60 protein-coding genes, 1 other RNA gene and 1 pseudogene (2 of these 62 only partly in view) are annotated in these 53,725 nt (G+C 63.2%); 37 read left to right on the top strand and 25 right to left on the bottom strand.

The genetic code is table 11. From position 1 onward, the window contains the following. On the bottom strand, positions 1-110 hold the 5' portion of the coding sequence (locus ACSQ3E_RS20405) for a class I SAM-dependent methyltransferase (RefSeq protein ID WP_310321242.1). It extends 694 nt beyond the left edge of the window; the window shows 110 of its 804 coding nt (coding positions 1-110); the start codon lies at positions 108-110; its stop codon lies off the left edge, out of view. A gap of 192 nt (positions 111-302) precedes the next feature. On the opposite strand from ACSQ3E_RS20405, the gene ACSQ3E_RS20400 reads away from it, so the two are divergent. Together ACSQ3E_RS20400 and ACSQ3E_RS20395 are read left to right on the top strand one after the other, a co-directional pair. Beyond that, positions 303-1,772, top strand: coding sequence for a serine hydrolase (locus ACSQ3E_RS20400; protein ID WP_436124080.1), 1,470 nt, complete (start codon positions 303-305; stop codon positions 1,770-1,772). Positions 1,773-1,914: 142 nt separating this feature from the next. Further along, the gene (locus ACSQ3E_RS20395; RefSeq protein ID WP_436124079.1) at positions 1,915-2,445 is read left to right on the top strand and encodes a dihydrofolate reductase family protein; all 531 of its coding nucleotides are present in this window, start codon (positions 1,915-1,917) and stop codon (positions 2,443-2,445) included. Between the two features lie 39 nt (positions 2,446-2,484). On the opposite strand, the gene ACSQ3E_RS20390 is transcribed toward ACSQ3E_RS20395, so the two are convergent. After that, a complete protein-coding gene (locus ACSQ3E_RS20390) occupies positions 2,485-2,955 on the bottom strand; it encodes a nucleoside deaminase (protein ID WP_436124078.1) in 471 nt (156 codons plus the stop codon). Positions 2,956-3,225: 270 nt separating this feature from the next. Here ACSQ3E_RS20390 and ACSQ3E_RS20385 point away from each other — a divergent pair, with 270 nt between their 5' ends. Then, positions 3,226-4,695 carry a serine hydrolase gene (locus tag ACSQ3E_RS20385; RefSeq protein ID WP_436124077.1) on the top strand — a complete coding sequence of 490 codons (1,470 nt, stop codon included), beginning with the start codon at positions 3,226-3,228 and terminating at the stop codon, positions 4,693-4,695. 107 nt (positions 4,696-4,802) lie between these two features. Here the strand turns inward: ACSQ3E_RS20385 and ACSQ3E_RS20380 are convergent, their stop codons facing one another. From ACSQ3E_RS20380 to ACSQ3E_RS20365, 4 genes are all read right to left on the bottom strand, one after another. Beyond that, positions 4,803-5,504 (bottom strand): DUF1013 domain-containing protein, encoded by a 702-nt coding sequence (locus ACSQ3E_RS20380; protein WP_310321230.1) that lies wholly within the window; start codon positions 5,502-5,504, stop codon positions 4,803-4,805. Between the two features lie 224 nt (positions 5,505-5,728). Further along, positions 5,729-6,217, bottom strand: coding sequence for a GlcG/HbpS family heme-binding protein (locus ACSQ3E_RS20375; RefSeq protein ID WP_436124076.1), 489 nt, complete (start codon positions 6,215-6,217; stop codon positions 5,729-5,731). Positions 6,218-6,397: 180 nt separating this feature from the next. Then, positions 6,398-6,991, bottom strand: a complete 594-nt coding sequence (locus tag ACSQ3E_RS20370; protein ID WP_436124075.1) for a response regulator transcription factor — start codon at positions 6,989-6,991, stop codon at positions 6,398-6,400. A 51-nt stretch (positions 6,992-7,042) separates the two neighbouring features. Next, positions 7,043-8,854, bottom strand: a complete 1,812-nt coding sequence (locus ACSQ3E_RS20365) for a sensor histidine kinase (RefSeq protein WP_436124074.1) — start codon at positions 8,852-8,854, stop codon at positions 7,043-7,045. A 163-nt stretch (positions 8,855-9,017) separates the two neighbouring features. Between ACSQ3E_RS20365 and ACSQ3E_RS20360 the strand changes: the two genes are divergently transcribed. Further along, complete coding sequence (locus tag ACSQ3E_RS20360; RefSeq protein ID WP_436124073.1) at positions 9,018-12,077, top strand: NB-ARC domain-containing protein; 3,060 nt, start codon at positions 9,018-9,020, stop codon at positions 12,075-12,077. 638 nt (positions 12,078-12,715) lie between these two features. Next, the gene (locus tag ACSQ3E_RS20355; protein WP_436124072.1) at positions 12,716-13,009 is read left to right on the top strand and encodes a hypothetical protein; all 294 of its coding nucleotides are present in this window, start codon (positions 12,716-12,718) and stop codon (positions 13,007-13,009) included. Between the two features lie 136 nt (positions 13,010-13,145). Here ACSQ3E_RS20355 and ACSQ3E_RS20350 read toward each other — a convergent pair whose 3' ends face one another. Beyond that, positions 13,146-14,156, bottom strand: coding sequence for an NAD(P)H-quinone oxidoreductase (locus ACSQ3E_RS20350; RefSeq protein WP_436124071.1), 1,011 nt, complete (start codon positions 14,154-14,156; stop codon positions 13,146-13,148). A 114-nt stretch (positions 14,157-14,270) separates the two neighbouring features. Here ACSQ3E_RS20350 and ACSQ3E_RS20345 point away from each other — a divergent pair, with 114 nt between their 5' ends. From ACSQ3E_RS20345 to ACSQ3E_RS20335, 3 genes are all read left to right on the top strand, one after another. Further along, positions 14,271-14,465 (top strand): DUF1192 domain-containing protein, encoded by a 195-nt coding sequence (locus ACSQ3E_RS20345; RefSeq protein ID WP_436124070.1) that lies wholly within the window; start codon positions 14,271-14,273, stop codon positions 14,463-14,465. Positions 14,466-14,544: 79 nt separating this feature from the next. Next, positions 14,545-15,786 carry an MFS transporter gene (locus ACSQ3E_RS20340; protein WP_436124069.1) on the top strand — a complete coding sequence of 414 codons (1,242 nt, stop codon included), beginning with the start codon at positions 14,545-14,547 and terminating at the stop codon, positions 15,784-15,786. A gap of 105 nt (positions 15,787-15,891) precedes the next feature. Next, positions 15,892-16,155: an ArsR/SmtB family transcription factor gene (locus tag ACSQ3E_RS20335; protein ID WP_067957002.1), complete on the top strand. Its 264-nt coding sequence runs from the start codon at positions 15,892-15,894 to the stop codon at positions 16,153-16,155. Between the two features lie 294 nt (positions 16,156-16,449). On the opposite strand, the gene ACSQ3E_RS20330 is transcribed toward ACSQ3E_RS20335, so the two are convergent. Next, positions 16,450-16,629: a YdcH family protein gene (locus ACSQ3E_RS20330; protein ID WP_067956999.1), complete on the bottom strand. Its 180-nt coding sequence runs from the start codon at positions 16,627-16,629 to the stop codon at positions 16,450-16,452. 238 nt (positions 16,630-16,867) lie between these two features. Between ACSQ3E_RS20330 and ACSQ3E_RS20325 the strand changes: the two genes are divergently transcribed. The 5 genes from ACSQ3E_RS20325 (at position 16,868) to ACSQ3E_RS20305 (ending at position 22,536) form a co-directional block, all read left to right on the top strand. Next, positions 16,868-17,071, top strand: a complete 204-nt coding sequence (locus ACSQ3E_RS20325) for a YdcH family protein (RefSeq protein WP_067956996.1) — start codon at positions 16,868-16,870, stop codon at positions 17,069-17,071. 117 nt (positions 17,072-17,188) lie between these two features. Beyond that, positions 17,189-17,653, top strand: coding sequence for a 5-(carboxyamino)imidazole ribonucleotide mutase (purE, locus tag ACSQ3E_RS20320; RefSeq protein ID WP_436124153.1), 465 nt, complete (start codon positions 17,189-17,191; stop codon positions 17,651-17,653). Next, the gene (locus ACSQ3E_RS20315) at positions 17,650-18,732 is read left to right on the top strand and encodes a 5-(carboxyamino)imidazole ribonucleotide synthase (protein WP_436124068.1); all 1,083 of its coding nucleotides are present in this window, start codon (positions 17,650-17,652) and stop codon (positions 18,730-18,732) included. Before purE ends, ACSQ3E_RS20315 begins: the two co-directional genes overlap by 4 nt. 145 nt (positions 18,733-18,877) lie before the next feature. Beyond that, complete coding sequence (locus ACSQ3E_RS20310; protein WP_310321203.1) at positions 18,878-19,195, top strand: antibiotic biosynthesis monooxygenase family protein; 318 nt, start codon at positions 18,878-18,880, stop codon at positions 19,193-19,195. A gap of 443 nt (positions 19,196-19,638) precedes the next feature. Beyond that, on the top strand, positions 19,639-22,536 hold the full coding sequence (locus ACSQ3E_RS20305; RefSeq protein ID WP_436124067.1) for an autotransporter outer membrane beta-barrel domain-containing protein: 2,898 nt from the start codon (positions 19,639-19,641) through the stop codon (positions 22,534-22,536). A 33-nt stretch (positions 22,537-22,569) separates the two neighbouring features. On the opposite strand, the gene ACSQ3E_RS20300 is transcribed toward ACSQ3E_RS20305, so the two are convergent. Both ACSQ3E_RS20300 and ACSQ3E_RS20295 read right to left on the bottom strand, forming a co-directional pair. Continuing rightward, positions 22,570-22,932 (bottom strand): hypothetical protein, encoded by a 363-nt coding sequence (locus tag ACSQ3E_RS20300; RefSeq protein ID WP_436124066.1) that lies wholly within the window; start codon positions 22,930-22,932, stop codon positions 22,570-22,572. A gap of 74 nt (positions 22,933-23,006) precedes the next feature. After that, positions 23,007-23,891 (bottom strand): NAD(P)-dependent oxidoreductase, encoded by an 885-nt coding sequence (locus ACSQ3E_RS20295; protein WP_436124065.1) that lies wholly within the window; start codon positions 23,889-23,891, stop codon positions 23,007-23,009. Positions 23,892-24,061: 170 nt separating this feature from the next. Here ACSQ3E_RS20295 and ACSQ3E_RS20290 point away from each other — a divergent pair, with 170 nt between their 5' ends. Further along, complete coding sequence (locus ACSQ3E_RS20290) at positions 24,062-24,361, top strand: winged helix-turn-helix transcriptional regulator (protein WP_436124064.1); 300 nt, start codon at positions 24,062-24,064, stop codon at positions 24,359-24,361. A gap of 58 nt (positions 24,362-24,419) precedes the next feature. On the opposite strand, the gene ACSQ3E_RS20285 is transcribed toward ACSQ3E_RS20290, so the two are convergent. Then, positions 24,420-24,827: a lysozyme inhibitor LprI family protein gene (locus tag ACSQ3E_RS20285; protein WP_436124063.1), complete on the bottom strand. Its 408-nt coding sequence runs from the start codon at positions 24,825-24,827 to the stop codon at positions 24,420-24,422. Between the two features lie 242 nt (positions 24,828-25,069). Here ACSQ3E_RS20285 and ykgO point away from each other — a divergent pair, with 242 nt between their 5' ends. From ykgO to ACSQ3E_RS20270, 3 genes and pseudogenes are all read left to right on the top strand, one after another. After that, positions 25,070-25,195 (top strand): type B 50S ribosomal protein L36, encoded by a 126-nt coding sequence (gene ykgO, locus ACSQ3E_RS20280; protein WP_018429929.1) that lies wholly within the window; start codon positions 25,070-25,072, stop codon positions 25,193-25,195. A 79-nt stretch (positions 25,196-25,274) separates the two neighbouring features. Continuing rightward, complete coding sequence (locus ACSQ3E_RS20275) at positions 25,275-25,856, top strand: tetratricopeptide repeat protein (RefSeq protein ID WP_310321189.1); 582 nt, start codon at positions 25,275-25,277, stop codon at positions 25,854-25,856. 130 nt (positions 25,857-25,986) lie between these two features. Then, positions 25,987-27,046 (top strand): annotated as a pseudogene (locus ACSQ3E_RS20270) (alpha/beta fold hydrolase). 85 nt (positions 27,047-27,131) lie between these two features. Here ACSQ3E_RS20270 and pyk read toward each other — a convergent pair. Together pyk and ACSQ3E_RS20260 are read right to left on the bottom strand one after the other, a co-directional pair. Continuing rightward, a complete protein-coding gene (gene pyk / locus ACSQ3E_RS20265) occupies positions 27,132-28,568 on the bottom strand; it encodes a pyruvate kinase (RefSeq protein WP_310321185.1) in 1,437 nt (478 codons plus the stop codon). Further along, positions 28,565-29,014, bottom strand: coding sequence for a DUF1036 domain-containing protein (locus tag ACSQ3E_RS20260; protein WP_310321184.1), 450 nt, complete (start codon positions 29,012-29,014; stop codon positions 28,565-28,567). Before ACSQ3E_RS20260 ends, pyk begins: the two co-directional genes overlap by 4 nt. Positions 29,015-29,301: 287 nt before the next feature. On the opposite strand from ACSQ3E_RS20260, the gene ACSQ3E_RS20255 reads away from it, so the two are divergent. From ACSQ3E_RS20255 to ACSQ3E_RS20245, 3 genes are all read left to right on the top strand, one after another. Further along, complete coding sequence (locus ACSQ3E_RS20255; RefSeq protein WP_436124062.1) at positions 29,302-30,099, top strand: N-formylglutamate amidohydrolase; 798 nt, start codon at positions 29,302-29,304, stop codon at positions 30,097-30,099. 11 nt (positions 30,100-30,110) lie between these two features. Next, positions 30,111-30,419, top strand: a complete 309-nt coding sequence (locus ACSQ3E_RS20250; RefSeq protein WP_436124061.1) for a DUF1244 domain-containing protein — start codon at positions 30,111-30,113, stop codon at positions 30,417-30,419. A 153-nt stretch (positions 30,420-30,572) separates the two neighbouring features. Then, positions 30,573-30,833, top strand: a complete 261-nt coding sequence (locus ACSQ3E_RS20245) for a DUF2312 domain-containing protein (protein ID WP_067956960.1) — start codon at positions 30,573-30,575, stop codon at positions 30,831-30,833. Positions 30,834-30,891: 58 nt separating this feature from the next. Here ACSQ3E_RS20245 and ACSQ3E_RS20240 read toward each other — a convergent pair whose 3' ends face one another. After that, positions 30,892-31,470 carry an NADPH-dependent FMN reductase gene (locus ACSQ3E_RS20240; protein ID WP_436124060.1) on the bottom strand — a complete coding sequence of 193 codons (579 nt, stop codon included), beginning with the start codon at positions 31,468-31,470 and terminating at the stop codon, positions 30,892-30,894. A gap of 142 nt (positions 31,471-31,612) precedes the next feature. On the opposite strand from ACSQ3E_RS20240, the gene ACSQ3E_RS20235 reads away from it, so the two are divergent. The 4 genes from ACSQ3E_RS20235 (at position 31,613) to ACSQ3E_RS20220 (ending at position 35,387) form a co-directional block, all read left to right on the top strand. Further along, the gene (locus ACSQ3E_RS20235) at positions 31,613-32,587 is read left to right on the top strand and encodes a LysR family transcriptional regulator (RefSeq protein ID WP_436124059.1); all 975 of its coding nucleotides are present in this window, start codon (positions 31,613-31,615) and stop codon (positions 32,585-32,587) included. Between the two features lie 99 nt (positions 32,588-32,686). After that, positions 32,687-34,039 carry an LLM class flavin-dependent oxidoreductase gene (locus ACSQ3E_RS20230; protein WP_436124058.1) on the top strand — a complete coding sequence of 451 codons (1,353 nt, stop codon included), beginning with the start codon at positions 32,687-32,689 and terminating at the stop codon, positions 34,037-34,039. A gap of 23 nt (positions 34,040-34,062) precedes the next feature. Then, positions 34,063-34,872, top strand: a complete 810-nt coding sequence (locus tag ACSQ3E_RS20225) for a sugar phosphate isomerase/epimerase family protein (RefSeq protein ID WP_436124057.1) — start codon at positions 34,063-34,065, stop codon at positions 34,870-34,872. A gap of 161 nt (positions 34,873-35,033) precedes the next feature. Continuing rightward, a complete protein-coding gene (locus ACSQ3E_RS20220) occupies positions 35,034-35,387 on the top strand; it encodes a hypothetical protein (RefSeq protein WP_310321172.1) in 354 nt (117 codons plus the stop codon). 77 nt (positions 35,388-35,464) lie between these two features. Here ACSQ3E_RS20220 and msrB read toward each other — a convergent pair whose 3' ends face one another. The 3 genes from msrB to ACSQ3E_RS20205 all read right to left on the bottom strand — a co-directional run bounded on the left by msrB (position 35,465) and on the right by ACSQ3E_RS20205 (position 37,592). Beyond that, positions 35,465-35,869, bottom strand: a complete 405-nt coding sequence (gene msrB / locus ACSQ3E_RS20215) for a peptide-methionine (R)-S-oxide reductase MsrB (protein WP_436124056.1) — start codon at positions 35,867-35,869, stop codon at positions 35,465-35,467. Between the two features lie 192 nt (positions 35,870-36,061). Beyond that, entirely contained in the window at positions 36,062-36,400 is a 339-nt protein-coding gene (locus ACSQ3E_RS20210; RefSeq protein ID WP_436124055.1) for a hypothetical protein, read from the bottom strand. 1 nt (position 36,401) lies between these two features. Beyond that, a complete protein-coding gene (locus ACSQ3E_RS20205; RefSeq protein WP_436124054.1) occupies positions 36,402-37,592 on the bottom strand; it encodes a vWA domain-containing protein in 1,191 nt (396 codons plus the stop codon). A 227-nt stretch (positions 37,593-37,819) separates the two neighbouring features. On the opposite strand from ACSQ3E_RS20205, the gene ACSQ3E_RS20200 reads away from it, so the two are divergent. Further along, on the top strand, positions 37,820-38,893 hold the full coding sequence (locus ACSQ3E_RS20200) for a GH25 family lysozyme (protein WP_436124053.1): 1,074 nt from the start codon (positions 37,820-37,822) through the stop codon (positions 38,891-38,893). A 27-nt stretch (positions 38,894-38,920) separates the two neighbouring features. Here the strand turns inward: ACSQ3E_RS20200 and ACSQ3E_RS20195 are convergent, their stop codons facing one another. Further along, the gene (locus ACSQ3E_RS20195) at positions 38,921-39,367 is read right to left on the bottom strand and encodes a GNAT family N-acetyltransferase (RefSeq protein ID WP_310321163.1); all 447 of its coding nucleotides are present in this window, start codon (positions 39,365-39,367) and stop codon (positions 38,921-38,923) included. Positions 39,368-39,574: 207 nt separating this feature from the next. Next, positions 39,575-40,414 (bottom strand): AAA family ATPase, encoded by an 840-nt coding sequence (locus ACSQ3E_RS20190; protein ID WP_436124052.1) that lies wholly within the window; start codon positions 40,412-40,414, stop codon positions 39,575-39,577. A gap of 167 nt (positions 40,415-40,581) precedes the next feature. On the opposite strand from ACSQ3E_RS20190, the gene ssrS reads away from it, so the two are divergent. From ssrS to ACSQ3E_RS20165, 5 genes are all read left to right on the top strand, one after another. After that, positions 40,582-40,737: non-coding RNA, 6S RNA (gene ssrS, locus ACSQ3E_RS20185), on the top strand. A 116-nt stretch (positions 40,738-40,853) separates the two neighbouring features. Next, positions 40,854-41,438, top strand: a complete 585-nt coding sequence (locus ACSQ3E_RS20180; protein WP_436124051.1) for a 5-formyltetrahydrofolate cyclo-ligase — start codon at positions 40,854-40,856, stop codon at positions 41,436-41,438. Between the two features lie 81 nt (positions 41,439-41,519). Next, the gene (locus ACSQ3E_RS20175) at positions 41,520-42,344 is read left to right on the top strand and encodes a TIGR00282 family metallophosphoesterase (protein ID WP_310321155.1); all 825 of its coding nucleotides are present in this window, start codon (positions 41,520-41,522) and stop codon (positions 42,342-42,344) included. Between the two features lie 163 nt (positions 42,345-42,507). Further along, entirely contained in the window at positions 42,508-43,266 is a 759-nt protein-coding gene (locus ACSQ3E_RS20170) for a TerC family protein (protein ID WP_310321152.1), read from the top strand. 222 nt (positions 43,267-43,488) lie between these two features. Continuing rightward, on the top strand, positions 43,489-44,199 hold the full coding sequence (locus ACSQ3E_RS20165; protein ID WP_436124050.1) for a DNA helicase: 711 nt from the start codon (positions 43,489-43,491) through the stop codon (positions 44,197-44,199). A gap of 46 nt (positions 44,200-44,245) precedes the next feature. Here the strand turns inward: ACSQ3E_RS20165 and ACSQ3E_RS20160 are convergent, their stop codons facing one another. Both ACSQ3E_RS20160 and ACSQ3E_RS20155 read right to left on the bottom strand, forming a co-directional pair. Next, positions 44,246-44,608: a hypothetical protein gene (locus ACSQ3E_RS20160; RefSeq protein WP_436124049.1), complete on the bottom strand. Its 363-nt coding sequence runs from the start codon at positions 44,606-44,608 to the stop codon at positions 44,246-44,248. A gap of 11 nt (positions 44,609-44,619) precedes the next feature. After that, positions 44,620-45,105 (bottom strand): SRPBCC domain-containing protein, encoded by a 486-nt coding sequence (locus ACSQ3E_RS20155; protein ID WP_436124048.1) that lies wholly within the window; start codon positions 45,103-45,105, stop codon positions 44,620-44,622. A 51-nt stretch (positions 45,106-45,156) separates the two neighbouring features. Between ACSQ3E_RS20155 and ACSQ3E_RS20150 the strand changes: the two genes are divergently transcribed. Beyond that, positions 45,157-45,480: an ArsR/SmtB family transcription factor gene (locus tag ACSQ3E_RS20150; protein ID WP_436124047.1), complete on the top strand. Its 324-nt coding sequence runs from the start codon at positions 45,157-45,159 to the stop codon at positions 45,478-45,480. 32 nt (positions 45,481-45,512) lie between these two features. Here ACSQ3E_RS20150 and ACSQ3E_RS20145 read toward each other — a convergent pair whose 3' ends face one another. Next, positions 45,513-45,857, bottom strand: a complete 345-nt coding sequence (locus ACSQ3E_RS20145; protein ID WP_310321140.1) for a winged helix-turn-helix transcriptional regulator — start codon at positions 45,855-45,857, stop codon at positions 45,513-45,515. Positions 45,858-45,985: 128 nt separating this feature from the next. Here ACSQ3E_RS20145 and ACSQ3E_RS20140 point away from each other — a divergent pair, with 128 nt between their 5' ends. Both ACSQ3E_RS20140 and ACSQ3E_RS20135 read left to right on the top strand, forming a co-directional pair. Continuing rightward, positions 45,986-46,687, top strand: coding sequence for a glutathione S-transferase family protein (locus tag ACSQ3E_RS20140; protein ID WP_436124046.1), 702 nt, complete (start codon positions 45,986-45,988; stop codon positions 46,685-46,687). Between the two features lie 166 nt (positions 46,688-46,853). Further along, positions 46,854-48,305 (top strand): diguanylate cyclase, encoded by a 1,452-nt coding sequence (locus ACSQ3E_RS20135; RefSeq protein WP_436124045.1) that lies wholly within the window; start codon positions 46,854-46,856, stop codon positions 48,303-48,305. A gap of 9 nt (positions 48,306-48,314) precedes the next feature. On the opposite strand, the gene ACSQ3E_RS20130 is transcribed toward ACSQ3E_RS20135, so the two are convergent. Further along, on the bottom strand, positions 48,315-49,121 hold the full coding sequence (locus ACSQ3E_RS20130) for an MBL fold metallo-hydrolase (protein ID WP_436124044.1): 807 nt from the start codon (positions 49,119-49,121) through the stop codon (positions 48,315-48,317). Positions 49,122-49,286: 165 nt separating this feature from the next. On the opposite strand from ACSQ3E_RS20130, the gene ACSQ3E_RS20125 reads away from it, so the two are divergent. The 3 genes from ACSQ3E_RS20125 (at position 49,287) to ACSQ3E_RS20115 (ending at position 51,776) form a co-directional block, all read left to right on the top strand. Next, positions 49,287-50,036: a YebC/PmpR family DNA-binding transcriptional regulator gene (locus ACSQ3E_RS20125; protein WP_310321132.1), complete on the top strand. Its 750-nt coding sequence runs from the start codon at positions 49,287-49,289 to the stop codon at positions 50,034-50,036. A gap of 236 nt (positions 50,037-50,272) precedes the next feature. Further along, on the top strand, positions 50,273-50,584 hold the full coding sequence (locus ACSQ3E_RS20120) for a SelT/SelW/SelH family protein (protein WP_436124043.1): 312 nt from the start codon (positions 50,273-50,275) through the stop codon (positions 50,582-50,584). A 115-nt stretch (positions 50,585-50,699) separates the two neighbouring features. Then, positions 50,700-51,776, top strand: coding sequence for a D-alanine--D-alanine ligase family protein (locus ACSQ3E_RS20115; RefSeq protein ID WP_436124042.1), 1,077 nt, complete (start codon positions 50,700-50,702; stop codon positions 51,774-51,776). Between the two features lie 94 nt (positions 51,777-51,870). On the opposite strand, the gene ACSQ3E_RS20110 is transcribed toward ACSQ3E_RS20115, so the two are convergent. Next, on the bottom strand, positions 51,871-52,359 hold the full coding sequence (locus tag ACSQ3E_RS20110) for a DUF1772 domain-containing protein (protein ID WP_436124041.1): 489 nt from the start codon (positions 52,357-52,359) through the stop codon (positions 51,871-51,873). Then, positions 52,356-53,201 carry an NAD(P)H-binding protein gene (locus ACSQ3E_RS20105; RefSeq protein ID WP_436124040.1) on the bottom strand — a complete coding sequence of 282 codons (846 nt, stop codon included), beginning with the start codon at positions 53,199-53,201 and terminating at the stop codon, positions 52,356-52,358. Before ACSQ3E_RS20105 ends, ACSQ3E_RS20110 begins: the two co-directional genes overlap by 4 nt. A gap of 98 nt (positions 53,202-53,299) precedes the next feature. On the opposite strand from ACSQ3E_RS20105, the gene ACSQ3E_RS20100 reads away from it, so the two are divergent. Further along, on the top strand, positions 53,300-53,725 hold the 5' portion of the coding sequence (locus ACSQ3E_RS20100) for a TetR family transcriptional regulator (protein ID WP_436124039.1). The gene runs 201 nt beyond the window's last position; only the first 426 of its 627 coding nucleotides appear in the window; it begins with the start codon at positions 53,300-53,302; the stop codon falls past the right edge of the window.

Here is a 53,725-nt window from a genome sequence, read left to right as displayed (position 1 = left end):
GGCGAGAGCCAGGCGACGAATTTCGTCGCCACCAACCGGCTCCACCGGCCCATATAATGCTCGTAGCTGTTGCCAGCACTCCAGGCGTCGAATGCGGCGGACCCGCTCATCTCGCACCTCGGGATACTTCGACTTCGCTGAACCCCATGATCATGCGCCTGCCGGAGTTAACCGGCAAGCCGGAAGACGGCCGCTTGCAGCCCCCGAGGCCGGGTGCGCCCCGCGCAATGCTCTTGCAATCTCAAGCTGCCAGATGAGCGGGGCTCCCAAGCGACAACGCCTGTTCGAGAGACAGCAACACGATGAATTCCAATAGAAAACCAACCGCCCTTTCAGGCGCCCTGACTGCCGCCGCGGCGATCTGCACGGTGGCTGCTTTCTCCGGCGGCCTGCTCTATCTTGACCAGTTGATCGAGAGACCTTTCACGGTGACGACAGCATCCGCCAGCAACACTTCCAATCCTTTCCCGGTCGACAAGGAGATCGGCAAGATCCTCGCCGAGCGTGTCGACCTCAGGGCCGAAAGCGTCGGCATCGTTGTCGGCACGATCGGGCCGCATGGCCGCAGTATCGTTGCCCACGGCAAGTTCGCCGCCAACAACCCGCGCCCGGTCGACGGCAACACGGTCTACGAGATCGGTTCGATCACCAAGGTCTTCACCGGCCTGCTGCTCGCCGACATGGTGGCCAGCGGCGAGGTCGGGCTCGACGACCCGCTGGCCAAATACATGCCCGAAGGCGTCACCGTGCCCGAGCGCGCCGGCAAGGCGATCACGCTCGTCGACCTGGCCACGCATCGCGCCAGCCTGCCGAGCCTGCCTGACGACCTGCAGCCACCGGACACGCTCAACCCCTATGCCGCATACACCACCGAACAGCTCTATCGCTTCCTGTCGCGTTACCAGCTGCCGCGCGACATCGGTGCCGATTTCGAATATTCCAACACCGGTTTCGGCCTGCTCGGCCACGCGCTCGCGCGCCGTGCCGGCGTCGACTACGAGGCGCTGGTGAGCCAGCGCATCACCAACCCGCTTGGTATGTCGAGCACGGCGATCACGCTTTCGCCCGAACTCGCCGGGCGCTTTGCCTCCGGCCACAACAGCGACCTGCAGCCCGTCCCCAACTGGGATCTTCCGGCCTTCGCCGGCGCCGGCGCGCTGCGCTCATCGGCCAACGATCTGCTCAACCTGCTGGCCATGGCGCTGAGCACTGAAACGTCGCCGCTCACCGACGCCATCGCCGCGGCGAGCGTCAAGCGTAAGCCGGTCAATTACGACACGCAGATCGGACTCGCCTGGATGGTCACCGAAACCTCTTCAGGCGACATCGTCTGGCACAACGGCGGCACCGGCGGCTTCACCACCTTCATTGGTTTCCATCCTGCATCCAGGACAGGTGTCGTCGTGCTCTCCAACTCCGATACCGGCGTTAATGACATCGGCATGCATCTGCTCAACCGCGACATCCCGCTGACTGAGCCGAAGCCGAAGCCGGTCGAGGCGGTTATCGATCCCAAGCTGCTCGACGGTTATGTTGGCCGCTATCAGCTGGCGCCGAACATGGTCTTTGAGATCACCCGCGACGACGACAAGCTGTTTGCCCAGCTGACCGATCAGCCCCGGCTCCGGCTGTTTCCCGAAGGCGGACACCGCTTCTTCTACAAAGATGTCGAGGCGGCAATCACCTTCGTGCAATCGGACAAAGGCCCTTCGCCAAGCCTGACCTTGCATCAGTTCGGCAACGATATTTCCGCGCCGCGCGTCACCGACTGACCTGCGGAGCCGACATGCGTGCAAAAGGCCCCGTCAATGCGGGGCCTTTTCGCTTTGAGGCGGCGCGCTATTCATACAACCTCGCTTCTCCATAATGTCGCCTCACGCTATTCTGGATACCCTGCGGTGGAGATCTTGCGGCATGGCGAAGCTCGTCTTTGGAATGAACCTGTCCCTGGATGGCTACGTCGACTACCAGGAGTTTGCGCCTGACCCCGTGCTCTTTCGTCACTGGACAGAGCATGTGCGCGAATTGACCGGCAGTGTGTACGGTCGCCGCATGTACGAGATCATGCGCTACTGGGACGAAGACCATCCCGAGTGGAAGGCGGAGCAGCGCGAGTTTGCGGCGGCGTGGCGGCGCCGACCGAAGTGGGTCGTGTCGCGCACGTTGAAGTCAGTCGGCCCCAACGCCACGCTTGTCGAGGATGACCTCGAAGCGGCGATACGCGACCTGAAGGCGCGGCTCGTTGGAGAGATCACCGTTTCCGGACCAGAGCTGGCGCAGAGCCTGACTGACCTCGGCCTCATCGATGAGTATCGGCTCTACCTCCACCCCGTCGTGCTTGGTGGCGGCAAGCCATTCTTCGCCGGCCCCCGGCCACCGCTCCGCCTTGTTGTCACCGATCGCATTGGCGAGGACGTGATCAGGTTGACCTACGTTCCTGCTTGATCGCACGCCTCTTCCGTCAACCGCGCTTGATGGGTTCTGTCACCAGAAATCCTTGTGGTCGTTGACGATCTCGTCTTCGAGCTCGGGAAATGGTCCACGAACCGCGACATGGCGCCGTCCGGCAGCGAACACCTGGTGGCAGCTCAGGTCGAGCGTCAGGTTCTCCGGGTTGTCTCCGGTGAGCTCGGCCAACCGCTTTTCGCTCAGCCCATAGACCACGGTGCCGATGCCAGCCCAGTAACAGGCCCCGGCGCACATGCAACACGGCTCGACCGAGGTCACCAGCGTGCATCGTTCGAGAAAGGCCGGCTCGTATTGCTGCGCGGCCGCGCGGGCCACGTTCGCCTCTGCATGGCCAACCCCGCGATCCCGCGCATAGGTGTTGCCGGATGAAAGCAGCACGTCGCCCTCCGGACCGACAAGGACCGCGCCGAAGGGATGATTGCCGCTGGCCCGGCTCTCGCCGGCGATCTTCACGGCAAGACGTAGATGCTCGGTATCGTTCCTCATGGTCGCCTCCAGGGGATGCCCATTCACAACTGCAAGGGTAAGGCTCGCGCCCGGATTCATCTTCCCGGAGCGCTTGGGCGCTGTCCAGCGGTTCAACGCGTTTGTCGCAGGGCGGCTGCGCCAATCATTGGTCCCGGCGAGACTGGAGACGCCGTCTCCTGCCAGCCGACGCCGATCGCGACAGCCGCAATGCTCTCGCAATCTGTCGGGACCAGACAGTGCTGTTTGATTTGCAAGCGCGCCGAACACGCGCCCAGAGACAGCATCGCGATGAAACGCTTCAAGATACCCTCCGCACTTTCAGGCGCGCTGACCGCATCCGCCGTGATTTTCACCGTGGCAGCCGTCACCGGTGGCCTGCTCTATCTCGACCGCAAGCAAGACAGGCCGATCGTCGTGACGGCGGCCGCCGGCGCCTCGCCGGACCAGCTCGCCACGACGGCCGAAATCCACCGTATCCTCGCCGACCGGATCGACGTCCAAAGGCAGAGCGTCGGCATCGTTGTCGGCACCATCGGGCCGGACGGGCGCAGCATCATTGCCCATGGCAGCTTCGGCGGCCTCGACCCGCGGCCGGTCGACGGCGACACCGTTTTCGAGATCGGCTCGGTCACCAAGGTCTTCACCGGACTTTTGCTTGCCGACATGGCGGCGCGCGGCGAAGTCGCCCTGACCGACCCGGTGGCCAAATATTTGCCGATGAACGTCGCCGTACCCGAACGCGGCGGCAAGGCGATCACGTTGGCCGACCTCGCAACCAATACGTCCGGCCTGCCGCGCATGCCCGACAATTTCGAGCCGAGCGACGAGACCAACCCTTATGCCGACTACTCGGTCGACGAGATGTATGCCTTCGTGTCCGGCTACGAGCTGCCGCGCGACATCGGCGCCGAATATGAGTACTCGAACCTCGGCACGGCCCTGTTGGGCCAGGCCCTCGCCCAACGCGCCGGCAAGAGTTTCGAGGCTCTCGTCCACGACCGCATCAGCGGTCCGCTGGCTATGCGCAGCACCGCCATCGACCTACCGCCACGTCTCAGCAAACGCCTGGCCACCGGCCACAACGAGGTGCTGGAGATCGCTCCCAACTGGGACCTGCCCGCCTTCGCCGGCGCAGGCGCCTTGCGCTCGAGCGCCAACGACCTGCTCGACCTGTTGCAGGTGACGGTCAACACCAACAAGACGCCACTGACCACCGCCCTTGCCGTCACGCTGGCTACACGGCGGGCGATCGGCGAACAGGAGACCTCGGCTGCACTTGGCTGGGTCGTCACCAAAAGCGGCAATGGCGAGATCGCCTGGCATGATGGTGGCACCGGCGGCTACAGCGCCTTCATCGGCTTCCACCCCGCCTCGCGCACCGGTGTCGTCGTCCTGTCCAACGCCAACACCGGCGTCAGCGACATCGGCCTGCATCTGCTCAATCGCGAGATCCCGCTGACAAGGGTCAAGCCGCGACACAGCGAGGTTTCAGCCGATCCCAGCCTGCTCGGCAATTATGTCGGCCGCTACCAGTTGGCGCCCGACGTCGTCCTCACCGTGATCCAGGAGGACGATGCCCTCTACGCCCAGTTCAGCGGCCAGCCAAAGCTGCGGCTATTCGCCGAAGGCGAGCACCGCTTCTTCTACAAGGAGGTCGAGGCGGCCATCACCTTCGCCGCCCCGGCATCGAACCGGTCGCCCGGCCTGACGCTGCACCGCTTCGGCCGCGACATGCCCGCGTCTCGGCTGTCGGACTGATCCCCCAACCTGGCGGACCGGGTTTCTGCCCGCAAAAACTTCAGAAAGCCCGCAAACGAAAAAGGCCCCGCAGAACGGGGCCTTTTTTGTCGATGCGAGGAAAACCCTCAGAACTTGTCGTCTTCGTCCTCGTCGGGCGTCTTCGAACGCAGGGCCGAGAGCTTGGCGAACACGGCGTTGGCGTCGAGTTCCTTGTCCTCGTCCTTGGGTGCGGCCTGTTCCGGCGTCAGGCGCTCGGTCAGCGAGGCCGGCAGCAGGGTGTCGCCGGTCGGAGCCGGGGCTTCGCGGCCGCGCGAGGCGCGCTGCACTTCGATGTCGAGGTCGATCTGCGAGCACAGGCCGAGCGCGACCGGATCGAGCGGCGACAGCGTCGCCATGTTCCAGTGCTTGCGCTCGCGGATCTGCTCGATCGTCGCCTTGGTCGTGCCGACGAGGCGCGAGATCTGCGCGTCCTTGAGCTCGGGATGGTTCTTGACCAGCCAGTAGATGGCGTTCGGGCGATCCTGGCGCTTCGACAGCGGCGTGTAGCGCGGACCCTTGCGCTTGGCCTCGGGCACGCGGACCTTGGGGTCCGACAGCTTCAGGCGGTGGTTGATGTCGCCCTCGCCCTTGGCGATCTCGGCGCGCGTCAGCTGGCCGGTCATGATCGGGTCCATGCCCTTGATGCCCTGGGCCGATTCGCCATCGGCGATTGCCTTGACCTCGAGCGGGTGCAGCGAGCAGAACTGCGCGATCTGGTCGAACGAAAGCGCGGTGTTGTCGACCAGCCAGACGGCGGTCGCCTTGGGCATAAGCAGCGTATTGGCCATGCGATATATCCTCTTCGCTCGCCCGCGTCCCTCACGCGGGCGGTGGTCAGACCACCAGAAAATGGGAAATTCGGCCCGTATATAGACGCATTCGCCCGCCACCGCAACGATTTTGGAACCGCCGGCAAACGAGCCCGATCGCCCGCGCCGGCGCACGAAAAAGCCCCGCCATCCGGTACCGGAAAGCGGGGCTTCGTTTGTGCCGGCACTGTTACCGGACAGGCTTACTTCAGCTTGTCGGCAGCCTTTTCGATGGCTGCAACGGCGCAAGCTTCGTCGAAGTTGCCGCCAGGTGCGCCGCCGACGCCGATGGCGCCGATGACGGCATCGCCAGCCTTGATCGGCAAGCCGCCGGCCAGCACCAGGAAGCCGTCAATGTCGACGAGACCGGCAGCGCCGGGGTTCTTGGCGACGTTCTCGGCCATCTTCGAGGTCGGGGTGCGCGACGAGGCCGAGGTGAAGGCCTTGTCCTGGGCAGCCGAAACGGTGTGCGTGCCGGCATTGTCGGCGCGGACCAGGGCGCGCAGCACGCCGGCGCGGTCAACCACGGCGGCGGTGACGTTGTACTTGTCGGCGGCGCAGGCGGCGACCGCGTTCTGGGCGATCTCGACGGCGAGGCTCGACGAGATGTTCTTCTCGGTCAGCACCTGTGCGGAAGCAGCGCCCGAAATGGCGACGGTGGCAGCGGCGGCGAGGAAAATGCTCTTGATCATGACTGGGTTCCTGTCCTGATGTTGCTCGGGAGAAAGCGTCTTGCTTGTCCGAGGCCAGAACTACGCCGAACCGCCGCCGCGCTGAATCCGCGATGCCACCACCTGCCCTAGGTAGGATTACCTACTGCTGCGACCGCCAGGGCATGACCCCAAAAAGTGGCGGCCGGTTTTTGGACAAGGTCATGCCCCACTAAGAAGAGCCAGCCGGACCTGCTCAGCCACCGAACTGGTGCCCAGCTTCTCCGCGATCTTCGCCCGGTGCGCGTCGATGGTGCGGGCCGAGACCTCGAGGGCCGCGGCAATCTCCTTGCTCGCCCAACCCCGCGCCACCATGTCGAGCACCTCGCGCTCGCGCTCGGTCAGCTTGGCCAGCAACGCGCGTGCCTCGCGCTTTTCCAGCCGGGCGTCGAGGCTCGAAAAGCCCTGCTGCAACGCCTCGACAAGCACCTCGCCATCGACAGGCTTGGTCAGAAAATCCTGGATGCCGGCCTTGAAGGCGCGCCTGCAGGCGGCGACGTCGCCATGGCCGGTGATCATGACAGTCGGCCAGTCGATGCCGCGCTCGGCCAGCCTCTGGTAAAGCTGCAGGCCCGAAACCTCGGGCATGCGCAAATCGACCACCAGCACGCCCGGCTTCGCTTCATCGACATGCGCCAGAAACGTCTGGGGCTCGCCGAAGGTCTCGACCGAAATCCCATAGGTGCCGAGCAGGAACGCCAGCGCCTCGCGCACCGCCTCGTCGTCGTCGATCAGATAGACCTGGTACCTGCTCATGCCTTCACTCCCCGCAGCGCAGCGGACACCACGCCCCGGCACCTGTTCAACCTAGCCATCGTGCCGTCCGGACATCGCCCCGGCGTTTCGCATCGACGCACGCGGCAGCGTAATCACGAACCGCGCCCCGCCAGCGGCAGCGTTGCCAGCCTCGATCCGCCCGTCGACCCGCTCCACCAGCGTCTGGCACAGCGACAGCCCCAGCCCCATGCCGTCCGCCTTGGTGGTGAAGAACGGCACGAACAGCTTCGGCAGCACGTCGGCCGGTATCCCCGGCCCGTTATCCGCCACCTCGATCTTTACTTCCGGGCCCACAACCTTCGTCGCAATCGAAATCCGCGCCCCAGAAATCCCCGCCGCTTCCAGCGCATCGGCCGCGTTGCGGATCAGATTGTGCAGCACCTGCTCCATCTCGATCGGGTCGACCACCGCCTCCGGCGCCTCGGCCGCCAGATCGAGCTCCAGCTTGACGCCGCGCCGTTCGAGATCGGCTGCCGTCAGCGCCACGATCTCGCTGACGATCCCGTTGAGTGCGCTTGGCTTCGGCTCCGGCGCCTTGTTGGAGGCATAGTCGCGCATCCGCTTCAGCATCTCGCCGGCGCGCTTGGCCTCGCGCACATTGACGTCAAGCGCCTGCGTGATCATCCCGAGATCGGGTTTTTCCGCACCCGCAAGCCTGAGTGCTGCCTGGCTGCGGCTCAGCACCGCCGTCAGCGGCTGCGTCAGCTCATGCGCGATGCCGGACGCCAGCTCGCCCATGGCATTGACGCGCGAGGCATGCGCCAGCAGCGTTTCCCGCTCCTGCAACAGCGCCCGCGCCTCCGCCGCCCGCGCCACCTGTTGCGACTGCTGCGCCGCCGCCCGCTGCCTCAATGCAAACATCAGCGCAAACGACGCCAGCCCGGCCAGGACAGCAAACCCAAGCAGCGACCGCAGCGGCAAAAGCGCGTCGAGCGGCAAGGCCCGGTCGAGCGACAGCAAGATCCGCTGCCCCTCGCCGTCAATCACCTTCTCGAAATGCGGTGGCTTAACGAACGAAGCGCCCGTGCCCAAAACATCGTCCCCGGGCAGGTCGAGCAGTGTCTGCCCGTCGAGCACAAGCCTCAGATGCGCCCAGGCCGGCCGCTCCTCCGGCTCCAGCAGCAGGGCCGCGTCGATGCCGAACACCAAAGCCGCATCGGAAGGTGCCTGCGCCCGCTTGGCCAGCAGATACCGCCCGTTTTTCCCACTGGCATGCACGCCGATCTTGCCGCGCAATTGCTCGCCGATCGCCCCGCGCAGCGGCCCGAGATTCTCGCCCCCGCCCTCCGGCACCTCGACCAGCATCCTGACCCCGCCGGCCCCAGCCACCGCCGCGCCACTTGCCGCACCGCCATTTGCGCCAGCCGTCATGCCCACCACGCCAGCCTCCGCCGCCAAACCAGTGTCAGCCGCTCCTGCGCCCGCCGCTCCCGCGCCTGCGCCTGCCTCCGCCCCGGTGGCAGCTCCCGCCTCCGCCGGCCCGGTTGCTGGCCCCGCACCGCCGCCCGCCTCGCCGAGCGAAACCAGCGCGATCCAGGCGATGCGCGGATAAAACCTGACAATGCTCTCCATCACCTGTCGCACGGCACCCAGGGGCGCCGGCTCGGCCCCGCTGGTCAGCGCGATCAGGCTGGTCATATGCGCATCATGCTGCGCCGCCCGCTGCGAAATCAGCCGGTGCAACGTCCGCCCCGTCACCTCCAGCTCACCCGCCAGCCGTGCCTTGGACGTCTCCACCGAATAAAGCGCGAACACCAAGAGCGCGGCGAGCCAGAGCGCAATGCCGAAGAGCCAGTACTTCGATAGAATTCTTGTCACGCGAGGCCGGACGGAAGCTGCCAACGGGATGGAGGAATAAGATAGATACGTTTCGTACGGAAAAATAGCTGACTGGGCAACTTCCAGTCTGGACTTACGGCTTCAATGAGAATCGCAGATAACCATTGCAACACACTGTGACTCCCCATTTCATTAGCCATGGATGCCGGGGAGCAGGAGGCATGGATTGCTGCAATTCGAAGATAACCTCTTCTTCAACGAAGACGCCCTATTCGAGCGTCTTACTAACGGAGCAAACGCATCGGGCAGGCAAGTTGTTTTTGTTGTGGGCGCGCCACTGACAGCGCCACACGGCGACGAGCAGCGTGGAGTCGCGGATGTCTCGCAAGTGGCCGATTTGATACGGGGCCATTTTCTTGGAGATCAGCGGCAATTAACCGAATTCGACCGCCAAGTCCGCGAAGCAGATAATCGATATCAGGCCGCATTCCGTTTCCTACAGGGCAGGCGCGGCCAAGATATTGCAAATCAAGTCATTAGGCAGGCTGTGCTGCGCGCATACAAGGGCTCCAACACAACCACTGATGTCACGTCGCTGGCGTCTATGTCCGAAGATGACCTTCATAAGCTGGACGAGAACTTAGATTCTTGGGTCTTGAGCCCGGGTGCTCAAGCACTTGGTGAAATCTTGTCATTTCAAGGGGCACCGTTCGGGCGACTAGTAGTCACCTCAAACTTTGATCCTTTGATTGGCGTGGCCATCAAGAAGGCGGGCGGCGAAGCTTGGCGAACGGCAATTCACAGTGATGGTGACTTTAGTCAAAGCCACGCGACCGGTTGCCAGATCGTTCATATTCACGGGTATTGGTATGGCACAGATACTCTGCACACCGGAAATCAGCTCATCCAGAAGCGACCGTTTTTGAGAAATTCCCTACTGACTTATCTGAGAGATAAAACTGTAGTTGTGATGGCCTATGGAGGGTGGGAGGATATTTTTACCGCCTCTATTGCAAATATTGTTGAGAACTCTTCAACGTTTCCAGAAATTTTGTGGGCGTTCCACAGCGCAGCGCCGGTTGTTGCTCCCCACCTTCGCACAATACTAGAGCCCGGAGTGAACCGGAATAGAGTGACATTCTATAGCAGCATTGATTGCCACACATTCCTTCCGAGGCTGGTCGACTTTTGGAGAGCAGGGACATCGACTAAAACTGCACAGCCCACCACACTGGAATCAAAGCCGATCTCCAAACCGCGATTTACGCTGAAGGGCCTAGAATGCGACCGCCCTCCAAGTGTTGAAGCCTGGGTAGGACGCGAGCCCGAACTACGCGCGCTCGAAACGACAAGTGCCAAAGTAATATCTATCTGCGGGATAGGCGGACAGGGAAAGTCAACCCTCGCTGCTAAATACCTGCTTTCCGTAACTGACGGAGATACCGACTTCCAGCAATGGGATTGGCGAGACTGCAAAGAAGAAGGTGACCGGATACGCACCCAAATAATTGCAGCAATAGAGCGCATGCTTCTTGAAAAATCTATAGAGACATCCCTCGACGCCGTAAATGACTCTGATCTCGTCGATATTTTTATTGCAACATCATTTTCTAGAAATATTGTATTCGTCTTTGACAATGTTGACCACTATATCGACCTTGAGAAGTCCGTATTTATCGGCATTCTCGACACCTTAGTGAGACGATTTAACAGCTCAGAATCTAAGAGTCGCATTATCATAACGTGTAGACCGCACGTGAACTACGATCTGGCCAGTGCGATAACACTGTCCATCAAAGGATTATCTTTAGAGGAGGCATTCGAGCTCTTCGAGCAACGCACCGGCTCCAACCAGACTCCGAAGCCTGACATTGAAGCCGCTCACGATATGACTGCCGGACATGCGTTCTGGCTTGATCTTCTGGCAGTACAGGTTGCTCGCGTGCCTGGAGTAACGTTACGAAACCTTATTGAAGACGTCCGCCGAGGCCGTGGTGGAGCACCAGATGTTTTGTCTTCTATTTGGAAAACACTAGCCGAAAGAGAGCGAGTGGTCTTGCGGGTGATGGCCGAAGCCAAACGCCCCGAGACCGAGGAAATGATAGAAAAGTTCATTTCCGCTGAGCTAAATTACAAGAACTTCAAAAGGGCGATGAAGGCCCTCATTGCGCTCAACCTAATTGTTGTAAAGCCGGAAAAAAATGCCGCTGATCTTTACGATCTACATCCCCTTGTAAGGCAATTTGTAAAAAAAGAATTTGAACGTCCGGAACGAGTTGGATTTATAAAAACAGTTATAAATCAGTATGTTATAATTATTCGCGGCATCGAATCTATGCTAGGCGTCTATCTTCCGCTGCCACTACTGGAGCGTTGGTCTCAAAAAGCGGAGCTTGAAATCGAAGCAGGTCTACATGCGGACGCCTTCGAAACACTAGACTCGGCGATAGACGCTTTGGTTGGCGGCGGTCATTCAGAGGAATACGTGAGAGTGGCACGAAAACTGCTCGAAGCAATTGATTGGACCGTCGCCCCATCTACCATAAAAAACTTTGATAATGTGCTCTCTGCCCTTGTCATGTGCTTGGATCAACTTGAAGAAAATACAGACGCCGACGAAATAATTTCAAGATACGAGCAGACAATGACCTCGAAAACCGCTCGTTATATTAAATATTGCGATGTTCGCGCATACTCCTTTTGGCAAAGGCGTGAATTTACTGAGGCGATAGAATGGGCAGAACGTGGACAGGACCTCAAGAAGCGGTCGGATGTGGACACTATCTATGACTGCTCACATACCTTGGCCCTAGCGCGACGAGATGGCGGGGACCCGGAGAAGGCCTTGGAGTACTTCATCAAATCGTACGAACTCAAGGACCTAATCGATCCCAAAAGCAACGTTGCCGATGCCGAACCTACCACTCTTGGAAATGTTGGTAGATGCCTTCAACTTTTAGGCCGCCTAGAAGAGGCGTTAGTTTGTTACAGAAAGTCTGCAAAAATACTCGAAAACGACGATAGTCGGCATCGACTTTCGAATCAAACCTATGCTCGACAGTGGATAGCTGATGCTCTTTACGCGCTGAATAGCACGAAAATGTCCTACTGTTTCTACGAGGCGGCAGAAGAAATAGCCGGCAGCTTTGCTCCCGGGCGGCAGAGGACGATCTCGCAGGAGAAGGAGGCTCGCATTCCAAAGGGGACGTTACCGACGATTTCGCGCGCCGAGGCAAAACGACTTGTGGAAGCTTGGGTAAATGGACGATCGCCCCTGGTAGTCTAAGGGAACAAGCGATTTGAAAGAAAGCTGCTGGATCTCAGCGCCGTGCGACGTGACCTCCCGGCAGACACCAGCCACGCCCGACGAAGCGGAGCAGGTGCGCAGCGACGCCAGCTTGCACGACGCATGAGGCAGACCGTTTGAAGTGGGTAGCCGTTGAAGAGTTTTCCACGGCTCTAGCGCCATGGTGTTCCATCTGACTTCGGCAACGGCTTGAATTAGCTATGTTTCGCTCGCCGCCTGCACCTGGCAAACGTGGATAGGAAAATTTTCTTTTCCACGCCCCTTCGCGCCTGACGGATAATCCCCGCATCGCCCTCAGGGAACCCGGGTCATGAACCGGATGCCTGGGGAGGGCGACGGCGTCCGGGCTGGCAGGGGATACGGTGCCCCTGCTGGGTGATGAGCCCCCAAGTCCGGGCCTTGCGGCGGCTGACGGCGAAAGCCGAGGCGACTGAGCGGGGCAAGAGCGCTGGCGGACGCATGGCTGCGCGTCACGCACTAGCATCACAGAGACGCAAGGCCATGCGTCCGGTTCCCAATCCCGGCTTCATCCGCGCGGGACACTTCCGCACGCCCAAATTTCCCCCAATCACCCTGCCCGCGCCGGAAAATACGCGCGGCCAGCCGGAGACATCGTCATGTCGAGGAAACGCAAGCAAGAGATCGAAATCATCGACCCGCCGCTGCCGGGCTACGGCCACCTGCCCTATGCCATGCACAACGCGCTCGTGCTCGCCGTCAGCATCGCCGCCACCATGGAGGGCGCGCACAACAAGTGCCAGCGCCGCGAATGCCGCAATTTTGGCCGCTGCCGCGCCTCCCCCACCTCCGGCCGCGCCGGCTTCTGCCCGGTCCCGCTCGGACGCGACGCCGACCGCCGCATCGAAGGCATGTTCCTGTTTGCCCTGCAGTTGGCCAATGGCTGGCGGTGACGGGGCCCAGCTCGACGCGTGGCGAACGCGCCTCAGTAGCCCTCATGGTGAGCCTGTCGAACCACGAGGGCGCCAGGCGACTAGGCTGCACCAAAACCCCATGGTTCGACAGGCTCACCATGAGGTTTTGGCCCCCTCACCCGACATCCAGCACGATCTTGCCGATGTGCTCGCCCTCTTCCATGCGCTCATGCGCCCGCCAGGCTTCCTTGAGCGGGAAGATCATGTCCATGACGGGCGCGACGCGGCGGACAGCCAGCAGCGGCCACACCTGCGCCTCGAGTGCTGCGGCGATTCCCGCCTTGAACTCGGTGGTGCGCGGCCTGAGCGTCGAGCCGGTATGGGTCAGCCGCTTGACCATCATCTTCGAGAAATCGGCACTCGCCACCGCCCCGCCCTGGGTCGCGATCTGGACGATGCGGCCGTCGACCGCCGCGGCATTGTAGTTGCGGCCGACATAGTCGCCGCCGACCATGTCGAGGATGACATTGGCGCCCTTGCCGTCGGTGGCGTCCTTCACCGCCGCAACGAAGTCCTCGTTCCGGTAATTGATCGCGCGGTCGGCCCCGAGCTTGAGGCAGGCAGCACACTTGTCCTCCGAGCCGGCGGTGGCGATCACATAGGCGCCGAAGGCCGAGGCGAGCTGGATCGCGGTCGTGCCGATGCCCGACGAGCCGCCATGGATCAGCAGCGTCTCGCCCGCCTTGAGCGCGCCGCGCTCGAACACATTGTGCCAGACGGTGAAGAAGGTTTCGGGCACGGCGGCCGCTTCCGTGAAGGTGAAACCCTTGGGCACCGGCAGCGCGTTGGTCTCGTGCACCTTGGCGTATTCGGCATAACCGCCGCCCGGCGTCAGCGCGCAGACGGCGTCGCCGATGCGCCAGCGCGCGGCACCTTCGCCGAGTGCCGCGACCTCGCCCGACACTTCGAGCCCGGGCAGGTCGGAGGCGCCGGGCGGCGCGGGATACGCGCCCTTGCGCTGCTGCACGTCGGGCCGATTGACGCCTGCCGCATGCACCCGGATCAGGATCTCGCCCTGGCCCAGTTCCGGCAGGTCGCGCTTCTCCGCCTTGAGCACGCGCGGCCCACCCGGTTGCGAAATCGCCACCGCGAGCATCTTGGCTGGAAGCTTGGCAACATTGGCCATGTCTTTTTACTCTCCGCTGGTCCGGTGCGCCCCGGACTTTACATGTGGTTGACCGCACTATGTATTCTGATTGGCAAATCAGGCAAACGCCTGCCTACGATGGAGGAGAGCGAGATGGCGCTGTTCGACGACGAGCCGGTCAAGAAGAAACCCGTCCACGAGATCGGCCAGGATCTGTCGCTGCTTTCGGTCGGCGAGCTCAACGAGCGCATCTCGGCCCTGCGCGCCGAGATCGGCCGGCTCGAGGCGGAGCTTTCCGTCAAGGGCTCGACCAAATCGGCTGCCGAGGCGCTGTTCAAGCGCGGCTGAAACGCGCGCCGCCACCGATATGCCCCAAACGGGTTATCATCAGGTGCCAGTGCCTAATTGATTCGTGGTGGGACACCAGATGCTCGCAACCTACCGGCCGATCCTGTCGTTGCTCCGCGGCACCGCCTTCCTGCTCGCAGCGTCCGGCCTGCACGGCCTGCTGCTGCCGCTGCGTGGCCAGGAAGAAGGCTTTTCCACCACGGCACTCGGCCTCATGGGCACGGCCTGGGCCGGCGGTTTTGTCGCCGGCTGCTATTTTGCCCCGCGCGTCGTTCGCCGCGCCGGCCATGTCCGCGCTTTCGGCACCTTTGCCGCGTCAGCCGCGATCATCGCGCTGCTCACCGGCCTGATCGTCAACGAATATGTCTGGATCCTGCTGCGCGCCTTCACCGGCTTCGCCATGGCCGGCGCCTTCATGGTCATCGAGAGCTGGCTCAACGAGCGCGCCACCAACGAAAACCGCGGCACCGTCTTCGGCCTCTACATGATGGTCACCTACGCCTCTATCATGGCCGGCCAGATGATTGTCGCCGGCGGCGACGTCACCAGCGCCTCGCTGTTCATGGTGACGGGCATCTTGTTCTGCCTGTCGCTGATCCCGACTGCCGTTTCAAGCGCCGCCCACCCCAAGCCGCTGCAGGACGTCTCGCTCGATATCAAGGGCCTCTACGCCAACTCGCCGGTCGCCTCGGTCGCCTGCTTCCTCATCGGCGTCGCCAATGGCGACTGGGGCACGCTCGGCGCCGTCTATGGCGCGCGCGTCGGCATTTCGACGCCCGAGATCGCGCTGATGATGAGCCTCGTGGTCGTCGCCGGTGCAGCGCTGCAGATCCCGATCGGCAAGGTCTCCGACCGTACCGACCGCCGCTATGTGCTGATCGGCGCCTCGCTCGCTTCGGCAATCGCCGCCGTGCTGATCTTCCTGGTGGCCCCGCGCTCCGGCGTCTTCGTCATCGCCATGACCGCCTGCTACGGCGCTTTTGCCTACACGCTCTATTCGCTTGCCGTGGCGCATGCCAACGACCACGCCAAGCCTGAGGATTTCGTCAAGGTGTCGGGCGGGCTCCTCCTGCTCTACGGCTTCGGAACCATGGTCGGGCCGCTGCTTGGCGCCGGCCTCATGGACTACATGCGGCCGGAAGCGCTGTTCCTCGCAACCGCCGCCGCGCATTTCACGCTCGCCGGCTACACCGCACTGCGCATCAAGCGTCGTGCGCCGGTTCCGATCGAGGATCGCGAAGCCTTCAAGACCCAGCCGGCCGACCGCAGCGCGACGCCAGAGTCGCTGCGCCTCGACCCCAGGCACGAGGACGCGGCCTGACAGGCAGCGCGGCGCCGCGGCTTCCCGTCACTGCCTTTGCCAATCCCGCAATCGCAATTGCGACCGGTAGTTGAGATTTCGCTGATGTTGCGGCACAAATGGGCCATGACAACTGACGCGCCCTTCCTCGCCATATCGGATGCCAACCGGCGCCATCTGCTGGAAGAGCTGCGGCGCGGCCCCAAGACCGTCAGCGAACTTGCCGCCGGCTTGCCGGTTTCACGCCCGGCGGTGTCGCAGCATCTCAAGGTGCTGCTCGATGCCGGCCTTGTCAGCGCCCGCGCCGAAGGCACGCGCCGGGTCTATGCGGTCAGCGTCGCCGGCTTCCGCAAGCTCAACATCTGGCTGGACCAGTTCTGGGACGCCTGAAGTCTTTTTCGCGTGCCGCCTCGGGCACAATCATGCCCTGGATGCGCCAGACAGATGCCCGACGCGGCGACTGCAGGGCAATCACAAGGCTGATCACGGCAATAGCCTGACGCCAGCACCATTTCGGCAGATCAACTGCTGACGTGCACGAGCATCCCGCTCGGACACGTTCTTCAGATCATGCGCTGATTTGGCTGATAAACATCACCCTGTCCCGGCGGCGATGTTGCTTCGCCGCCGGCTGTCGGGCCCTTGCCGAAAATCAGGGCCTTGTTTGGAGACCTCGTGACTAGCCTAATGCTGCGTCGGGTCACCTTTCAGCTTTTCAATCTCGTCCTTGAGAGCCAGCTTGCGACGCTTCAGCGCTACGATTTGCAGGTCGTCCATGGATGGATGATTCATTGCTTCGCCGAGCTGGCGCTCGACGTCACCATGTTTGCGCTGAAGTTCTTCAAGATGGGAAGCAAGAGACATGATTGGTTCTCCCTTTCATGGTTTCCTCGATGCTCCGGGCACAGCCCTGCCCACCGCAGACAGTGCTCTGTGACGGAACCATGACAGTCTGCCATCCCCCGTCGGCGATGTCGAATAAAGCGTGGTAGCATTTCCTGACAGCGCGAAATGTGATAAGGGCTTCGCGCCGGTGACAAGGAGTCGCCGACCCCGCCTTAGGAGCGCCCCGGGTGCGCCAGTGAGTTTGCAGACGGTAGACATGTCGGAACAGGAACAAGCCGAGATTCGTCTCGAGTTTGCACGCTTGAAGCAGGACCATGCGGATTTCGATGCCGCAATCAACGCGATGATCGCGATGGGCTGCGATACGTTGCAGATCCAGCGGATGAAGAAGAAGAAGCTGGTCCTGAAGGACAAGATCAGCCAGATCGAAGACCGCATCATCCCCGACATCATCGCCTGAGAAACCGCCATTTTTGGCCGGCCTTTGGTTGCGATGGCAGCGCATTTCGGTTAAGCGCAGGCTTATCAAGCAGGGGTGCCGCGCGTGAGCAAAGACAGGGTCGACGTCGCCATCATCATGGGGAGCCAGTCTGACTGGGCGACCATGCGCCATGCCGCCGAATTGCTCGAAGTGCTCGGCATCGCCTTCGAGGCGCGCATCGTCTCGGCCCACCGCACCCCCGACCGTCTTTACGAATTCGCCAAGGGCGCCAAGGCAGCCGGCTTCCGCGTCATCATCGCCGGCGCTGGTGGCGCTGCCCACCTTCCCGGCATGACGGCGGCAATGACTTCCTTGCCGGTGTTTGGCGTGCCGGTCGAATCGAAGGCCTTGTCGGGCCAGGATTCGTTGCTCTCCATCGTCCAGATGCCGGCCGGCATCCCTGTCGGCACGCTTGCCATCGGCAAGGCTGGTGCCGCCAACGCAGCACTGCTTGCAGCCGCCGTGCTTGCCCTCTCCGACGACGCGCTTGCCAGCCGGCTCGACGACTGGCGCGCCGCCCAGACTGCAAGGGTCGCCGAACAGCCGACGGACGACGCGTGAGCGCGCCGCTTCCCCTCGGCGCCACCATCGGCATCATCGGCGGCGGCCAGCTCGGCCGCATGCTGGCCATGGCGGCGGCTCGCCTCGGCTACCAGACGATCGTCCTGGAGCCACAGGCCGACTGCCCGGCAGCCCAGGTCGCCAACCGCCAGATCGTCGCTGCCTATGACGATCCCGCCGCCCTCGACGAGCTGGCGCGCGCCAGTGCCGTCGTCACCTTTGAATTCGAAAACGTGCCGGTCGTCGCCGCAGAACGGCTGGGTCGCACGATCGCGGTCTATCCGCCGGCACGGGCGCTCGAGGTTGCCCAGGACCGGCTGGTCGAAAAGACATTCCTCAACGGCATCGGGATATCCACAGCCGGCTTCCGGCCTGTGGACAACGATGCCGAGCTGGCGGAGGCGCTGAAGGCCTTCGACGGCAGCGGCGTGCTGAAGACCTGCCGCATGGGTTATGACGGCAAGGGCCAGATGGTCTTCCGCAACATGACGACTGGCGGCTTCGACGGCGCCTGCGCCTCGCTCGGCAACGTTCCGCTGGTGCTTGAGTCCTTCGTCGCCTTCGAGCGCGAAATCTCGATCATCGCCGCGCGCGGCACCGATGGCAGCATCGCCGTCTTCGACCCGGCCGAGAACGTGCATCGCAACGGCATCCTGGCGACCTCGACGGTGCCCGCCGCGATCGGCAGCGACACCGCAGAAGCCGCGCGCGAGGCGGCCCGCAAGATCCTCACAGCGCTCGACTATGTCGGCGTCATCGGCGTCGAGTTCTTCGTCCTCGCCGACGGCTCCCTGCTGGTCAACGAGATGGCGCCGCGGGTGCACAATTCCGGCCACTGGACCGAAACGGCCTGCGTGGTCTCTCAGTTCGAGCAGCACATCCGCGCCGTCGCCGGCCTGCCGCTCGGCGACGCCAACCGCCACTCCGACTGCGTCATGGAAAACCTCATCGGCGACGACATCGACAAGGTGCCGGCGCTGCTCGCCGAACCCGATGTCGCCGTCCACCTCTACGGCAAGGCCGAAGCCCGCCCCGGCCGCAAGATGGGCCATTTCACCAGGCTGTTGCCGCGCCGCTGACGGGCAGGCACTGACGGCTCCCATTTAGCGGCTTTGCTGCAAAACACCCAGACACCGGGATTTGAGGGTCTGCAATGGGCGGCTTCGCGGCGGTCCTGGGTGGCCGACGCCCGCACTCAGGTAGCCAGGCTGGTACAGTTCACCAATGAGCGAGCAAGCAAGCTACAACATCATTTGGGAGTTCACGGTAGCCGTAGAGCATCGCGCGGACTTCGAAGTAGCTTACGGTCCGTCCGGCTCATGGGCGCAGCTTTTTCGCAGGGGAGAAGGGTACATTGAAACTCAACTCCTTGCCGACGCGGAGCGGGTGAACGTCTACCTCACGATCGACCGTTGGGTCAGCCGAGAACATTTTGAGCGGTTCAAAGTCGCTTACGATGCGGAGTATCGAAAACTCGATGAGCAACTAGAGGGCGTAGCCGGAAGCGAGCGTCGAATCGGAGCGTATAGCGCCCTCATATAGACCGCGTGGCCAGTTTCGGGATCGCACGGCCAACCTTCGATAGCCGCCAGACAGGATGCGCGATCTTCCCCGATCCGTCGCCGTCCACTTCCAGGCAAGGCTATGGCACCCCGGGTCGCAAGATAAGCCATTTCGCACGGCTACTGCCGTGCCGCGAGCGGCCGACAGGCCCACTCAGCGGCTTGGCAGCAAACACCCCTAAACACTGCGATTTGGGCTCGGCAACGGGTGAGATGCGAAGTTTGACCGACAGTATCCATGTCGGCATCGCGCCGCAATCTTAAGTTGTCTAAAGACACAATTACTCGCGCAGAAGGTATGTCGCAAATCTTTCTTAATTATGACAACGCATGAGCATGACAGGTGTGCTTGTCTAAACTTTGGAATATCGGCAGTGTCCGCTGATTCTGCATCGCGGTAATTTTGCGTATTTTGAGGATTGCATGTCTGCTGAGGCGTCCGGGCGCGGCTACGCTAATCGTCTCCGTCCCTCAGGCAAGGCCAAGCTACTCGCGAGCGTCGGCGTGGCAGCGGTTCTCGTGGCTCTCTCCGGCGGCTCGGCGACGGCGCAGGTCAACTGGAGCGGAACCACCAGCACCGACTGGACCGTTGGGAGCAACTGGGTGGGGGGCGTGGCTCCAGCTGCTGGCAATGCCGTCAGCATCGGCAACACGACGACGCCAACCACGACGGTGCTCGGTGTTGGCGGCGCGGCGACCGGAACGACCGGAGTCATTGCCATCGCCGCGACTGCCAACTCGACAAGCAATCTGACCATTCAGAACGGCAGCACGTTGACCTCCATCGGCGCGACCGTGCGGATCGGGCAGGCCCTCAACAGCAATGGAACCGTGACTGTCACCGGACCCGGGTCACAATGGCTGGTCACCAGCGGGCAGCTTGTTGTCGGCTTCTCGGGGGTTGGCACGCTCAACATTGAAAATGGGGCGAAGGTATCGGCAACAGCAGTCTCCGGCACGAGGGTGGGCAGTGGCCTCGGGTCTGGCACGATCAATATCAGTGGCGGCTCCACGCTGGAGACCCGCACCCTGAACGGCACCGGAGTCGGGGCCTCGCAGGTCAATTTCGACAATGGCATCTTACGCGCTGCGGGCAGCGCCCCCGCTCTCTTCATCGTCGGGTTTTCCGGCACCGAGCTGAACATCCTCGCGGGCGGGCTGACGATCGACACAGGCGCGTTCGTCGTCGGTACCGACACAACATCCGCGCTTACGGGTGCCGGCGGACTTACCAAGATCGGTAGCGGCATTCTGATCCTGTCCGCCAACAACACTTATGCCGGCGAGACCTTGATCCAGGCCGGCACCCTTCGGCTACTCGGCGCAGGCGACATCAGCAATTCGAGCCGCGTCGTCGCGGACGGGACGTTCGATATTTCCAACCTTGCCGCCGGCGGCACCAGCATCAAGAGCCTCGCCGGCAGCGGTGGTGTTGCGCTTGGCGCAAAGACCCTGGCGATCACCAATACCAACGATCTGTTCTCCGGTGTCATCTCCGGCAGCGGCGGGCTGACGCTCACCGGCGGCAGGCAGACGCTGTCGGGCGCGAATGACTATAGCGGCGGCACGACGATCTCGGGCGGCACGCTCGCCATATCGAATGACGGTGCGCTGGGCGCTTTGGCCGGCGCGCTCACCTTCAACGGCGGCTCGCTACATGCTCTCGCGAGCTTTGCGAGCACGCGCGCCATGACCTTCACCGGCGACGGCATCTTCGATGTAAACCCCGGCGCGGTGCTGACGCTGAGCGGCGCCCTGACCGGCGCGGGCGGACTGGTGAAGCGCGGCGACGGCACGCTGATCCAGAACTCGATTGTCAGCTATTCCGGCCCCACCAAGATCGAGGACGGCATTTTCCAGGCCGGCGCGGCCGGTGTGTTCGGTGGCGACTATTCAACCTTGGCCGACAGTACGCTCGATCTCGGCGGCTTCGACCAGACCATTGCCAGCATCAACAATGCGGGCGCCCTGCGCTTGAGCGGCGCCAACACCACGCTCACTGTGACGGGCAACTATGTCGGGAGCGGCGGCACCGTCTATGTGAACACCGCACTCGGCGACGATAGCTCGGCCACCGAGCGACTCATAGTCAACGGCGGCACCTCGGGCACCTCGTCGCTCGTCGTCACCAATGTCGGCGGCACCGGCGCCCAGACGGTCGACGGCATCAAGGTCATCGAGGTCGGCGGCGCATCGAACGGCACGTTCTCGCTTGTTGGCGACTATGTGTTCGAGGGCGACCAGGCGGTGGTCGGCGGCGCCTACGCCTACCGGCTCTATAAGGGCACGGAGAGCGTGGCCGACGGCGACTGGTACCTGCGTTCTAAGCTCATCGACTCCGGCCCGCTCTATGCGCCCACCGTGCCGCTCTACGAAAACTACGCCAACGTGCTGCAGAGTTTCAACGAGCTCGGCACCTTGCAACAGCGAGTCGGCAGCCGGAAAACGCTCAATGGCGGGCAGCCCGCGAGTGCGGACAAAGGCGCGATCTGGGCCCGCATGAACGCATCACAGGCGAAATTCGAGCCTGATGTTTCCACCACCGGCGCCAGCTATGACGTGACCACCTGGAGGCTCCAGGCCGGCTTGGACGGCCTGCTGCACGAGAGCGAGGCCGGCGCCCTGGTGGCCGGGGTGAAGGGCCAGTTCGGAACGATAAGCTCGGACATCTCATCGAACTACGGCACCGGCTCGATCGACGCCCTGGGCTTCGGGGTCGGTGGTACGCTCACCTGGTACGGCGCGAGCGGCCTCTACATCGACGGGCAGGCGCAACTGACCAAATACGAGGCCGACATCGTTTCCGACACGATAGGAACGACGCTGGTCGACGGCAATGACGCCTACGGCTACGGGCTCAGCATCGAAGCCGGCAAGAAGATCGGGCTGGGCGCCAACTGGTCGCTGACGCCGCAGGCACAGCTGGCCTATTCGTCGGTGCGCTTCAGCGACTTCACCGACCGGTACGACGGCAAGGTGTCGCTCAGCGATGGCGGCGACACGCTGGTGGGCCGCCTCGGCCTGTCCGCCGACTATGAGACCGAATGGCAGGACGCGGCCGGCGAGACGAAGCGGACCCACCTCTACGGCGTCGCCAACCTCTATTACGACTTCCTCGACGGCTCCTCGGTCGATGTATCCGGAACCGTCTTCACGTCACGCAACCGCGGGCTTTGGGGCGGGGTTGGCATCGGCGGCTCGCTGAGCTGGGCGAACGAGCGCTACAGCGTCTTCGGCGAGGCTCTCGCCAGGGGCAGCATGGAGGATTTCGGCGACAACAATGCGCTTGGCGCGAAGGTCGGCCTCAATGTGAAGTGGTAGGGTCTCCACGACCTCGCCGGGGATCGACGCGTCTCACCTTTTCAGCGCGCCAAAGAAGCCGATGATGCGCGTTATGCGCTTGTGGTCGGCATCGACGAAGGCGATGTCCAGGCCCTCGGGCGGCGATGTGCCGTCCGGCATCACGAACTTCCACGCGAAGCGCGCGACGCCATGATGAATGTCCACGTCGCTGGTGCGCAGGATGCGGGCGCCGGGGTGCCTGGCCTGAATGCCTGCGATATGCGCGAGCAGCTCTTCGGCGCCTTCGGCATGGACTGTAGGGTCGGTGTAGGTTGCGCCGTCGCTCCACACCGACAGCAGCAAGGCCCGCCGCTGCTCGGCGCTCTCCGTGGACCAGGCGGCGCAATAGGTGTCGACGAGAAGCGTCAGAGACATTCTGTTTCCTTCATATCAAGTGTCGGGCGTGAGGCTGGCCGACTAGGCGGCCAGCTTCCTCGTTACTACGGCTCTCAGGCGACCTTGCCCATGAACTGCGACAACGCCGCGAAATCTCCGTGCAACTGGCCGGCTGCAATCGCCCGCTGGAAGATGGAGCCATAACCGTCAACCACGGAGCGGTCGATGCTCCGCGCATCCATGAGTTCCAGGAGATGTTGGAACGCACTGTGATGGATGGCGATCGACGACAGCGTCTCCTCGTCGCTGGCAAAACGGCCGGCATGGGTGCGCTTGATGAGGTCAGTGACAAGTCCCTCGACCACTGGCGCTGTCGCCGTCCACTGCCGGCCCAGTTCGCCCAGATCGATGTCTTCGGCCTGGCTTACGGCGATCGCGTTGAGCGCTCCGAACAATGCGCCCCACATCAGGGCCAGCAAAGCGCTATCAAGCGCATTGGCACGTCCAGGATCTTGTCCGACATGCTGGACGTTACCGCCCAATGCGCGAAAGACGGCCTCGTTGTCCTGAAAGGCCTGGCCCTGCCCCGAGACCAGGATCGTACCCGCATCCGTGCCGATGAAGTCAGGCGTCGCCATGATCGCGCCATCGAGATAGCTGGCGCCGTGTCTGGCGCACCATTCGGCGACATCGCGGGCACCATGCGGCGTTCCCGACGTCAGTTCGACGATCAGCTTGCCGCGAATGGCGGAGGCGACGGCGTCGTCACGAAGGATGTCTGCGGTCGCGGCGTAGTCGCTGACATTCACGATGATGACTTCAGCTGCGGTGACGGCCTCCAGCACCGAAGGTGCTACGGTTGCACCGAGCAAGGCCAGCGGCTCGGTCTTTTCCTTTGTCCGGTTCCAGACTGTCGTGCGATGACCTGATGCAAGCAGGGCGCGGGCAAGGGCCGACCCCATGCGGCCTGTTCCAACAACCGCAATTGAACGCTTCATTCCAACTCTCCATATCCAGTGGCGGCGCCACGATGCGACTTCGGTCGCGACGTCGTGGAGGTATGGTGAGATGAGCGGCACACAATACGAACCGGGACGTAAGTGGTCACCTGGCGGTAAGGGGAGCAGCATGGACAATACGGCGGACAATGGCTTTGCAGGCGGTCAGGATGACCGAAGGCAAATGGAAGATAGACATCCTTTGCCAGCTCGGAACGGCATCGCGCCGGTTCGGCCGGCTGCGGCAGTCGATTCCGGGCATCAGCGAAAAGATGCTGGCGCAGCAATTGCGCGAAATGGAAGCCGACGGGCTTGTCGACCGGAAAGTCTATTCGGAGACGCCGGCCAAGGTTGTCTATTCGCTCACCGAACGCGGCGCAGCACTCAATGCGGCAGCGGACTCGCTGTGCCGCTGGGGCGCGCAGTTCGGCCTTCCCTGCGAGGCGCAGAACAAGGTGGGATACGCCTGAGACGATACCAGCCGGTCGTCCCTTCACCCGATGTTGAACAGCAAGCGGACAGGCCGCCTTACTGGCCCGGTACCGGGCAGCTGAGGTCACCTTCCTCGCATTTGAGGTAGATGCCGAGCTGCGCCACGCGCGCGTCGGTCAGGCCCTGCAGGCAGCCGGAATGGATCATCGGCTGGATCGACCCGCCTTCGACGCCGGAGGATGCGAACTTGCACTCGGCGTCGCGGAAGGCGATCCAGGCGCGCTGCGAATCCTGCAGCATCTTGCGCGCATCCGCGTTGTCGGACAGGCATTTCATGATGTCGCCATAGGCGGTGTTGAGTTTGGCGTCCGAGGCCGCGTAGTCGGCAGCCGCGCAGATGTTCATGCCCATCTGGGTCTGGTCGTTGCGGTAACATTCCTCGGCCGACGCCACCGATGCCAGCATCGCGCCCGCCATTGAGATCAAGAGAATCGAAAGCCGCATCTGCCTCTCCGTTGCCTGACGAACGGGAGGATTCCAGCGAGGCTGTCCACTGGCAAGTCTCCGCTTCGGCATCGCCATGACCATTGCCGGCAAAAAAGCCGATCAAACCGCCACGCTGTGCCCTCTCGCGGTTGACTGGCCAAGACTCCTCGTCTAAGAGCCACTCACACAAATTGGGCGCGCACTTTGGGCGCGCTTTGGTTTCGGCCCGGAAGATGGGCCCCATCTGACGGGTTAGTGACATGAAGATCAAGAATTCGCTCAAGGCGCTCAAGGGCCGCCACCGTGACTGCCAGCTGGTTCGTCGCAAGGGCCGCATCTACATCATCAACAAGACTGCGCCGCGCTACAAGGCCCGCCAGGGCTGATGCTCGTCCGGCCGCTCGCGGCCGGCGCATCACGGCAATTTCAGTTTGACGTTCCCATGCGGGGGTCTAGAATTTCCGCATGCGGAGCGTTTTTGCCTTTTTTATCCTGACCATTGCGGCAACGCCGCTGCCGCTCCAGGCGTTTGCCCAGTCGAGCGGCGATACCGTTGTCGCCAAGGCCGACACCCAGCTCGATTCGCTGTTTTCCGATCTCAAGCGCGAGCGCAATGAAAAGGCCGCCGAACGCCTCGCCAACCGGATCTGGGAGGCCTGGTACAGATCTGGCAGCGCCTCCGTCGATTTGATGATGCTGTGGGCCCAGCAGGCGCTGGAAGCCAAGAAATTCGACGTCGCCCTCGACTTTCTCGACCAGGTGGTGACGCTGCAGCCCAAATACGCCGAAGGTTGGAACCGCCGCGCCACCGTGCATTTCATGATGGGCAACTTCCGCAAGTCGATGACCGACATCGAGCGCACGCTGGAACTCGAGCCGCGCCATTTCGGCGCCCTCTCCGGCATGGCCCAGATCATGGCCGCCACCAACCACAACGAGCTGGCACTGCAGGCCTGGCAACGCGTGCTGGTCATCTATCCGATGCTGCGCAACGCCCAGAACGAGGTGTCGCGGCTGGAGGAAGAGCTGGCGGGCGAAGGAATTTGAGCGAATAGGGGATTAAGGGAATAGGGGAGTAGGCCAACGTCGCCGATTGCACCTGCTGCCTTGCTGTCTTACTGCCATACTGCCTTACTCCCCTATGCCCATACTCCCTTATTCCCCTCCCACGAGCCGCATGAACATCCTCACCTTCGTCCTGGTCCTGCTCGTTGCGATCGTGCTTGCGCTGGCTGGCTTTACCGGTGTGGCATCGTGGCTGATCGAGCGCCGCAACCCGCCCGTCGGCAGCTTCATCGACATAGCTGGCACCAACATCCATTACGTCCATGTGCCGGCGCCTGCTGGCGCCGAGCTGCCGCCGCTGGTCTTCATCCACGGGGCGTCCGCAAACCTGAAGGACCAGATGCTGCCGCTCAGGCGGCAGTTCGAAGGCCGCGCCGAGATGCTGTTCTTCGACCGACCGGGCCATGGCTGGTCCGAGCGCGGGCACGGCAACAACGAGACGCAGGAAGGGCAAGCCGCGACCATGTGCCCTGATGGACAAGCTCGGCATCATGGACGCGATCATCGTCGGCCATTCGTTCGGCGGCGCGATCGCGGCGACCTTTGCCCTGGAGCATCCTGAGAAGACGCGCGGGCTGCTGTTCATGTCGGCGGCAACGCATCCCTGGCCGGGCGGCGACACGTCCTGGTATTACAGCCTGAGCGCCAGGCCGGCGGTCGGGCGGCTGTTCGCGGCGATGGTGGCCAATCCGGCCGGGCTGATGCGCATCGATGCGGCGACGACCTGCGTGTTCTCGCCCAACAAGGTACCCGATGGCTATGTCGACGAAGCCTCGATCAAGCTCGTGCTGCGGCCACAGGCGTTTCGCGCCAATGCGATCGACGTCGAGGGGTTGTACCGGCACGCGCTGAAGGCGGCACCGCGATATGCCGAAATCAAGGCGCCGACGGCGGTGATTTCTGGCGACGCGGACACTGTCGTCTACGAGGAGATCCACTCGATCGGCCTTGCCCGCGACATTCCTGGCGCCGAGCTGGTCTGGGTCAGGAACCTCGGCCACAAGCCTGACTGGGTGGCACCCGATCTGGTCGCGGCAGCGGTTGAAAAGCTCGCCGGCCAGCCGCGCGACCTGCAGGCCATGGCGCGGCAGGTCGAAGCCCGCATAGCGGGCGATGAGTTCGGCACGGATATGTGCGTGAACGAGAAGGCGCCGATTAGGGCAGTAGGGTAATAGGGCAGTAAGGCAGTAGAGAGTCAGGCGTGGACGGCCGGAGCCGCCTATTGCCCTACCCCCTTACTGCCTTACTCCCTTAAACTTACCTGCTGCCTTTGCCTTCCGGACCGACATAGGCGATGCGCAGCATGTTGGTCGATCCGGGAGTGCGAAGCGGCACGCCGGCGGTGATGATGACGCGGTCGCCGGCAGCGGCGAAACCTTCGTTGAAGGCGACGTTGCAGGCGCGATCGACCATGTCGTCGAGATTGACGGCATCCGGCGAAACGACGCAATGCGTGCCCCACAGCAGCGACAGGCGGCGCGCAGTGTCCAGGATCGGCGACAGCGCGATCACGGGCACCTGTGGCCGTTCGCGCGCCGCGCGCAGGCCGGTGGTGCCAGAGGCGGTATAGGTGACGATCGCCGACAGTTTCAGCGTTTCGGCGATTTCGCGCGCCGCAAGCGAGATTGCGTCGGCGCCGGTCGCTTCCGGCTGCGAGCGCTGGGCGTTGATGATGCCGGGATAGGTCGGATCCTTTTCGACCTGCTGGGCGATGCGGTCCATCGTTGCCACCGACTCGACGGGGTACTGTCCGGCAGCGGATTCGGCCGACAGCATGATCGCGTCAGCGCCTTCGAACACCGCGGTCGCCACATCAGAGACCTCGGCGCGTGTCGGCACCGGTGCCGTGATCATCGATTCCAGCATCTGGGTGGCAACAACCACCGGCTTGCCGGCACGGCGCGCTGCACGGGTGATCTGCTTCTGGATGCCGGGCACGGATTCGATCGGCATCTCGACGCCGAGATCGCCACGGGCGACCATCAAGGCATCGGAGAGCTCGATGATTTCGGCAAGGCGAGCAACCGCCTGCGGCTTCTCGATCTTGGATAGCAGCAGCGCACGGCCCTGGGCGATCTTGCGCGCTTCGGCGAGATCCTCGGGGCGCTGGATGAAGGACAGCGCGACCCAGTCGACACCGGTCTCGAGCACCGCGTCGAGGTCCTTGCGGTCCTTCTCGGTCAGCGCGCCGACCGGCAGGTCGGTATCGGGCAGGCTGACGCCCTTCTTGTCGGAAATCTTGTTGCCGGCAACGACCGTGCAAACGATCGACTTGCCGTCGGTCTTGGTAGCCCTGAGCTCGAGCTTGCCGTCGTCGATCAGCAGGCGATGGCCTTCCTGGACCGACTTGAGGATTTCGGGATGCGGCAGGTGGACACGCTTGTTGTCGCCAAGCTCGGCATTGTCGTCGAGGGTAAAGGTCTGGCCGACGGTCAGCTCTTCCTTGCCGTTGGCGAACTTGCCGACGCGGAGCTTCGGCCCCTGCAGGTCGGCGAGGATGCCGATCGGCCGGCCAACCGCCTCCTCGACCTTACGGATGCGACCGACGAGCGTGCGCATCGAATCGTGGTCGGTGTGGCTCATATTGATGCGGAAGACATCGGCGCCCGCATCGAAGAGCTTGCGGATCATGACCTCGTCGGAGGAGGCCGGACCGAGTGTGGCGAGTATCTTGACCTTGCGGCTGCGTCTCATTGACCGTTCGTTCCCGAGGCGGCCGCATTGCCGCCGCCCGTTGCGGGCTCGTCGGTGAGCTGGACCATCCAGTTCGCCTGCTCGCCCGTGTCGTATTCCTGGAAGCCGGCACGCTGGAAACCGCGTGCTACGCAGTCGGTGACCCCGGCAACCTTGAACTCTTTTTCAGCCACGCACATGTTGATGGGGCCGTCCCAGCGTCCGCCTCGCTCGGCATCTTCTGCATAGAGATAATAAAACCTCGATGACAGCGGGCCCTCGATCAGCGTTTTGCAGGTCTGCCCCTCGATGTGCCACCAGCCTTCGGTGATCCAGCCGGCCTTGGCGCGATAGCCGATGCCGACGCCGACGAGGCTCTGGGTCGCGTTGCAGACCCTGAAGTCGGCATGCGCAGGCGTCGCGGCAACAGAGGCAAACAGGGGAACCGCCAGGAAAAGGAAAAGCATTGCGAAGGCTGAGCGTGCGCGCGGCCTCCCGGCAAGTTCCATCCCCAAGCCCCTCTTCGACGTATTCTTCATTTTCTGGTGCCCTTTTCGGCAATGTGCAGGCGCATGTCAACGCATGGCACGGCGCTTATCCAATCGATTTAGATGCGCTCAGCCGCAGTGATTTGCCGCCCCATCTGGCATATTCGAAAAAAGGTTGGCAAAACAACGGCGTTAGCACATATCCCCACAGCAGCTGCGGCGACGAAAACTACACCGAAGCCGTGCCGAAGGACAATTTGCCTCCGATGACGCGAAACACTCTCTTTGCCCCGTTCGAAATCATCGAGGGCGACCGCGGCCGCGGCCTGGTGCTTTTGTGCGACCATGCCCGGCGCGACCTGCCGCAGGAATATGGCGATCTCGGCCTGCCACCCGAGGAGTTCGAGCGCCACATCGCCTATGACATCGGCGCCGAGCAGGTGACCCGCAAGCTGGCGGCGATGATGGGCGCGCCGGCGGTGCTGGCCAACTTCTCGCGCCTCCTGATCGATCCCAACCGCGGCGAGGACGACCCGACCCTGATCCGCCAGCTTTATGACGGCTCGGTCATCCCGGGCAATTATCCGATGTCTGCCGAAGAGCGCGAGCGCCGGCTCGACACTTTCTACCGGCCCTATCACGACGCTGTCGGGGCGATGATCGCCTCGGTGCACAAGGAGACCGGAACGGCACCCTTCATCCTGTCGGTGCATTCCTTCACCCCTGTCATGCAAGGCCGCGCCCGACCGTGGCATGCCGGCGTGCTGTGGGACATGGACCATCGTGCCGCCTGGCCGCTGATCGAAATGCTGGCCGAGGACAAGGCCATCATCGTCGGCGACAACGAGCCCTATGACGGGGCGCTGCGCGGCGACACCATGTACAAGCACTGTATCGTCAGCGGCTTTGCCCATGCGCTGATCGAGATCCGCCAGGACCTGATCGGCGACGACGCCGGCACCAGCGCCTGGGCAAATCGGCTCGCGCCGATCGTTGACGCGATCAACAGCCGTGCCGATATACACGAGGTCAAACAATTCGGCTCGCGCACCGGGCCGCTGTGATGGAGAGCAAGATGGCCGAACTCAGCGAAGCGCAGCAGCGCGAATTCGAGGCGGCCGCCTTCCGCCGCCTGCTCGAGCATCTGCGCGAGCGTTCCGACGTGCAGAACATCGACATGATGAATCTCGCCGGTTTCTGCCGCAACTGCCTGTCCAACTGGTACCGCGACGCGGCAGCAGGCGCCGGCGTCGAGTTGTCCAAGGAGACATCACGCGAGATCGTCTACGGCATGCCTTATGCCGAATGGCAGGCCAAGCACCAGCGCGACGCCACTGACGCGCAGAAGGCGGCCTTCGAGACCAGCCGGCCCAAGGATCACTGACCCAGGGATCACCGGGCGGATTTTACGTAGCGTCCTGTCAGCTGCGCCGCCACGTCCCCTTGACCCTCCTGCCATCATCGGGCATCGAACCGGGCCTAAATGCCCCATGGCGCGCCGAGTCGCGCTGTTCCAATCACAATTGCGGAGTGCCCCATGGCCGACGAAATCACCGATACCAGCCAGACCGTTGCCGCCGGCCAGTTGCGCGCCTTCATCGAGCGCATCGAGCGGCTTGAAGAAGAAAAGAAGACCATCTCCGACGACATCAAGGACGTCTATGCCGAGGCCAAGGGCACCGGCTTCGACACCAAGGCCCTGCGCACCCTGATCCGCCTGCGCAAGCAGGACCAGGCCGAGCGCGACGAGGCAGAGGCGATCCTCGACCTCTACAAGGCTGCCCTCGGCATGAGCTGAGGCCAATTCGGCCGCGGCGCATCCAAAGCGATGCGCCGCAGCCCTCGTAGCGAGCACTTCACGCCACGCACAAAGGCTGCTGCGACACAGCCATGCTGGCTTTGCCCGCCCCAAACGCGCCCGCAAAGTCCACGACCTGACTGACCATCAGCGCGATCTGGTCACCACAATCACAGTTAGGCAGCGACGAATTGGTTATGACGCCCAACGGTGTCGGCCAGCCGCGCAGGGCGTGCACGATCGAACGCAGATGCTGCAGCGTCGAACCGCCCGCCTGCCATCCGGCAGCCGCAGCGATCAGGCCGACCGGCCGCCCCTCGAGATAGGGCCTGGTATCGCCACGCAACTCCTCGACGTAGTCCAGCGCATTCTTGATCATGCCCGACACCGAGCCATGATAGCCCGGTGATGCGATGACGACGCCATCGCAGCGGCGCAGCGCTTCGATGAATTCCTGCTCCACCGCACCCGGCTTGGCCGTGCCATAGATCGGAAACAGCAGCCGCTCGCCGCTGAAGGCCAGCGTGTCCGCACCCGCCGCCTGCGCTGCCGCCAGCGCCTGGTGCAGCAGCCGCTCCGACGACGAACCATTGCGCGTCGTGCCGCCGATCCCGACGATAAGGGGTTTTGCCGCCATTATGTCCTCCCGAGGCATCGCTGTTTCGGCTTTCAGCAGACAGGCAGCAGCTTTCGGCTGCAAATGACCTTTTCGGACGAGGCGATCTCGTTTCGGCATCGGCACAGTCGGTACGATCAGACCCCGTTGCGCGTGGTGCCAGATGACCGCCGATGCCCCAGACCTCAAGCCCGAGGGCCCGAAGGAGAGCCGCAGCTTTGGCCGGCTTGGCATCCGCCGGACCCAGCTCCTCAAGAACCTGCAGCACTTCGTCGTCGCCGCCGAACTCGGCAGCTTCCACAAGGCGGCTGACAGGCTGGCGATCGTGCAGTCGGCGCTGTCGCGGCGCATCGGTGAGTTGGAAGCACAGCTCGGCGGCAGGCTGTTCGAGCGCGAACCGACCGGCGTACGGCTGACCTTGGCCGGCGAAGCGCTACTGGAGGACGCGTCACGCATCTTGCGTGAGGTCGACCTCGCAATCCGGCGCTTCGACCTGATCGACAGCGGGCAGGTGTCGCTGCTGCGCGTCGGCTTCAATGGCGCGGCGATGATGTTTGCGCCGATCCCCGACGGGCTGCAGGCATTCCGCAGCGCCAATCCCACGGTCGAGCTCCGGCTGACGCCGATGCTGTCGGAGCAGGCTTTCCAGGCACTGGTGGCGGGTACGATCGACCTCGCCCTAGCCTATGAGCTCGGCTATCCGCACAGCCTGAAGTCGCGGCAGCTTGTGCTCGACGATCTGGCGCTGGCCCTGCCCGAGCATCATCCACTCGCCGCCAACAGTGGGCTTGGCGTAGAGGACCTCGACGGCGCCGACTTCATCGGCATGGACCTCGCACAATCAGGCCTGATGGCTGAGAAGGTCGCGCAGGCCCTGCACTCCAGCGGCGTCGCCATCCGCGTGCTGATGGAGACCGGCAGCACCGAGGCGACGCTGAGCCTGGTCGCGGCGGGCCTCGGCATCGCCTTCGTCAACCGCTCCCAGGCTGGCCGCCATCCTCCGAACGTCGTCATTCGCGACGTCACAGGATTTTCGGTGCCGCTGCCGCTCAAGCTGTTCTGGCGCGCGGAGATCGAAACGCCAGTGTTGCTGCGCTTTGTCGAGACATTAGCCGGGCAATTCGAGGCCACGGGATGAGTGGTCTGATTTCGAGATCGCCCCGTCGAAAACGGTCATTTGAAAACATGCATGGCCTCCAGGAAGTTGCCCGCAAACGCGACAGGAGGAGGCCATAGCATGACCAGGGAAATCAGGCTCAACGCGCTCGACCAGTGCAATCCGAGCTTCCTCGCCTTCGGCCTGTGGAGCCATCCGCGCGACAAGGCACTCGATTTCACCAGCATCGACTATTGGGCCGACTACGCCCGCCTGCTTGAACGCGGCCTGTTCGATGCGCTGTTTCTGGCGGACTCGCTCGGCGCGCCCGACACCTACCAGCAGAGCTTCGCACCGGCGTTCCGCAGCGGCGCGCTGGCGCCGAGCCTCGATCCCGCGGTGATCGTGCCGGCCATGGCGCTGGTGACCAAGAATCTCGGTTTCGCCATCACCGGCAGCGCATCTTACGAGACGCCTTATCTGTTTGCCCGGCGCATGACGACGCTGGACCACATGACCCGCGGGCGGATCGGCTGGAACATCGTGACGTCCTTCCTGCGCAGCGGCGCGCTGGCCATGGGCCGCGACGAGCTGGCCGAGCACGACGCGCGTTACGACGCCGCCGACGAGTTCATGGAGGTGATGTACCGCCTGTGGGAAGGCTCCTGGGCCGACGGCGCGCTGAAACGCGACAAGGCGAGCGGCACCTATGCTGACCCTGCCCTAATCGCCGAACTCGACCACGGCGGCCCGCACCACAAGATCCGCGCGGTCAGCGCCGCCGAACCCTCGCCGCAGCGCACGCCGATGCTGTTTCAGGCAGGCGGATCGCCGCGCGGCCGCCATTTCGCCGCCACCCATGCCGAAGGCATCTTCATCAACGGCCCGAAGCTCGAACTTGTCGCGCCGCAGGTCGCCGACATGCGCAAGCGCGCCGCCGAGCTTGGCCGCGACCCGAGGAGCCTGAAATTCTTCGCCGGCGCCACCATCATCGTCGACGAGACCGAGGCCCGCGCCCGCGCCAGCTACGAGGACTACAAGCGCCACACAAGCGTCGAAGGTATGTTGTGCCAGCTGTCGGCGGCACTTGGCATCGACCTGTCGAAGTATCCGCTGGACGAGCCGATCCGCTACGAGAAGACCGATGCTGCGCATTCGCAGCTCGAAATCCTGACGCGCAAGGGCACCTGGACGGTGCGCCAGGCGGCCGAAAGCATGGTGGTCAGCGGCCGCAACCTTTTGATCGTCGGCACGCCGGATCAGGTTGTCGATGAACTCGCGCGCTGGGTCGAGCACGCCGATGTCGAGGGCTTCAACATCGCTCGCATCCTGGCACATGAGACGATGGAGAACTTCATCGACATGGTGGTGCCGGAGCTCCAGCGGCGCGGCATGTTCAAGACCGAATATGGCACAGGCACCCTGCGCGAGAAGGTGACGGGCGCGGGCCCGCGCACCGCGCCCGACCATCCAGCCTCAAAGTACCGCAGATAGGGTTAGCCATGAGACGCTTCTCGATGTCGTATCTGACCGCACCTGTCGTCTCGCCGCTCGAGTCGATCCGGATCGCGGCGGAGGCCCGCTACGATCATCTCGGATTGCGCATCCATCCGACAACGGCGGCCGACGCGCCATCGCCTTTGCTCGGCAACAAGGCGCTCGTCACCGCGTGCAGACGCCTGCTCGGAGATACAGGGTTGACGGTGACGGAGGTCGAAAGCTGGATGATCCGCAAGCAATTCGATCTGTCGCAAAGTGCCGCCGCCATGGAGGTTGCGGCAGCGCTCGATTCGCCTCGCCTGATCGTTGTCGCCGACATGCGCGGTACGATCACACAGACCGAGATCGAGGACCGCTTTGCCGCCCTCGCCGAAATGGCTTCGGGCTTCGGGCTCGGCGTCGACTTCGAACCGATTGCCCACCGCGCTGCCGGGACGCTCGCCGAAGCGTTGGCTGTGGTGACGGCAGGCGCAGCTTACGGCGCCGGGTTGATCCTCGACATGCTGCATATCGACCGAATGGGTATCTCGGCCGAGCTGGCATCGATCGACCGGAACCTGCTCCACAATATCCACCTCTGCGACGCTCCGCCTGCGCCAGCTGACCTTGAAACGATGGTGCGCCACTCGGCCTTCGACCGCGACCTGCCCGGCGACGGCGCATTGCCGCTGAGGGCCTATCTTGGTGCCCTGCCCGCCGACCGGCCGCTCAGCATCGAGATTCCGATGATGCGGCTTGGCGATAGCGTTTCACCTCTGGAGCGAGCGCGCCGCTGTCTGACCGCCTCGCGGCAATTGGTCGAAAGCATCGATGGTCTGCTCGCCTGACGAGTGTGGGGCAGACAAATGCTTGCAATCGTTCACTGTATTGGCAAGTGAAGCTTTGGTTGGACTTGTAAAGACGACTGAGATGATGCCCTATTTACATGCTACAATGCATGGTGCGACGGGCCGCACGCCGGCTCGCCGCGAAGGTGAAGAGGTCGGGCATGAGCAGCGCGGGACAATTCCACCCCTCTGACAACCCTCTGGGCGGACAAGGCGGGCTATCGGCCTTCTTCTCGCGCCGCTGGAACGGCGAGGTGCCGCTCGGCCAGCTGTTCTGGTGGGACATGGTGGTGGTTGGCAGCATCATCAACATCGCCACGACGATCGTTGCGCTGCTGATCCTGGCCGCCAAGATGTCGGCCCTGCTGGCAGTCGCCGTCCACCTGATCCCGCTGCCCTACAACCTGTTCCTTTATGGCAGCGTGCTGCGCACGGCCGACATGACTGGACTCCCTAACACCGGCGCCATCAAGATCAGCGCCACGCTCTGGATCATCCTCGCCAGCCTGCTTTGATCGCCAGGAAACTGGTTGCAGTAGTCAGATGACAACGCCGCGGGCAGTACCCGCGGCGCGTATTGATAAAGAGCGAACTAGGCGGCCGGCTCGAAGTTCAGCGCTACGCCGTTGATGCAGTAGCGCAGGCCGGTGGGCGGCGGGCCGTCGGGGAAGACGTGGCCGAGATGGCTGCCGCAGCGCGAACAATGGCATTCAGTCCGCACCATGCCGTAGCTGCGGTCGACGGTGTTTTCGACGGAGCCTTCGACGGGATCGTTGAAGCTCGGCCAGCCGGTGCCGCTTTCGAACTTCAGCTTGGATTCAAACAAAGGCTGGTCGCAGCCGGCGCATGTGAAGGTGCCGGCGCGCTTTTCGTAAAGCAGCGCGCAGCTGCCCGGCCGCTCGGTGCCGTGGTGGCGCATCACCTGGTACTGCTCCGGCGTCAGCAGCGCGCGCCACTCGGCGTCGGTGCGGGTCACGGGGTAGGTTTTGGCGTCCATTCTGGGGATCTCCCTCGATTGTTCTTCTTGTTCGTGGTCTTCGCACAGATAGTTACGAAAGGCGCTGACTGACAGGGCATCACTTCATGGTGAGCCGAAACGCCTGGTAATCCGTCCCGCTTCCGCGACAGCATGGTCGCGGTTTCCTATTCGCTTCAGACCTTGCACTAACCGCATGCAAAACGAGCTGCGCTATTCTCCTTGGTGGTAATATGGACTGTCGGGATGGTTGAAACGATCCCCATCAAATTCTGCTTCAATATCAGGTGGAAGGGCATTCCTCAGTTTTCGATAGTAGCACTCCTGAATGAGTTGGAGTGCACCGCCTTCCTTGCTACCCAAGAACGTCTTGACGTCAGCAAGCGAACGATAGTGCAGAGGCTGGTGAAAGAAGCGGTTCAACTCACCCATGGTCTCAAAGACAAACATCAGTTCGCGGAGCGGCATCGAAACCATCCGATCAGCCGGGATCGTATCGAGCCCGTATACGACCTGCTCTTCAACGCTGGTGTAGCGGCGGCTCTCCGTCATCTCAGTGCTTCCGCGACAGCTGCTTCGTCGCAGCTTCCAGCCCGGCGAGCGTCAGCGGGTACATGCGGTCGGCGAAGATTTCCGAGATCATCTTGATCGAGCTCGTGTAGCCCCAGTGCTTTTCCTGCGTCGGGTTGAGCCAGACGGCGTTGGGCCACTGGTCAAGCACGCGGCGCAGCCAGAGCGCGCCCGGCTCCGGATTCCAGTGCTCGACCGAACCGCCGGCATAGGCGATCTCGTAGGGGCTCATCGAGGCGTCGCCGACGAAGATGACCTTGTAGTCGTGGCCGTATTTGTGCAGCACGTCGAGCGTCGGAATGACCTCGGCATGGCGGCGGCGGTTGTCCTTCCAGACGCCTTCGTAGAGGCAGTTGTGGAAGTAGAAATATTCGAGCTGGCGGAACTCGACGCGTGCCGCCGAAAACAGCTCTTCGACCACCTTGATATGGTCGTCCATCGAGCCGCCGACGTCGAAGAACATCAGAAGCTTGACGGCGTTGCGCCGCTCGGGTCGCGTCTTGACGTCGAGATAGCCGTGGTCGGCCGTGGCGTGGATTGTGCCGGGCAGATCGAGCTCTTCCTCGGCGCCCTCACGCACCCAGCGGCGCAGGCGCTTGAGCGCCACCTTGATGTTGCGCGTGCCGAGCTCGACGGAATCGTCGAAATTGCGGAACTCGCGCTTGTCCCACACCTTGACCGCGCGGCGATGGCGGCTCGTCTCCTGGCCGATGCGCACGCCTTCGGGATTGTAGCCATAGGCGCCGAAGGGCGAGGTGCCGGCAGTGCCGATCCACTTGGAGCCGCCCTGGTGGCGGCCCTTCTGCTCTTCGAGCCGCTGCTTCAGCGTCTCCATCAACTTGTCGAAGCCGCCCAGCGCCTCGACAAGTTTTTTCTCCTCGTCGGTCAGCGTCTTCTCAGCGAGGCGGCGCAGCCACTCCTCCGGGATGTTGGCGACGTCGACACCGCCCTCGCCCGCAACGGCCTCCACGCCTTTGAAATAATGCGAGAAGACCTTGTCGAAGCGGTCGATATGGCGCTCGTCCTTCACCAGCGCCGCACGGGCGAGATAGTAGAAGCCCTCGACGTCATAGCTGACGAGATCGGCGTCGAGCGCCTCCAGCAGGGACAGGTATTCACGCAGCGACACCGGAACCTTGGCCGCCTTGAGCTCGAGGAAGAAGGGTATGAACATGGCGGGCACTTTGCTTCGGCGCGCTCGCGCAGGCAAGTCCGCCGATGCCGCAGCCATGGCCTGCAATCGCAGCATCGACATATTGGCAGCGTTGCAACACCCAAAATCTAATTAAAGTAAAAATCGGATTCAGTCTTTCTTGGTAATTTCCCGTTAGCAATTGCCGTCAGTGGGGAAGCGGGGGCGAGTCTGCCTCCGATCCGAGTTTGTTTTGCGTACGGGTACCTATGCGTTTCTCAGCGGCGTCAGCGATCGTTCTCGCCAGCCTGGCTCTTGCCGGCTGCACCTCGAGCTCGGGCCTCGGCAGCCTGATGGAGCAGTCGTCGCCCTCGCCTGAGACGACGAGTTCGGTGATCAGGCCCTCCGCCGACATCGCACCAATGGTCGCACAGGCGCCCGCGCCCCAGCCGGTCATGGCCGCACCCGTCGAAGTGGCCACGATGACCGCACCGCCGGTGCAGGTGGCGATGGCAATGCCCACGCCGATGCCGCAAACGCCGATGGAACCCGCCATCGAGCTTGAAGACATGCCGACGCCCGACACCAAGCCGATCGCGCTGATTGCGCCGTCGCGGCCGATGAAGGCAACGCCTTTTGCGCCGGGCCAGATCTACGGCCGCCGCTTCCGCGACGCCAAGCCGATCAACTTCGGCAAGGCCATGTCGCCCAAGAACTTCGCCGTCCATGGCGTCGACGTCTCACGCTGGCAGGGCGAGATCGACTGGCCGAAGCTGCGCACGCAGGGCGCCAACTTCGCCTACATCAAGGCCACCGACGGCGGCGACCATCTCGACCCGATGTTCCGCAAGAACTGGCGCGCGGCCGAGGCCGCCGGCCTGAAGCGCGGCGCCTATCACTTCTTCTACTGGTGCCGCACCGCCGGCGAGCAGGCCGACTGGTTCATCCGCAACGTGCCCAAGGTTCCTGGCGCGCTGCCGCCGGTCATCGACGTCGAATACAACGGCGAATCGAGCTGCAAGCGGCGCCACAACCCGGAAAAGATCCGCGAGAAGATGCAGGTCTTCATGGACAAGCTGGAGCGCCATTATGGCCAGCGTCCGGTCATCTACACCGCGCCCGACTTCTACCGCGACAATCTGCGTGGCCACTTCCAGAACTATCCGTTCTGGCTGCGCGCCGTGGCCGAGCCGCCATCCAAGGTCTATCCCGGCCGCAACTGGGTGTTCTGGCAGTATTCGGGCTCGGGCCTGTCGCATGGCGTCGACGGCAAGATCGACCTCAACGTCTTCCGTGGCAACGCAGCCCAGTGGCACCAGTGGGTGGCAAAGACCGCGGGCTGATCGCCCGCGGCCCCGGCCCACAGATTTCTACAGCAGATCGTATTCGATGAAGCCGGTGCGGCGGGCGACGCGGTCGTAGAGCTTGCGCGCCGTGGCGTTGGTCTCGTGGGTCATCCAGTAGACATTGGTGACGCCGAGTTTGGCAGCTTCCTGCTTCACGGCCTCGATCAGGGCGGCACCCACGCCCTTGCCGCGCGCCGCCGGGTCGGCGAACAGATCCTGCAGGTAGCAGTTGTTGGCTTCCGACCAGCCCGAGCGGTGGTAGAGGTAATGGGTAAGCCCAACCGCCTTGCCATCGACGGTGGCGATCAGGCCCTTGGGCTCGAACTCGCCCTCGGTGAACAGGCGCTTCCACGCGAGCTCGTAGATCTTTTCGGGCAACACCGTGTTGTAGAAATCGAGATAGGCGGTCCACAACCGGCGCCATTCGGCGTGGTCGGCAAGCTCGAGCGGGCGAATTGTGATGTCGGTCATGGCTTTGCCTTCCGTGAGTGGATCGATTGCGCGCAAACTGCCTGAGCAATTTGGCGCGGCCAACGGTCCACAGCATGGGAATGGATTGGCCGGGCGGTGCCCAGCAAAGGCCGGGCAATGACGCGCACCTGCCCTTCGCTATGGCTTCGGGCGTTCGTCGCTCGACAAGCCAAGTCGTTGGCTTTTCGTCCGCTACGCGGACCACTCCTACCCCTGCCGCCGCGCCATGAACGCCAGGCGCTCGAAAAGATGCACGTCCTGCTCGTTCTTGAGCAGCGCGCCGTGCAGCTTGGGCAGCGCGTTCTTCGGGTCGGCACGCAGGTCCTCGGGCGCGACATCGTCGGCAACGAGCAGCCGGATCCAGTCGAGCGCTTCCGAGGTCGACGGCTTCTTCTTGAGGCCGGCCACTTCGCGGATCTCATAGAACTGGGTCAGTGCCGCGCGGACAAGGTTCTGCTTGATGCCGGGATAATGGACCTCGACGATTTTGTGCAGCGTCTCGACGTCGGGGAAGCGGATGTAGTGGAAGAAGCAGCGGCGCAGGAAGGCGTCGGGCAGCTCCTTCTCGTTGTTCGAGGTGATGATGACGATCGGGCGCACCTCGGCGCGGATCGTCTCGCCGGTCTCGTAGACGAAGAACTCCATGCGATCGAGTTCCTGCAACAGATCGTTGGGGAACTCGATGTCGGCCTTGTCGATCTCGTCGATCAGCAGAACGACTTTCCTGCCGGCGGCGAAAGCATCCCACAGCTTGCCGCGCTTGATGTAGTTCTTGATGTCGTTGAAGCGGCCGTCGCCGAGCTGGCTGTCGCGCAGGCGCGACACGGCATCATATTCGTAGAGCCCCTGCTGCGCCTTGGTGGTCGACTTGACGTTCCACTCGATCATCTCGAGGCCGAGGCCAGCGGCGACCTGGCGGGCCAGCTCGGTCTTGCCGGTGCCCGGCTCGCCCTTGACCAGCAGCGGCCGCTCCAGCGCGATCGCCGCATTGACCGCCACCATCAAATCCTTGTCGGCGACATAAGCCGACGTTCCTTCAAAGCGCATGCGTAACTCCAAATTCGTCGGCGCCGACACTAGGGAGGTGTGGGCTAAGGGGCAAGCGACGTCCCTTTTCCTCTTGCAGCAGAAGATCGCAACGGGCTCGCAAATATCGTTGCACGAACCGTCGCATTGCCATGGCGCATCGCGGCCACAGCGCCTATATTGGCGGTGACGGTCTGCGCTTCTCGGCAGGAGAGCATTTTCCCCGGGGCCTTAACGATCCTTAGGGAGCTGTCCCTGGGAAGACCCGTGGGTCTTTTCACACGGCGCCCACCTACTTTGTAGGTCTCCGGGATCGACTTCATCACCGGTTGCGTGGATCGTCACCCTCCCCACCCGGATAAAACCTGTCTACCCACGCCCTTAAAGCGTCGGTTTCCGCGTTGCCGATGCGGCAATCGGTGTGCCAAACACCTGCTACGACAGGAAAATGGGGCACGGCATGACTTCCCATCGCGAGATCAAGAAGCAGTTGCGCAAGGAAGCGCTGGCCCGGCGCGATGCGCTCGACCAGTTCTGGCGCATCGAGGCGTCGCTGGAGATGGCGGAGACCGCGCGCGACAATCTCCGGTTCGATCCCGGCACAATCGTCTCCGGCTTCTGGCCGATGCGCTCGGAGGTCGACGTCAGGCCGATGATGTTTGCGCTGCGTGAGCATGGCGCCCGGCTGTGCCTGCCGGCCATCCTCGACAAGCACACCATCGTTTTCCGCGAACTGGTGCGCGGCGCGCCGATGGTCGACATGGGTTTTGGCACCGTCGGACCACATGAGGAAGCCGAGGTGCTGGACCCCGAGATCATGCTGGTGCCGCTGGCAGCCTTCGACGCGCGCGGCCACCGCATCGGCTATGGCGCCGGCTATTACGACCGGGCGATCTCCAAGCTGCAGGACAAGGGCATCGAGCCCAGGCTGGTCGGCATCGCTTTCGACTGCCAGGAGGTCGAGCGCGTTCCCGACGAGAACCACGACGTGATCATCCCCGAAATCCTGACGGAAAGCGGGTTGCGCCGGTTCGAGCAGGCGTGAAGTGATCGGCCGGCGCGGATCGGGCAAATTCGGCCTACTCCACTTGCATGATTTCGCACTGGCCCTGTAGAAGCATTTTTTATGAGACTTCTTTTTCTTGGCGACATGGTGGGCAAGGCCGGACGCACAGCGGTGTGGAACCAGCTGCCCGGCCTGATTTCGGATTTCCGGCTCGATTTTGTCATCGTCAATGGCGAGAACGCCGCCGGCGGCTTCGGCATTACTGAAGAGATTTTCCGCGAAACGATTGCTGCCGGCGCCGATGTGGTGACGACGGGCAATCACGTCTGGGATCAGCGCGAGGCGCTGGCCTTTGCGCCCCGCGAGGAGCGTTTCCTGCGCCCGGCCAATTTTCCGAAGGGCACGCCGGGGCGCGGCTCAGGCCTGTACATCGCGAAGAACGGCGCGCGTGTTCTGGTGTCCAACATCATGGGCCGGGTGTTCATGCACCCCGAACTCGACGACCCGTTCCAGGCCGGCGAGCGCGAACTGGCCGCCTGCCCGCTGGGCGAACAGGCCGATGCCGTGGTGATCGACTTCCACGCCGAGGCAACGAGCGAGAAGATGTGCTTCGCGCATTTCGTCGACGGCCGCGCCAGCCTCGTTGTCGGCACGCATACCCACCAGCCGACCGCCGACCACCAGATCCTCAATGGCGGCACGGCCTATCTGACCGATGCCGGCATGTGCGGCGACTACGATTCCTCGCTCGGCATGGACAAGGAAGAGCCGCTCAACCGCTTCCTGTCGAAGGTGCCGAAGGGCCGCTTCGAGGCGGCCAACGGCCCGGCCACCATCTGCGGCGTCGGCGTCGACATCTCCGACCGCACCGGCCTCGCCGAACGGGTTGCGCCATTGCGTCGCGGGCCCCGGCTCGAAGAAACCGTCCCATCCTTCTGGTCCTGACATTGACGAGGGGCCAGTGGAAACCTACTTGCCCGCCGCACGTCAGCAAATGTTAGAGTACGGCGCGTTCATTTGGACGCGCGATGCCTTTGGCTTTGCATGTGCGGAAAGAGCGGCCGCCGGCCGCTCGAAAATTATTCAGAAAAACAACGGGGACACTTAGATGATCGAATTCCTGGCGCCGTATTTCGGCTTCATCAACGACCCGACCGCCTGGGTGGCGCTGCTGACCCTGATCGCGCTCGAGGTCGTGCTCGGCATCGACAATTTGATCTTCATCTCGATCCTGACCAACAAATTGCCCGAGCACCAGCGCGCCAAGGCGCGGCGGCTCGGCATCGGCGCGGCACTGATCATGCGGCTCGTGCTGCTGGCCACGATCTCCTTCATCGTTGCGCTGACGGCGCCCGTCTTCACGGCGTTCGGCCATGGCTTCTCCTGGCGCGACCTGATCCTGATCGCCGGCGGCCTGTTCCTGGTATGGAAGGCGACCAAGGAGATCCACCACTCGGTCGATCCCGAGGACCACAAGGACGAAATGGTGTCGCGGACGCTGCAGCTTTCGATGGGTGCTGCGATCTTCCAGATCTTGCTGCTCGACCTGGTGTTCTCGATCGACTCGATCATCACCGCTGTCGGCATGACCGACGAGATCGGCATCATGTACATCGCCGTGATCGTTGCCGTGACCGTGATGCTGCTGGCCGCGACTCCGCTCGCCAAGTTCATCGAGAAGAACCCGACGATCGTCATGCTGGCGCTCGGCTTCTTGCTGATGATCGGCATGACGCTGATTGCCGACGGCTTCGGCTACCATGTGCCCAAGGGCTACATCTACGCCGCCATGGGCTTCTCGGCGCTGGTCGAGGGCCTCAACATGCTGCAGCGGAACCGCCGCAGGAAAAGCGGCGCCGGCCACTGACGGACAGGACGAACGGCGGGCCAAAAGCCCGCCGTTTTCGTCTCGGCCAGCGATTTCACGCCGGCCGGAACCGGGCTATCATCTGATTCTGGCGCGGCCCACGCCTCCCCCCTCCAGCGGGAAAGTACATTTCGTGCAGGGTGCCTAAATCACCGAACCATCTGTTCGAGCACGTGCATAAGGAGGGGTTGCGACGACAGCTCGTATCTGGAGGTTCGCTCAATGAAACTTTCCGCGCCCATTCCCATGCTGAAGCGCAAGGCCAGGCTTCTGGCCAGGACGAAGACAATCCCTCTCCACGAAGCGCTCGACCAGGTCGCTGCCGACGAAGGCGTCGCCGGCTGGAGCCTGCTTGCCGCCAAGGCCGCTGCCGTGCGGCCGGCGGCAAAACTGTTCGCGCGGCTCACCCCCGGCGACATGGTGCTGCTCGGCGCACGACCGGGCCAGGGCAAGACGCTGATGGGCCTCGAACTCGCCGTCGAAGCGATGAAGGCTGGCCATCGCGGCAGCTTCTTCACCCTTGAATACACCGAGAAGGAAGTGCTCGACCGCTTCGGAAAGATCGGCGCCGACCCGGCGCAGTTTGGCGGCCTGTTCGAGCTCGACAGCTCCGACACGATCAGCGCCGCCCACATCGCCGGGCGCATGGCAACCGCGCAGCGTGGCACGGTGGTGGTGGTCGACTATCTGCAGCTGCTCGACCAGAAACGCGACAATCCGGAGCTGATGGAGCAGGTGCGGGCACTCAAGTCACTGGCACGCGACGAGGGGCTGATCGTGGTCATGATCTCGCAGATCGACCGCTCCTACGACCCGTCGGCTAAGGTGGTGCCGGACCTGGACGACGTCAGGTTGCCCAACCCGCTCGATCTCAAGCTGTTCGACAAGGCCTGCTTCCTCGCCAATGGCGAGGTGCGGTTCCACGCGGTTTGACGGGATCGGGCGGCGGGAGTGCCCCGCCGCTCGATCTGTTTCAGGCTCACCAGGCGTCGGGTTCGCGCACCATGTGCACGATGTTGGCCGGGTTCATGATCCAGCCGCCGCGAAAGGTCTCGCCGAGCGGCTCGATCGGGTCGCAGCGCACTGCGCCCGCATCGCCGAGTTGCTTGAGCGTGCCGGCAAAATCCGGCGTAAACAGCTCCAGCCAGACCTCGGCCTGGCTCATTGTCGGAGCCTCGTCGATCCAGAGCCGGTTCGGCCCGAGCTTGAATCCCACGGCTGGCAGCTTCTCCGGGATGGCTTCGAGGCCGACCACGTCGCGGTAGAAGGCGATGGTCGCCTCGTACTGGTGGCTCGGCACCTTCATGGCGATGTTGATGCCGCCTTGGATCCTTGCACCCATGTTTTCCCTCCTCACTTGCGTTCGCTTGTCGTTGGCAGTTGGCCGCGCATCTCGGAGGGGTAAAAACCCTCGCGCAGGTTGATGCCGTATTCGAGCCAGGCCTTCATCGCCGACAGCATCTCGGCCCAGCCCTCGCAGTTGCCGTAGGACGCCTTGCGTCCGACCGCGTCCTCGACCCAGCCGGATTCACCGATGGTGACGAAGGTCGAGCCGTCCTCGAGCACATCGAAGCCCATCTCGATTCTGGTCTTGTAAGCCGGCTGGCCCTCGGCCACCTCGGCGTCCCAGCGCAGCACGATGCGCTTGTCCAACTCGATCTCGTCGACCTCGACCGGCACCGAACCCCACCAGGTGACGGTGGTACCAGCGACCAGCGGCGCGCTGGCGCCGTTCAGCGTGGTGAAATAGCCGCCCAGCTTCTTCGGATTGACGACCGCGTCGAACACCTCGTGGACGGGCTTGGCGATACGCCCCGAAACCTTGAACCCCAAGGACATTGTGAGCCTCCTATGCTTGCACGCGGCAATAATGTGTTATAAAATTATAACATGTCAAGAGATTCGAAAGACGACAATGTTTTCAAGGCCCTGGCGCATCCGCGCCGGCGATTGATGCTGGACGTGCTGAAGGATGGCGCGCAGACGACGGGCGCCCTGTGCGAGCGCTTCGACGACATGGACCGCTGCACCGTGATGCAGCATCTGAAGGTTCTGGAGGAGGCCGATCTGGTGGTCGCCCGGCGCGAGGGGCGCGAGCGCTGGAACCACCTCAACTCGCTGCCGATCAAAGAAATCCACGACCGCTGGATCAGCGAATATGCCAGCCACGCGATGAGCATTCTCGATCGGCTGAAGCTCGACCTGGAAGGCTGAGACGCGGTCCGAGCTTTGATGTCAGCCCGTGACTAGGCGATCTTCGCCTTTCGCGCCTCGATGGTGGCACCATGCTCCTTGCCCCAACTGGCGAGCGGTCCGAGTGCTTCGTCGAGCGACTGACCGAGCGGCGTCGCCGAATACTCGACCCGCGGCGGCACTTCGTGGAAGATCTCGCGGTGGACGAGGCCATCGGCCTCCATTTCACGCAGTTGCTGGATCAGCATCTTCTCGCTGATATCGGGCACCAGCCGCTTGAGCTCGCCGAAGCGGCGCGGCTCGGTGTGCAGCAGCCACAGGATCAGCGCCTTCCACTTGCCGCCGATCACCTGGAAGGCGGGGCCGAGGCCACAACTTTCTGGTTGGGTCTTCGCCACGAGATCCTCAATTCTTACTTTGAAGTCAGTACCTTACCAAAATGTAGGTACTTGTTGGAACGAGTTCAATGCATAGGTTCTGCGGCACGCCGCGACTGTTTCGCGGTCCGATTTCAAGAGGATATGACATGGAACCTGTGCTCTTCTACGGCGTGCCGCATGGCTGCTCGTTCGGCTCGATCGTTGCGCTCGAATGGCTCGGCCTACCCTACCGCCTGCACCGCATTGACATGGTGGAAGACTCGCCGGGCTTCGAGAAGATCAGCCCGCTCGGCCAGACGCCGGCAATGATCACGGCAGACGGCAGGCCGCTGACTGAAAGCCTGGCGATCCTGCACAACATCGCCGCCCGCGGCCTCGACAAGGGTCTTGGCTTCGCCCAGGGCAGCAAGGCGTTCGACGAGCTGAACTGGATGCTGGCCTATCTCCATACGACCCTGCACTCGACGTTGGGTTATGGTTGGAACGCATACAAGCTCGCTGACGACGACCACGCGGGCAAGGCGTTCCTGCGCAAACTCGCCCGCGAGAAATCGGCGAATGCCTTCGCCTATCTTCAGGGCGTGCTCGATAACAGCGAATGGCTGGTCGGCGACCACAGGACGGTGGCCGACGCCTATTTCATCGGCATCGCGCGCTGGGGCTCGGACCTCGACTTGTTCGACATGGCGAGTGAGTTCCCCGGCATCCACAAGCACATGGCAAAGCTCGAAGCCGACCCGGCGGTGATCTTCGCCCATGCCATCGAGGACGAACGGGACGCCATATCATCTGGCGGGTTCCGCGGTCACGCCACCATCGAGGAGCTTGAGCCGCGCATCGCCGCCTGACCTGTCATGCCTTCCGCGCCCATGGGTTGTGGGAGGCGCGCTCGCCACGGCCAACGAAAAGCTTGGACGTGGCGAGCATCACAATGTACATCAGAAGGAACTTATTAAGCTCGGATAAACGCTTGTTGGCCAACAATCCGAGCAGGGATTTGCATACGGACGGGGAATGCTGACTGCCACCCGGGAACTGCCTGTCAGGCCGCACACTGAACCGCAACTTGCGATTGCTCTGATCGTTGCCGGCATTGTCTTCCTCGCATCGTTCTTCGGCATACTGACACGACCGGTCGGCTTCCTGGCCGCGGTCTGGCCGGCGAACGCTCTCCTGCTCGGCATGATGGTCCGCAACCCGAGCTTCGCCACACCCTTGGGCTGGCTCGCCGCCTTCGTCGGCTACATCGTGGCCGACCTTTCAACGGGCGGAAATTTCTTCGTCACCTTGTGGCTGACGATCGCCAACATCACCGGGGCGCTGACCGGATACCTGCTGTTCAGGCTGGTGCCGGAGAGCGACCGCTGGCTGCAGCGGCCGTCATCGGTGCTGCACCTCTTCGCGATCTGCTGCGCGGTGGCGCTGGCTGCGTCCACCGCCGGCGGCGGGGCCGCCCGCCTGCTGTTTGGCAAGGACTTCCTCAGCGGCATCACCTTCTGGTTCATCACCGAACTGGTCAATAGCCTGATCATCCTTCCGGTGCTGCTGACCTTCCCCGGCTTCCGCAGGCTGCGCGAACATTGGCCGGCCAGCTTGTCGCCCGCCCTGCTCCAGCATGCCTTGCCGATGCTGGTGCTTGTGGCTTCGGTAGCACTCGCCATCATGCTGGGCGGGCCAGGCGCACTGGCGATGCCCATCCCTGCCCTGCTGTGGTGCTCGCTGACCTACAGGACATTCACCACTTCGGTGCTGACCATGTTGCTGTGCACGTGGCTTTTGATCTCGATCCCGGCAAATCTCATTCCGCTGCCCGAGTTGCCCGATCCGCTACGCTCGCTGGACTCGCTGCGGCTCGGCATCGCATTGATGGCGCTGTGTCCGCTGACGGTTGCCAGCATCAACGCCGCGCGCGTCGAGCTGATCGAACGCCTGTCGCGTGCTGCCAACCACGACTCGCTCACCGGCGCGCTGTCGCGCGGTGCCTTCATCGAACGCAGCGAAGCCTGCCTGCAGGTGAACCGCGACCACGGCACGGCACTGCTGATGCTCGACATCGATCACTTCAAGAACATCAACGACCGCTTCGGCCATGCCGGCGGCGACGCGATGTTGAAGGAATTCGTCGTCCTGGTCTCTCGCTTGCTGCGCCCGTCCGACCTGTTTGGCCGCATGGGCGGCGAAGAATTCGCCGTGGTGCTGCCGGGTCTCGACATGATCGCGGCAACCTCGCTCGCCGAGCGCATCCGCCAGGCGCTTGAAACACAGGCGATCCCAATGCCATCAGGCGGCGAGGTCTGGGCCACCGTCAGCATCGGCGTGACGACGCGTGCGCCCGGGGAGCAAACGGATTTCGACGGCATGATGCTGGCTGCCGACCGCGCGCTCTACGAAGCCAAGGACGCCGGACGAAACATGGTTCGGGTCGGCGCACTGCAGACCGAGGCCGCAGCCCCGACCCTGAACTAAGCATCGGCTTCAGACCCCGTCGAGAATGACGATCGTCGGCCGCGGCGGCAGCGACCTGAGCGACACCTTCAGCGAGCGGCGGTTGCGGAACTCGACGGCAAAACCATCGCCCATCATGCCGGTGAACTCGCCGATCGGGGTTGAGTGCCGGTGCATCGGCAGGATCATCGACGAATAGAGCCGGGTGGTGATCTCGGTCATCGCATCGATCGACAAGGTCATGCCGCCGTCGATCGGCACCATGACGACGTCGAGCCGGCCGATGGCGCCATAATGCGCATCTTCCAGCCGGTGATGCAGATGGCCGAGATGGCCGATGCACAGGCCGGCAACCTCGAAGATGAAGATCGAATTGCCGTCGCGCTCCATCTCACCGAAGCGCCTGATATCGGTCGGCACGTTGCGGACATAGACGTCGTCGACCACAAGCGCATGCCTGGCCGGCCCGCCATCGGGGTTCCAGCCGCGCAGGACATGTTCGATACCCTGGCCGGGCAGGTCGGTGTAGTGGGTGCGGTGCGCCTTGTTCATGGTGACGACGCGCGGCAGCGGGTTTGCGCCGTAGATGCCGCTGTAGTCGGTGGCGATGCGCACGCCGCCCGGCGTCTCGATGACATAGGTCGAGTGGCCGGCATAGGTGATGGTGACGTCGCCATCGACGAATGTCTGGGCCGGCGTGAAGCTGGCATAGGTCACTTCCGGCAGCGCCTGGGCGATGGCCATGCACTTGCTCGGCACCTGATCGTCCGCCGTCCATGCCGGCATCGAAGTGAACAACAAGGTGGCGAGACAGGCTACGAACAGGCGAAGGGGCATGGTGCTCTCGGGCGTTCGGGCTGAAACACACTATCTCAGCAGCCACGCAGCACGCGGAGTCACGTTTTCGCGAGTACCGGAAAGCCCAGATGTCTGGACGTATTGAGCCGATTTATCTATAAGGCGGCCCATTCAAACACTGCCGAAGCGACAAACAGGGGTCCCATGGCCGGCCATTCACAGTTCAAGAACATCATGCACCGCAAGGGCCGCCAGGACGCGGTGCGGTCGAAGATGTTCTCCAAGCTTGCACGCGAAATCACCGTTGCAGCAAAGACCGGCGTGCCCGACCCGACGATGAACCCGCGCCTTCGCCTTGCCGTGCAGAACGCCAAGGCCGTGTCGATGCCCAAGGACAACATCGCGCGCGCCATCTCCAAGGCCTCGATGGGCGACGCCGAGAACTATGAAGAAGTGCGCTACGAAGGCTATGGCCCAGGTGGCGTTGCCCTCATCGTCGAGGCGCTGACCGACAACCGCAACCGTTCGGCGTCCAACGTGCGCGCGGCCTTCACCAAGGCCGGCGGGGCACTGGGCGAAACCGGCTCGGTGTCGTTCATGTGGGACCGCGTCGGCGAAATCGTCTATCCGGCAACCGCCGGCGACGCCGACAAGGTCATGGATGCCGCCATCGAGGCAGGCGCCGACGACGTGCAGTCCGACGAGGACGGCCACACCATCACCTGCGCTTTCGAAAACCTCAGCGAAGTGTCCAAGGCGCTCGAAAGCTCGCTCGGTGACGCCGAATCGGTGAAGATCATCTGGAAGCCGCAGAACAACATCCCCGTCGACGAAGAACGCGCCCAGTCGCTGATGAAGCTCGTCGGCACGCTCGAAGACGACGACGACGTGCAGAACGTCTACGCCAACTTCGAAGTCGACGAAGCAACACTGGCCAAGCTCAGCGCGGCTTAATCTTTGAACGCCCCGGAAAAACGCCGGGGCGTTTTCGTTTGACGCTTTCGTCCTGCGTCCTTCGAGGCTCGCCCGTGGGGCGAGCACCTCAGGATGAGGACCGTGGCGGCCGGCACGACCTGGTGTTGCCACAGGCCTGAACATCGACCGCTGGAGGGACGGCACGGTCCTTCCTCATCCTTGAGGTGCCCGCGAAGCGGGCCTCGAAGGACGCACCACTCAGCACCGGGTTGCCCATGACCGACGCCCCTTTGCCCCAGATCCGCATCACCTACTGCACCCAATGCATGTGGCTGCTCCGTGCCGGGTGGATGGCGCAGGAGCTGTTGTCGACCTTTGGCACCGAGCTTGGCGAGGTGACGCTGGTGCCGGGCACGGGCGGGGTGTTCACCATCACCTGCAACGACACGCTGGTGTGGGACCGCAAGCGCGACGGCGGCTTTCCCGATGCAGCCAAGCTGAAACAGCTGGTGCGCGACATCATCGACCCCGAGCGCGACCTCGGCCATTCCGACCGCAAGGGCCACACGTCCAAGGAAAATGGCTGAGCCGGCGAAAGCCGCACAAACCCTGACGCGACGCCACAGATAAGTTCGAATTGCTGAGCAAGCAGGACATCGCGCCACGGCATGGCGCGAACCCAGCGGCAGGCGGAAAGCACCCATGACCACCAAACCACGTATCGCAGTTCTTTTCGGCGGACGCTCCTCCGAGCACGACGTCTCGCTCATGTCGGCAAGCAACGTCGTCAAGGCGATCGACGCGTCCAGATACGAGGTGGTGCCTGTCGGCGTCGCGCGCGACGGCCGCTGGTTCCTGGCCGCGCTCGACCGCGACGGCGCGCTACCCAAGGCCGTGCCCGTGGGCGGCACTGAGGTGGCGCTGGTGCCCGGCGGAAAGGGACGGCTGGTCGCCCTACCCGCCGGCGAAGCGCCATTCGAGCTGCCCAGGGTCGACGTGCTGTTTCCGGTACTGCATGGCCCGTTCGGCGAGGATGGCGCGGTCCAGGGTCTCGCCGAGGTGGCCGACATTCCTTACGTCGGCTCCGGCGTGCTCGGCTCGGCCAACGCCATGGACAAGGACGTTGCCAAGCGGTTGATGAAACAGGCCGGGGTGCCGGTCGCGCGTGGCGTGACCGTGCATTTTGGCGGCCGGCCGTCTTTCGACGCCATCAAGGCCGAGCTCGGGCTGCCTGTTTTCGTCAAGCCGGCGCGGCAAGGCTCATCCGTCGGCGTCAGCAAGGCCGAGACGGCGGAGCAGCTGGACAAGGCGCTGGCCGAGGCCTTCAAATATGACCGCAAGGTGCTGATCGAGGAATTCGTCGCCGGCCGCGAGGTCGAGTTCGCCGTGCTCGAGGCGCCCGATGGATCGCTCTCCGTCTCCGTGCCGGGCGAGATCGCGCCGGCGGCGAGCCACGGCTTCTACACCTACGAGGCCAAGTACATCGATGCCGACGGCGCCGCCTTGCGCATCCCGGCGGAGCTGCCCGAGGCGGCCACCACAAAGCTGCAGGAGGTCGCCCGCAACGCCTTTTTGGCGCTCGGCTGCGAGAGCATGGCGCGCGTCGACTTCTTCGTGAAGGCGGATGGCACAGCACTGGTCAACGAGGTCAACACCATCCCCGGCTTCACCAACATCAGCATGTATCCGAAGACGATGGCGGCTTCCGGCGTGCCTTACCCCGATCTGGTAGGCCGGCTGATCGAACACGCCGTGGCGCGCTGGAAGCGCCAGGCTTGAGACTGAAAAGGCCGGGTCATCCCCGGCTATTTCAGTTTCTTGCTTTTTGCATCGTGCTTTTCCTGAGATCGAACCCGATCTTCGGGCCGATGCGTCATGCGGCGCGGGCAAAGGCCATGACGAACGACGCCAGCGACACCAGGCATGCGACCGTGCGGACATGGTTCCACGGCAGCCACTCCTTGAGGTAGCGCGCCCACATCACAGTACCATCGGCGCTTGCCGGATCGACGGCGGCGAGCGCATCGTTGAGCGGCACGTTGAAGACCATAGTCACCAGGAAGCAGCCCACGAGATAAGCGACGCTGCCGGCCAGCAGCCAGGCCGCGCCCGCCTCGCTCCAGCCGAAGATCGCCTTGGCGCCGAGGACCAGCGACAGCACCACGAGCCCCATGAACACCAGCATGAACAGCGGGTTGATGATGGTGACGTTGATCTGCTGCATGGCGGCGATGCCTTGCGGCACCGGCAACCGCGCGAACGATGCCATGATGGTGTTGGAGAAGATGAAGAACAGGCCGGCGGCGATACCGCTGCCAAGCATGGCGACGAAGACGAGTGCGGTGAAAACAGACGCGATCATTGTGCTTCTCCCCAGATACCGGTTGCGGCGGCATTGTTGGCATAGTCGGTGAAGTCGCGCGCGGGGCGGCCGAGCGCCCGGCTGACGCCATCCACAACATGCTGGTTGCGACCATCGAGCACCTCGGTGAACAGCATCATCAGCAGGCCGACGAGATCCTCAGGCAGCTGTGCTGCAATAAGGCCCGCCTTGAAGTCGCCGATACTGATCTCGACAAAGCGGATATCACGGCCGGTGGCCCTGGCGATCTCGGCAGCAGCCTCGGCAAAGGTCAGCAGGCGCGGCCCTGTGAGTTCGTAGAGATGGCCGATGTGGCGGTCATCGGTGAGGGCAGCGACCGCGGCGTCGGCGATGTCGTCGCAATCGACGAAAGGCTCGCCGACAGCTCCCACTGGCAATGCCACCTCCCCGGAAAGCACTGCATCGAGCAAGAAGCTCTCGCTGAAATTCTGCATGAACCAGCTGCAGCGCAGGATCGTCCAGTCGGCGCCGGACTGCTGCACCAGCTCCTCCGCCCGCTGCGCCGCGGGTTCGCCGCGGCCGGACAGAAGCACCAGGCGCTTGACCCCCATGGCGACGGCAAGCTGGGCGAAGGCGCCGACGGCCTCGTCAGCACCCGGTACGGTAAGGTCGGGGTAATAGCAGACATAGGCGGCGCGAACGCCATCGAGAGCTGCGGCCCAGGTCTTGGGATCCTCCCAGTCGAAGGACGGGGTGGCACTGCGCGAACCGATGCGGACCGGCAAGCCATGGGCTGCGAGCTGCTCGGCGATGCGGCGGCCGGTCTTGCCGGTGCCGCCAAGGATGAGAATGGGCTTCATGTCATGCTGGGATGCGGTCATTTTGGCCTCCTTCATTAATGTGAGTAATCCTCACATTTGCAAATGTGATAAACCCTCATATTATGCAGGTCAAGCGGATTCGTTGCGGGCGAGACACCATGGAAGCGATCGAAGACAGCTCGGGCCAGGCGCTGCGGCGTGCGCCGAGCCAGAAACGCAGCCAGGAGCGCGTCGAGCGCATGCTGCAGGCGGCGAGTGCGCTGGTTGCCGAGGCCGGCAGCGACGCCATGCGCATGGGCGAGGTGGCTGAACGCGCCGGCGTGTCGATCGGCTCGCTCTACCAATACTTTCCCGACAAAGGCGCGATCATCCGCACGCTGGCCGAGCGCTACAACGCCGAAGGCCGCGCCTGCATTTCGGATGGGCTCGCCGGCGTGGGCGACATGAAGGGGCTGATCGACGCCTTCGGCGGGCTGATCGACGTCTATTACGGCATCTTCCTCGCCGAACCTGTCATGCGCGACATCTGGTCGGGCACGCAGGCTGACAAGGCGCTGCGCGACATCGACCTGCGCGACTCCAGG

The organism is Aminobacter sp. LjRoot7 (assembly GCF_964252895.1).
Classification (GTDB): domain Bacteria; phylum Pseudomonadota; class Alphaproteobacteria; order Rhizobiales; family Rhizobiaceae; genus Aminobacter; species Aminobacter aminovorans_B.
Note: the sequence above shows the minus strand (reverse complement) of the source record. Positions and strands in the feature narration are given on the sequence as shown.

Coding starts and splice junctions, on each gene's coding strand:
- ACSQ3E_RS20250 (WP_436124061.1), top strand. CDS start 30,111: ATGGCCGAACTCAGCGAAGCGCAGCAGCGCGAATTCGAGGCGGCCGCC.
- pyk (WP_310321185.1), bottom strand. CDS start 28,568: ATGAGACGCAGCCGCAAGGTCAAGATACTCGCCACACTCGGTCCGGCC.
- ACSQ3E_RS20165 (WP_436124050.1), top strand. CDS start 43,489: ATGAAACTTTCCGCGCCCATTCCCATGCTGAAGCGCAAGGCCAGGCTT.
- ACSQ3E_RS20105 (WP_436124040.1), bottom strand. CDS start 53,201: ATGACCGCATCCCAGCATGACATGAAGCCCATTCTCATCCTTGGCGGC.
- ACSQ3E_RS20395 (WP_436124079.1), top strand. CDS start 1,915: ATGGCGAAGCTCGTCTTTGGAATGAACCTGTCCCTGGATGGCTACGTC.
- ACSQ3E_RS20330 (WP_067956999.1), bottom strand. CDS start 16,629: ATGTCTCTTGCTTCCCATCTTGAAGAACTTCAGCGCAAACATGGTGAC.
- ACSQ3E_RS20210 (WP_436124055.1), bottom strand. CDS start 36,400: ATGACGGAGAGCCGCCGCTACACCAGCGTTGAAGAGCAGGTCGTATAC.
- ACSQ3E_RS20125 (WP_310321132.1), top strand. CDS start 49,287: ATGGCCGGCCATTCACAGTTCAAGAACATCATGCACCGCAAGGGCCGC.
- ACSQ3E_RS20390 (WP_436124078.1), bottom strand. CDS start 2,955: ATGAGGAACGATACCGAGCATCTACGTCTTGCCGTGAAGATCGCCGGC.
- ACSQ3E_RS20355 (WP_436124072.1), top strand. CDS start 12,716: ATGTCGAGGAAACGCAAGCAAGAGATCGAAATCATCGACCCGCCGCTG.
- ACSQ3E_RS20295 (WP_436124065.1), bottom strand. CDS start 23,891: ATGAAGCGTTCAATTGCGGTTGTTGGAACAGGCCGCATGGGGTCGGCC.
- ACSQ3E_RS20200 (WP_436124053.1), top strand. CDS start 37,820: ATGCGTTTCTCAGCGGCGTCAGCGATCGTTCTCGCCAGCCTGGCTCTT.
- ACSQ3E_RS20240 (WP_436124060.1), bottom strand. CDS start 31,470: ATGGCGGCAAAACCCCTTATCGTCGGGATCGGCGGCACGACGCGCAAT.
- ACSQ3E_RS20180 (WP_436124051.1), top strand. CDS start 40,854: ATGACTTCCCATCGCGAGATCAAGAAGCAGTTGCGCAAGGAAGCGCTG.
- ACSQ3E_RS20140 (WP_436124046.1), top strand. CDS start 45,986: ATGGAACCTGTGCTCTTCTACGGCGTGCCGCATGGCTGCTCGTTCGGC.
- ACSQ3E_RS20150 (WP_436124047.1), top strand. CDS start 45,157: ATGTCAAGAGATTCGAAAGACGACAATGTTTTCAAGGCCCTGGCGCAT.
- ACSQ3E_RS20245 (WP_067956960.1), top strand. CDS start 30,573: ATGGCCGACGAAATCACCGATACCAGCCAGACCGTTGCCGCCGGCCAG.
- ACSQ3E_RS20350 (WP_436124071.1), bottom strand. CDS start 14,156: ATGGCCAATGTTGCCAAGCTTCCAGCCAAGATGCTCGCGGTGGCGATT.
- ACSQ3E_RS20120 (WP_436124043.1), top strand. CDS start 50,273: ATGACCGACGCCCCTTTGCCCCAGATCCGCATCACCTACTGCACCCAA.
- ACSQ3E_RS20225 (WP_436124057.1), top strand. CDS start 34,063: ATGTCGTATCTGACCGCACCTGTCGTCTCGCCGCTCGAGTCGATCCGG.
- ACSQ3E_RS20175 (WP_310321155.1), top strand. CDS start 41,520: ATGAGACTTCTTTTTCTTGGCGACATGGTGGGCAAGGCCGGACGCACA.
- ACSQ3E_RS20285 (WP_436124063.1), bottom strand. CDS start 24,827: ATGCGGCTTTCGATTCTCTTGATCTCAATGGCGGGCGCGATGCTGGCA.
- ykgO (WP_018429929.1), top strand. CDS start 25,070: ATGAAGATCAAGAATTCGCTCAAGGCGCTCAAGGGCCGCCACCGTGAC.
- ACSQ3E_RS20160 (WP_436124049.1), bottom strand. CDS start 44,608: ATGGGTGCAAGGATCCAAGGCGGCATCAACATCGCCATGAAGGTGCCG.
- ACSQ3E_RS20205 (WP_436124054.1), bottom strand. CDS start 37,592: ATGTTCATACCCTTCTTCCTCGAGCTCAAGGCGGCCAAGGTTCCGGTG.
- ACSQ3E_RS20335 (WP_067957002.1), top strand. CDS start 15,892: ATGACAACTGACGCGCCCTTCCTCGCCATATCGGATGCCAACCGGCGC.
- ACSQ3E_RS20255 (WP_436124062.1), top strand. CDS start 29,302: ATGACGCGAAACACTCTCTTTGCCCCGTTCGAAATCATCGAGGGCGAC.
- ACSQ3E_RS20115 (WP_436124042.1), top strand. CDS start 50,700: ATGACCACCAAACCACGTATCGCAGTTCTTTTCGGCGGACGCTCCTCC.
- purE (WP_436124153.1), top strand. CDS start 17,189: ATGGGGAGCCAGTCTGACTGGGCGACCATGCGCCATGCCGCCGAATTG.
- ACSQ3E_RS20300 (WP_436124066.1), bottom strand. CDS start 22,932: ATGTCTCTGACGCTTCTCGTCGACACCTATTGCGCCGCCTGGTCCACG.
- ACSQ3E_RS20375 (WP_436124076.1), bottom strand. CDS start 6,217: ATGATCAAGAGCATTTTCCTCGCCGCCGCTGCCACCGTCGCCATTTCG.
- ACSQ3E_RS20275 (WP_310321189.1), top strand. CDS start 25,275: ATGCGGAGCGTTTTTGCCTTTTTTATCCTGACCATTGCGGCAACGCCG.
- ACSQ3E_RS20155 (WP_436124048.1), bottom strand. CDS start 45,105: ATGTCCTTGGGGTTCAAGGTTTCGGGGCGTATCGCCAAGCCCGTCCAC.
- ACSQ3E_RS20345 (WP_436124070.1), top strand. CDS start 14,271: ATGGCGCTGTTCGACGACGAGCCGGTCAAGAAGAAACCCGTCCACGAG.
- ACSQ3E_RS20170 (WP_310321152.1), top strand. CDS start 42,508: ATGATCGAATTCCTGGCGCCGTATTTCGGCTTCATCAACGACCCGACC.
- ACSQ3E_RS20190 (WP_436124052.1), bottom strand. CDS start 40,414: ATGCGCTTTGAAGGAACGTCGGCTTATGTCGCCGACAAGGATTTGATG.
- ACSQ3E_RS20340 (WP_436124069.1), top strand. CDS start 14,545: ATGCTCGCAACCTACCGGCCGATCCTGTCGTTGCTCCGCGGCACCGCC.
- ACSQ3E_RS20305 (WP_436124067.1), top strand. CDS start 19,639: ATGTCTGCTGAGGCGTCCGGGCGCGGCTACGCTAATCGTCTCCGTCCC.
- ACSQ3E_RS20195 (WP_310321163.1), bottom strand. CDS start 39,367: ATGACCGACATCACAATTCGCCCGCTCGAGCTTGCCGACCACGCCGAA.
- ACSQ3E_RS20220 (WP_310321172.1), top strand. CDS start 35,034: ATGAGCAGCGCGGGACAATTCCACCCCTCTGACAACCCTCTGGGCGGA.
- ACSQ3E_RS20310 (WP_310321203.1), top strand. CDS start 18,878: ATGAGCGAGCAAGCAAGCTACAACATCATTTGGGAGTTCACGGTAGCC.
- ACSQ3E_RS20385 (WP_436124077.1), top strand. CDS start 3,226: ATGAAACGCTTCAAGATACCCTCCGCACTTTCAGGCGCGCTGACCGCA.
- msrB (WP_436124056.1), bottom strand. CDS start 35,869: ATGGACGCCAAAACCTACCCCGTGACCCGCACCGACGCCGAGTGGCGC.
- ACSQ3E_RS20400 (WP_436124080.1), top strand. CDS start 303: ATGAATTCCAATAGAAAACCAACCGCCCTTTCAGGCGCCCTGACTGCC.
- ACSQ3E_RS20135 (WP_436124045.1), top strand. CDS start 46,854: ATGCTGACTGCCACCCGGGAACTGCCTGTCAGGCCGCACACTGAACCG.
- ACSQ3E_RS20130 (WP_436124044.1), bottom strand. CDS start 49,121: ATGCCCCTTCGCCTGTTCGTAGCCTGTCTCGCCACCTTGTTGTTCACT.
- ACSQ3E_RS20380 (WP_310321230.1), bottom strand. CDS start 5,504: ATGGCCAATACGCTGCTTATGCCCAAGGCGACCGCCGTCTGGCTGGTC.
- ACSQ3E_RS20325 (WP_067956996.1), top strand. CDS start 16,868: ATGTCGGAACAGGAACAAGCCGAGATTCGTCTCGAGTTTGCACGCTTG.
- ACSQ3E_RS20110 (WP_436124041.1), bottom strand. CDS start 52,359: ATGATCGCGTCTGTTTTCACCGCACTCGTCTTCGTCGCCATGCTTGGC.
- ACSQ3E_RS20230 (WP_436124058.1), top strand. CDS start 32,687: ATGACCAGGGAAATCAGGCTCAACGCGCTCGACCAGTGCAATCCGAGC.
- ACSQ3E_RS20290 (WP_436124064.1), top strand. CDS start 24,062: ATGACCGAAGGCAAATGGAAGATAGACATCCTTTGCCAGCTCGGAACG.
- ACSQ3E_RS20260 (WP_310321184.1), bottom strand. CDS start 29,014: ATGCTTTTCCTTTTCCTGGCGGTTCCCCTGTTTGCCTCTGTTGCCGCG.
- ACSQ3E_RS20235 (WP_436124059.1), top strand. CDS start 31,613: ATGACCGCCGATGCCCCAGACCTCAAGCCCGAGGGCCCGAAGGAGAGC.
- ACSQ3E_RS20370 (WP_436124075.1), bottom strand. CDS start 6,991: ATGAGCAGGTACCAGGTCTATCTGATCGACGACGACGAGGCGGTGCGC.